The organism is Pseudomonas sp. FW305-3-2-15-C-LB1 (assembly GCF_058787615.1).
Genome location: NZ_JBYSZX010000014.1, coordinates 110,705 through 159,978, shown reverse-complemented (window position 1 = coordinate 159,978; position 49,274 = coordinate 110,705). Strand labels below are relative to the sequence as shown.

At 57.0% G+C, this 49,274-nt stretch carries 50 protein-coding genes and 4 pseudogenes (1 of these 54 cut by a window edge); 14 read left to right on the top strand and 40 right to left on the bottom strand.

The annotated features are described in order from the left end of the window. Positions 1-115: 115 nt before the first annotated feature. The 5 genes from AC3WP7_RS23825 to AC3WP7_RS23805 all read right to left on the bottom strand — a co-directional run bounded on the left by AC3WP7_RS23825 (position 116) and on the right by AC3WP7_RS23805 (position 4,902). Positions 116-1,621: a conjugal transfer protein TraG N-terminal domain-containing protein gene (locus AC3WP7_RS23825; RefSeq protein ID WP_102592024.1), complete on the bottom strand. Its 1,506-nt coding sequence runs from the start codon at positions 1,619-1,621 to the stop codon at positions 116-118. 12 nt (positions 1,622-1,633) lie between these two features. Then, on the bottom strand, positions 1,634-1,933 hold the full coding sequence (locus AC3WP7_RS23820; protein WP_102592025.1) for a hypothetical protein: 300 nt from the start codon (positions 1,931-1,933) through the stop codon (positions 1,634-1,636). Beyond that, positions 1,930-3,297 carry an integrating conjugative element protein gene (locus tag AC3WP7_RS23815; RefSeq protein ID WP_102592026.1) on the bottom strand — a complete coding sequence of 456 codons (1,368 nt, stop codon included), beginning with the start codon at positions 3,295-3,297 and terminating at the stop codon, positions 1,930-1,932. Before AC3WP7_RS23815 ends, AC3WP7_RS23820 begins: the two co-directional genes overlap by 4 nt. Continuing rightward, positions 3,294-4,253, bottom strand: a complete 960-nt coding sequence (locus tag AC3WP7_RS23810) for a TIGR03756 family integrating conjugative element protein (protein WP_102592027.1) — start codon at positions 4,251-4,253, stop codon at positions 3,294-3,296. Before AC3WP7_RS23810 ends, AC3WP7_RS23815 begins: the two co-directional genes overlap by 4 nt. Positions 4,254-4,431: 178 nt before the next feature. Continuing rightward, positions 4,432-4,902, bottom strand: a complete 471-nt coding sequence (locus AC3WP7_RS23805; protein ID WP_102592180.1) for a JAB domain-containing protein — start codon at positions 4,900-4,902, stop codon at positions 4,432-4,434. A 378-nt stretch (positions 4,903-5,280) separates the two neighbouring features. Between AC3WP7_RS23805 and AC3WP7_RS23800 the strand changes: the two genes are divergently transcribed. From AC3WP7_RS23800 to AC3WP7_RS23790, 3 genes are all read left to right on the top strand, one after another. Then, entirely contained in the window at positions 5,281-6,285 is a 1,005-nt protein-coding gene (locus AC3WP7_RS23800; RefSeq protein ID WP_102592028.1) for a hypothetical protein, read from the top strand. Positions 6,286-6,359: 74 nt separating this feature from the next. After that, positions 6,360-6,656 carry a hypothetical protein gene (locus AC3WP7_RS23795; RefSeq protein ID WP_207240093.1) on the top strand — a complete coding sequence of 99 codons (297 nt, stop codon included), beginning with the start codon at positions 6,360-6,362 and terminating at the stop codon, positions 6,654-6,656. A gap of 71 nt (positions 6,657-6,727) precedes the next feature. Continuing rightward, on the top strand, positions 6,728-7,894 hold the full coding sequence (locus AC3WP7_RS23790) for a restriction endonuclease (protein WP_102592030.1): 1,167 nt from the start codon (positions 6,728-6,730) through the stop codon (positions 7,892-7,894). 94 nt (positions 7,895-7,988) lie between these two features. On the opposite strand, the pseudogene AC3WP7_RS23785 reads toward AC3WP7_RS23790, so the two are convergent. The 16 genes and pseudogenes from AC3WP7_RS23785 to AC3WP7_RS23710 all read right to left on the bottom strand — a co-directional run. After that, positions 7,989-10,718, bottom strand: a pseudogene (locus tag AC3WP7_RS23785) (conjugative transfer ATPase); the annotation flags it as partial. A 14-nt stretch (positions 10,719-10,732) separates the two neighbouring features. After that, entirely contained in the window at positions 10,733-11,137 is a 405-nt protein-coding gene (locus tag AC3WP7_RS23780; RefSeq protein ID WP_102592032.1) for a TIGR03751 family conjugal transfer lipoprotein, read from the bottom strand. Continuing rightward, complete coding sequence (locus tag AC3WP7_RS23775; RefSeq protein WP_102592033.1) at positions 11,115-12,491, bottom strand: TIGR03752 family integrating conjugative element protein; 1,377 nt, start codon at positions 12,489-12,491, stop codon at positions 11,115-11,117. Before AC3WP7_RS23775 ends, AC3WP7_RS23780 begins: the two co-directional genes overlap by 23 nt. Then, positions 12,481-13,290: a TIGR03749 family integrating conjugative element protein gene (locus AC3WP7_RS23770; protein ID WP_102592034.1), complete on the bottom strand. Its 810-nt coding sequence runs from the start codon at positions 13,288-13,290 to the stop codon at positions 12,481-12,483. Before AC3WP7_RS23770 ends, AC3WP7_RS23775 begins: the two co-directional genes overlap by 11 nt. Further along, positions 13,287-13,943: a PFL_4703 family integrating conjugative element protein gene (locus AC3WP7_RS23765; protein ID WP_102592035.1), complete on the bottom strand. Its 657-nt coding sequence runs from the start codon at positions 13,941-13,943 to the stop codon at positions 13,287-13,289. The genes AC3WP7_RS23770 and AC3WP7_RS23765 overlap by 4 nt, the downstream gene beginning before the upstream one ends. Further along, a complete protein-coding gene (locus AC3WP7_RS23760) occupies positions 13,940-14,338 on the bottom strand; it encodes a TIGR03750 family conjugal transfer protein (protein ID WP_102592036.1) in 399 nt (132 codons plus the stop codon). The genes AC3WP7_RS23765 and AC3WP7_RS23760 overlap by 4 nt, the downstream gene beginning before the upstream one ends. 10 nt (positions 14,339-14,348) lie before the next feature. After that, complete coding sequence (locus tag AC3WP7_RS23755; protein ID WP_102592037.1) at positions 14,349-14,681, bottom strand: TIGR03745 family integrating conjugative element membrane protein; 333 nt, start codon at positions 14,679-14,681, stop codon at positions 14,349-14,351. 16 nt (positions 14,682-14,697) lie between these two features. Further along, the gene (locus AC3WP7_RS23750) at positions 14,698-14,931 is read right to left on the bottom strand and encodes a TIGR03758 family integrating conjugative element protein (protein ID WP_102592038.1); all 234 of its coding nucleotides are present in this window, start codon (positions 14,929-14,931) and stop codon (positions 14,698-14,700) included. Continuing rightward, a complete protein-coding gene (locus AC3WP7_RS23745; protein WP_207240094.1) occupies positions 14,928-15,269 on the bottom strand; it encodes an integrative conjugative element protein, RAQPRD family in 342 nt (113 codons plus the stop codon). The genes AC3WP7_RS23750 and AC3WP7_RS23745 overlap by 4 nt, the downstream gene beginning before the upstream one ends. 105 nt (positions 15,270-15,374) lie before the next feature. Then, entirely contained in the window at positions 15,375-16,112 is a 738-nt protein-coding gene (locus AC3WP7_RS23740; RefSeq protein ID WP_102592040.1) for a TIGR03747 family integrating conjugative element membrane protein, read from the bottom strand. After that, positions 16,109-18,202: a type IV conjugative transfer system coupling protein TraD gene (gene traD, locus AC3WP7_RS23735; protein ID WP_102592041.1), complete on the bottom strand. Its 2,094-nt coding sequence runs from the start codon at positions 18,200-18,202 to the stop codon at positions 16,109-16,111. The genes AC3WP7_RS23740 and traD overlap by 4 nt, the downstream gene beginning before the upstream one ends. A gap of 1 nt (position 18,203) precedes the next feature. After that, a pseudogene (locus AC3WP7_RS23730) lies at positions 18,204-18,533 on the bottom strand (integrating conjugative element protein); the annotation flags it as partial. 71 nt (positions 18,534-18,604) lie between these two features. Next, on the bottom strand, positions 18,605-19,147 hold the full coding sequence (locus AC3WP7_RS23725) for a transglycosylase SLT domain-containing protein (protein ID WP_102592043.1): 543 nt from the start codon (positions 19,145-19,147) through the stop codon (positions 18,605-18,607). Continuing rightward, positions 19,132-19,824 (bottom strand): TIGR03759 family integrating conjugative element protein, encoded by a 693-nt coding sequence (locus tag AC3WP7_RS23720; RefSeq protein ID WP_102592044.1) that lies wholly within the window; start codon positions 19,822-19,824, stop codon positions 19,132-19,134. The genes AC3WP7_RS23725 and AC3WP7_RS23720 overlap by 16 nt, the downstream gene beginning before the upstream one ends. 356 nt (positions 19,825-20,180) lie before the next feature. Next, the gene (locus AC3WP7_RS23715) at positions 20,181-20,480 is read right to left on the bottom strand and encodes a hypothetical protein (RefSeq protein ID WP_102592046.1); all 300 of its coding nucleotides are present in this window, start codon (positions 20,478-20,480) and stop codon (positions 20,181-20,183) included. Positions 20,481-20,531: 51 nt separating this feature from the next. Continuing rightward, positions 20,532-21,011 carry an STY4534 family ICE replication protein gene (locus AC3WP7_RS23710; RefSeq protein WP_102592047.1) on the bottom strand — a complete coding sequence of 160 codons (480 nt, stop codon included), beginning with the start codon at positions 21,009-21,011 and terminating at the stop codon, positions 20,532-20,534. A gap of 445 nt (positions 21,012-21,456) precedes the next feature. Here AC3WP7_RS23710 and AC3WP7_RS23705 point away from each other — a divergent pair, with 445 nt between their 5' ends. Together AC3WP7_RS23705 and AC3WP7_RS23700 are read left to right on the top strand one after the other, a co-directional pair. After that, on the top strand, positions 21,457-21,855 hold the full coding sequence (locus AC3WP7_RS23705; protein ID WP_102592048.1) for a hypothetical protein: 399 nt from the start codon (positions 21,457-21,459) through the stop codon (positions 21,853-21,855). Positions 21,856-21,877: 22 nt separating this feature from the next. Beyond that, on the top strand, positions 21,878-22,129 hold the full coding sequence (locus AC3WP7_RS23700; RefSeq protein ID WP_102592049.1) for a DUF1488 family protein: 252 nt from the start codon (positions 21,878-21,880) through the stop codon (positions 22,127-22,129). Positions 22,130-22,223: 94 nt separating this feature from the next. On the opposite strand, the pseudogene AC3WP7_RS23695 reads toward AC3WP7_RS23700, so the two are convergent. The 14 genes and pseudogenes from AC3WP7_RS23695 to AC3WP7_RS23630 form a co-directional block, all read right to left on the bottom strand. Beyond that, positions 22,224-22,637 (bottom strand): annotated as a pseudogene (locus AC3WP7_RS23695) (single-stranded DNA-binding protein). A 3-nt stretch (positions 22,638-22,640) separates the two neighbouring features. Continuing rightward, positions 22,641-23,147 (bottom strand): DUF3158 family protein, encoded by a 507-nt coding sequence (locus AC3WP7_RS23690; protein ID WP_102592050.1) that lies wholly within the window; start codon positions 23,145-23,147, stop codon positions 22,641-22,643. Beyond that, entirely contained in the window at positions 23,144-23,860 is a 717-nt protein-coding gene (locus AC3WP7_RS23685) for a PFL_4669 family integrating conjugative element protein (protein WP_102592051.1), read from the bottom strand. The genes AC3WP7_RS23690 and AC3WP7_RS23685 overlap by 4 nt, the downstream gene beginning before the upstream one ends. Positions 23,861-24,012: 152 nt before the next feature. Next, complete coding sequence (locus AC3WP7_RS23680) at positions 24,013-25,086, bottom strand: STY4528 family pathogenicity island replication protein (RefSeq protein WP_102592052.1); 1,074 nt, start codon at positions 25,084-25,086, stop codon at positions 24,013-24,015. 3 nt (positions 25,087-25,089) lie between these two features. Continuing rightward, a complete protein-coding gene (locus AC3WP7_RS23675; RefSeq protein WP_102592053.1) occupies positions 25,090-25,650 on the bottom strand; it encodes a DUF2857 domain-containing protein in 561 nt (186 codons plus the stop codon). An 11-nt stretch (positions 25,651-25,661) separates the two neighbouring features. After that, positions 25,662-27,062 (bottom strand): ParB family protein, encoded by a 1,401-nt coding sequence (locus AC3WP7_RS23670; RefSeq protein ID WP_102592181.1) that lies wholly within the window; start codon positions 27,060-27,062, stop codon positions 25,662-25,664. A 13-nt stretch (positions 27,063-27,075) separates the two neighbouring features. After that, a complete protein-coding gene (locus AC3WP7_RS23665; RefSeq protein WP_102592054.1) occupies positions 27,076-27,936 on the bottom strand; it encodes a ParA family protein in 861 nt (286 codons plus the stop codon). Next, positions 27,933-28,154: a helix-turn-helix transcriptional regulator gene (locus AC3WP7_RS23660; protein WP_102592055.1), complete on the bottom strand. Its 222-nt coding sequence runs from the start codon at positions 28,152-28,154 to the stop codon at positions 27,933-27,935. Before AC3WP7_RS23660 ends, AC3WP7_RS23665 begins: the two co-directional genes overlap by 4 nt. A 110-nt stretch (positions 28,155-28,264) precedes the next feature. Continuing rightward, positions 28,265-29,017, bottom strand: a complete 753-nt coding sequence (locus tag AC3WP7_RS23655; protein WP_102592056.1) for a hypothetical protein — start codon at positions 29,015-29,017, stop codon at positions 28,265-28,267. 1,278 nt (positions 29,018-30,295) lie between these two features. Beyond that, on the bottom strand, positions 30,296-31,135 hold the full coding sequence (locus AC3WP7_RS23650) for a methyl-accepting chemotaxis protein (protein ID WP_371917389.1): 840 nt from the start codon (positions 31,133-31,135) through the stop codon (positions 30,296-30,298). Positions 31,136-31,153: 18 nt separating this feature from the next. Then, a pseudogene (locus AC3WP7_RS23645) lies at positions 31,154-32,173 on the bottom strand (HAMP domain-containing protein); the annotation flags it as partial. Between the two features lie 101 nt (positions 32,174-32,274). Beyond that, positions 32,275-33,381 (bottom strand): NAD(P)/FAD-dependent oxidoreductase, encoded by a 1,107-nt coding sequence (locus tag AC3WP7_RS23640; RefSeq protein ID WP_102592060.1) that lies wholly within the window; start codon positions 33,379-33,381, stop codon positions 32,275-32,277. A gap of 20 nt (positions 33,382-33,401) precedes the next feature. Further along, entirely contained in the window at positions 33,402-34,853 is a 1,452-nt protein-coding gene (gene gabD / locus AC3WP7_RS23635; RefSeq protein ID WP_102592061.1) for an NADP-dependent succinate-semialdehyde dehydrogenase, read from the bottom strand. Between the two features lie 49 nt (positions 34,854-34,902). Further along, positions 34,903-35,640, bottom strand: a complete 738-nt coding sequence (locus AC3WP7_RS23630) for an SDR family NAD(P)-dependent oxidoreductase (RefSeq protein ID WP_102592062.1) — start codon at positions 35,638-35,640, stop codon at positions 34,903-34,905. A 326-nt stretch (positions 35,641-35,966) separates the two neighbouring features. Here AC3WP7_RS23630 and AC3WP7_RS23625 point away from each other — a divergent pair, with 326 nt between their 5' ends. From AC3WP7_RS23625 to AC3WP7_RS23600, 6 genes are read left to right on the top strand one after another with little or no spacing between them, the layout of a single operon-like run. Further along, complete coding sequence (locus AC3WP7_RS23625) at positions 35,967-37,058, top strand: ABC transporter ATP-binding protein (RefSeq protein ID WP_102592063.1); 1,092 nt, start codon at positions 35,967-35,969, stop codon at positions 37,056-37,058. A gap of 38 nt (positions 37,059-37,096) precedes the next feature. Continuing rightward, positions 37,097-38,125 carry an ABC transporter substrate-binding protein gene (locus AC3WP7_RS23620; protein ID WP_102592064.1) on the top strand — a complete coding sequence of 343 codons (1,029 nt, stop codon included), beginning with the start codon at positions 37,097-37,099 and terminating at the stop codon, positions 38,123-38,125. A gap of 59 nt (positions 38,126-38,184) precedes the next feature. Continuing rightward, positions 38,185-39,447: an ABC transporter permease gene (locus AC3WP7_RS23615; RefSeq protein WP_102592065.1), complete on the top strand. Its 1,263-nt coding sequence runs from the start codon at positions 38,185-38,187 to the stop codon at positions 39,445-39,447. Between the two features lie 26 nt (positions 39,448-39,473). Further along, the gene (locus AC3WP7_RS23610; protein ID WP_256579924.1) at positions 39,474-40,280 is read left to right on the top strand and encodes an ABC transporter permease; all 807 of its coding nucleotides are present in this window, start codon (positions 39,474-39,476) and stop codon (positions 40,278-40,280) included. 44 nt (positions 40,281-40,324) lie between these two features. Then, a complete protein-coding gene (locus AC3WP7_RS23605) occupies positions 40,325-41,074 on the top strand; it encodes an electron transfer flavoprotein subunit beta/FixA family protein (RefSeq protein WP_102592067.1) in 750 nt (249 codons plus the stop codon). A gap of 2 nt (positions 41,075-41,076) precedes the next feature. Beyond that, positions 41,077-42,009 carry an electron transfer flavoprotein subunit alpha/FixB family protein gene (locus AC3WP7_RS23600; RefSeq protein ID WP_102592068.1) on the top strand — a complete coding sequence of 311 codons (933 nt, stop codon included), beginning with the start codon at positions 41,077-41,079 and terminating at the stop codon, positions 42,007-42,009. A gap of 63 nt (positions 42,010-42,072) precedes the next feature. Here the strand turns inward: AC3WP7_RS23600 and AC3WP7_RS23595 are convergent, their stop codons facing one another. Continuing rightward, the gene (locus tag AC3WP7_RS23595) at positions 42,073-43,443 is read right to left on the bottom strand and encodes an aspartate aminotransferase family protein (protein WP_102592069.1); all 1,371 of its coding nucleotides are present in this window, start codon (positions 43,441-43,443) and stop codon (positions 42,073-42,075) included. 161 nt (positions 43,444-43,604) lie between these two features. Between AC3WP7_RS23595 and AC3WP7_RS23590 the strand changes: the two genes are divergently transcribed. Then, complete coding sequence (locus tag AC3WP7_RS23590) at positions 43,605-44,267, top strand: GntR family transcriptional regulator (RefSeq protein WP_102592070.1); 663 nt, start codon at positions 43,605-43,607, stop codon at positions 44,265-44,267. 83 nt (positions 44,268-44,350) lie between these two features. Here AC3WP7_RS23590 and AC3WP7_RS23585 read toward each other — a convergent pair whose 3' ends face one another. Beyond that, positions 44,351-45,232, bottom strand: coding sequence for a LysR family transcriptional regulator (locus tag AC3WP7_RS23585; RefSeq protein WP_102592071.1), 882 nt, complete (start codon positions 45,230-45,232; stop codon positions 44,351-44,353). Positions 45,233-45,334: 102 nt separating this feature from the next. Between AC3WP7_RS23585 and AC3WP7_RS23580 the strand changes: the two genes are divergently transcribed. Then, complete coding sequence (locus tag AC3WP7_RS23580; protein WP_102592072.1) at positions 45,335-46,432, top strand: NADH:flavin oxidoreductase; 1,098 nt, start codon at positions 45,335-45,337, stop codon at positions 46,430-46,432. An 84-nt stretch (positions 46,433-46,516) separates the two neighbouring features. After that, the gene (locus AC3WP7_RS23575; RefSeq protein WP_102592073.1) at positions 46,517-47,338 is read left to right on the top strand and encodes a DeoR/GlpR family DNA-binding transcription regulator; all 822 of its coding nucleotides are present in this window, start codon (positions 46,517-46,519) and stop codon (positions 47,336-47,338) included. Here the strand turns inward: AC3WP7_RS23575 and AC3WP7_RS23570 are convergent. From AC3WP7_RS23570 to AC3WP7_RS23560, 3 genes are all read right to left on the bottom strand, one after another. After that, positions 47,335-48,396, bottom strand: a complete 1,062-nt coding sequence (locus AC3WP7_RS23570) for an alpha/beta fold hydrolase (RefSeq protein WP_102592074.1) — start codon at positions 48,394-48,396, stop codon at positions 47,335-47,337. The two genes, AC3WP7_RS23575 and AC3WP7_RS23570, sit on opposite strands and share 4 nt — an antisense overlap. A 67-nt stretch (positions 48,397-48,463) precedes the next feature. Continuing rightward, positions 48,464-49,246, bottom strand: coding sequence for a 2-oxo-tetronate isomerase (gene otnI / locus AC3WP7_RS23565; RefSeq protein ID WP_102592075.1), 783 nt, complete (start codon positions 49,244-49,246; stop codon positions 48,464-48,466). Between the two features lie 22 nt (positions 49,247-49,268). Further along, on the bottom strand, positions 49,269-49,274 hold the final stretch of the coding sequence (locus AC3WP7_RS23560; RefSeq protein WP_102592076.1) for a GntT/GntP/DsdX family permease. Its footprint extends 1,455 nt past the window's final position; 6 of the gene's 1,461 nt are visible here — the last part of the coding sequence; the start codon falls outside the window, past its right edge — the gene reads right to left on this strand; its stop codon occupies positions 49,269-49,271.

Here is a 49,274-nt window from a genome sequence, read left to right as displayed (position 1 = left end):
AAGCGGTTTCTTTTTGGTTGGCATACATGCACCTCTTACTCATGTTATGCCCGAACACAAAATTTCTGACAGTCCCGGTTGATCCATACGACCCCGATGAGCAGAGTTAAAGGCCTCAGCGAATAACCTTGCTTGCTATGCCAACACCACTGGCTCCAGCAGCTTTTGCGTCCACAACACCAGTGGTCAGACCTTGTAGGGCGCCGCCTGCATGCACACCCACCCAAGAAATCGCGGTAATCCAAAAGGTTGGCAGGATCAGAAACATCGTCGCCATCACAAAATTCAGCAACATGTCCCCAAACGAATTATTCAACCCCATCAGCGGGTTGAAATTACTCTGCGGCGAACTCCAACCATACAACGCGTCCAGAATCGTACTGTCGATCCATCGCGCCAGCTGAAACCAGAAATCCACAAAAAACAGCGCAAACTGCACGCAACTGATGGTCACCAGCGCCTTCAACTCAAACGTGCCGATGATCAGCACCAGCGGGATGCAGATCGTCAGCGCCATCTTCAAGAACGACAGCACCATCGGCAGTGCCTGTCGAACCATATCCATCGCGGGGAAAAAACCTAACGAGCCAACCGTCAGCCCCAGATCCGCCGACCCACGCGCTGCAATATTGGAGACTTTCATATCCACCTGCCCGCCGTAATCGGTATAGACCTGTCCTTGGTTCAGCGTCTGCTGGCGGGGCGCTGCAATCGCACGAATCAGCGCATCGTCCACCTGGCCTTTATCCAGAAAACCCGCCCAACGACTTAGGGTAGAGAGCAGTTCAGGGTCCACCTGAGTCAACAGGCGAGGGCGTAATCCAACATCGGCATCCGACCACCATTGCCGGCAATTCGGATAACCGCCTCCACTGGGCACTTGAGTCAACCCTGCGTCCCGATTTGCGTCATAGGGCCAGGCGCTGCGCGGTGTTTTGGCACGATAGCTGTCGTAGTAACCACTGACGTTCAGAAAAAGCCTTGAGCCAATCCAGTTGACATCCGCCATCTGCTTTTCATCCAGCTCCGGGCGGTTCGTAAACAATTTCGCCCGGGCAGGCCCGTAGCAGTCATGGCTGAAGTCGGCCACTTCCTGAGCCAATACCGGATCATCAATTCGAGTGGCGTCGATCTCTATACGCATCTGCCTCAGGTCAGTGCCACAAGGGATGGCAGCCACCGCCGCACTCGTCAGTGCCTTGGACAGGGAGTGCATAAAGAACCACCACACTGGCACATACGCGCTCTGGTTGTTCAGCACAGTAAAGGCATTTGCCCAACGGGTTTCCTGCGGTTTCGCCACTTTGATCTGGCATTGCGCGGAGCGGCTGTTGTCATAGGTCAACGTGTTCAAGTCCACTGGGATAAAGGGGATGCCGGCGAACATCACGACCACAATCGCCACCCATACCCGATTCTCTACGCGCAACGTTGATAGCACGCCCTTATTGCCCTCATCGGCGCCTTCGGTGCGGGCGCGCAACCATTCCTGCAGCACAATGGCGAAGAATGGCAGGGCGATAACGCCGCTGGCGATCAGCAGGTCCCAGATGCCGTTATTGACGATCCAGGCCACGAGGGTCAGGTAATATTCCAGGTAGTCATCGGTATAGAGCGTCATGATTGCCAGGCCTCAACGCAACAGCTTTAGGCTGTGGAATTCCAGAAGCGCTAGCACTGCCACGGCAGCGATAACCGTGCGGCGTAGCTCCCTTGGTTGACGTCCCTTGATCAGGCGAAAGGTGGTGTAACCCAGGCCGGTGTACAGCGCCATTCGCCAAGCGCGAAAGTAGCCGGAGGAGTCGCCGAGCCAATCGCGCCAGGCGTCGATCCCGCCTGCCATCTCAATGCCTGTCACGTTGACGATAAAAGCAACGGCCAGAATAGAGACTGCCCACAGCAAGGACTGGACGAGAGGCCGACTCCATTTCATGGCTGCCGCCGCGTCGCTGGCGGTTTTTGAATTTCATCCAGACGATTACGCAGCGGGTCGCCCTGATAAATCCCGCGGGAACCTTCGCCGCGCGCACTGTGCCGTTGTATCAACACCAGCGGCGAATTACTCGCCAGTGTGCGCCGCAGTTCCAGCTCGGTTTTGAGGTTGTTGATCTCCTGGGTCAGCGTGTCGCTCTCGGACAGAATGGCTTCTTGAGCTAACTGGTTGGCAGCGACATTTGGTTCCTTACGCCCCGTCAACAGTGTGCGTTGCAATAACAACGCCTTCTCCAACACGCTGGAGAGCGCCACCTCCGAAGCCAGGCGACGTGCCAATAAGTCCTGATCCGGCTCATCCCGCAGCGCCTCGATCACGCCTCGGGTGATAGGCAGCGATTGGCTGCTGGCCGCCTGCAGGTTCACAAAGGTGGTGGGCAGGCTGCCGTTGATCAACGCTTGCAGTGCCTGCAACTTGGTTTCGTACTCTTCCTGAATCAACGGTGTGAGGCCCACCCCAGGCGTGGTTTGGGTTTTGGCACAGTTGTCGCAGGTCCGTTGTTCGCGTTCGCCCAACACACGGGTGGCCCATTGCGTCGCCGCTTGTGGTGACGACCAGGTCTGGCAACTGAGTTGATCGGCACAGGCGCTGATGGGGATAGACGATCGATCATCCACATCGCGGCCGTTCACCAGGTTGTAGCCGGCTCGCGTTACATCGGCGATGACAAGGATAGAGGGCTGGCTGTTACCACCAGCTGCTTGCCCGCCGACCCAGGGCACGCCCTTATTGCCTCGGTCTTGTTCAGCCTGATCCACGGCGGCGACGGCATCTTTGCTGCCGACGGACTGGGTCAGCGCCATCCCTTCGGCGATTTGCCCCCAGCCGAGCTGCCCGCCAGCCACGTCTGCCATACGATTGGCCAACGCCCGGCAAGTCGACTTCGAACGATCAAAGTCCAGCCGGGCCTGCAAAATACCGTTGGTGAGCAGGTTGTAGAGCCCCGGATCCGCACGCTGGATGATCAATGCCGGCAGAGAGGCGACAGCGCCGGTCGCGTTCTGGATCACGTTGCTCATGATCGATTGGAAACCCTTGGTGATGCCATTGAGCTGGTTCTGCAAGGTGGTGTCCAGGTTCATATCACCGCAGATCAGGTTGCTGTTCCAGCCGGCACCCACGCCAATACTTTTCATATTGGCCGCACCTCCCATCGATACCGCACTGCCACCGCCAATGCTGTAGAGCACATCGTCGCCGATAACACTGCCGCTGTAGTTGAAGCGGGTATCGGTATTGGCGAGAGCGCTGCTGAAGGAGAGGAGAAGGGCGCTGATCCAGTGGGCTGGGCGATAGCTATTCATGGCGTCTCCCGCGCAAAGTCAGTGTTCCCGAGAAAGATTTGCCCCTGGCGTTTGCAGCAGCTATACGGGCGCCAGAGTGCCCAGGCGTAACCGCCATCCTCGGCCTGGATGTTAGGAAGATTATTTGGAAACACTGCGCAGCTTGCCGACGGTACCGGTGTGAGTGCTTGCCACTTTCCACTTCTGCTGTCGCTTTCCATCAGCGGCCCGGCTGGCCAGTAACCTGCGCGTGGTGGAGCCAGTAAGGGTTGATAGACATGCACTTGGCCAGGGCGCGTAACGATGTCGCCCGCACGCTGCGCTACCACGGCTGCCGCTTTACGGTCATCCACCTGATGCAGGAAGCCACCTCGTGGATAGACCGCTCCCCAAAGATTGAAGCCCAATCGACTGCCCACTTCGCGCAGGCCAGGGATCAATGCTTCGGGAAATACGGCCTCCGGAATGTTGTAGCGCCAGGCGAGTGTGTCCAGCGTGCTGAGCAGATAAGGCATCAGTGGTTTGCCTGCACCGGGGCATACGTAGCCTGACTGGCCCGCGAACTGATTGAACAACGCGCCCGCTGGATGGCCAATCACATCGGCATTTTTGAATTTGCTGAGGTTGTTTTCCTGACTGGTCGCGCTGGTGCCATCACCACCGGCTTGTGCGGTAGGGTTTGGGGCGCTGAGCAGGCGCAGTTCCAGCCATGGGTTTTGCCCTGTGTTGCTGTAGCTCGACACCACGGCATCCGGAATGTAGTGACGGACCTTGGGCGAAGTGCGCACGGAGCAGCCGAAGTTGGTGCAGCGGAGCCAATAGCAAATACCGACCGTGCGGTAGCTCAGGCAATCCGCAGAGGCTGCGGAGACTGCAATGGTCGCGCTATTGAGTGCCCCGGCGCTGAATGAATAAGCACTGAGCAAAAGGGCTGCCACAGTACGGCTGAGAGGCGATAGAAGGTTAGAGGCAATCATCGTTTGCGCCTGAAAAGTGGGGCCTTCAGTTGAGCAAACTCAGGTGCTGCTGGCTCTTTAGAAAACGGGATGGCGCAAATCCGATTAACAAAAGACGAGAGGGTGATGCGACGCAGCACGTGTACGTGTTGCGTCGCGGCAGGAGAGCGTGTGGGTGAAAAAATAAGCGATGTATCGCTTAAATCAGACCGTGCTCTGCAAATGAATAGACATCGCTGTGGCCCACGATGAACTCATCCAACAGCTGTATATCCATCTCGGCCAGCAAGTGCTTTATCTTGATCAGGGATTGCCTGTCGGTTGAGCTGGGGGTTGTCACTCCGGATGGATGATTGTGGACGAGGATGACGGCTGCGCAATTGTGTTCCAACGCGCGTTGCACGATGCGTCTGGGATGCACGTTCAAGGCATTGATCGTGCCATGGAAAAGCGTCTCGAAGGCGAGAACGCGGTGACGAGTATCAAGAAAGAGCACACCAAACACTTCATGGTCCTCTCTGCCCAGTTTCAACTGCAGAAAGCGATAGACATCGCCAGGAGACTCCAGGGCTGGCCCGGTTTTGAAAACATGGCGCTCAAGGATGTTGATAGCTTCCTGAATCAGAAACTCCTCATCCTCGGTGTAGGTGAGTGGAGCAGCTACCGGCATTGCGGCAATGAGTTGTGTGTCGGTCATGGGAAACTCCTGAGATAAAAAGGAGGTTCCCGACCCGTCAGGGTGGGAACCCCAAGGGAGGAAGGCTGTGTCCGTCATCGCAGTGGCGATGACTGTTTGCGGTATGGACACCGGGCAAACGAGTGGGTTGACGCAGCAGAGCTGCGCGGCGGCGTTGAGCTCCGCCGCCTGGCACGATTTACGGGCCTATAGTCATGTACGGGAACGTTCCAAAGTGGGCTCAATCCGGCAATCGCGTCCCCCGTGTTGTTTACCTTAAGTTCCAAAGGCTCGGCATAACCCTACATTGGGTAGAATGAGGTTTGTGCTAATGTGCCACTACGGTTTGTATCGTCACTATGGAGAGTGGTCATGGGGTGGAAAGGGACTGTTCGTTCGTTGCAAGCATCAGCAAGAAGGTCGGAGCGTAACGCCCATCGACGCCAGCGCGACCTCGAGCGTCAAAGCAAGGAATACGCTCGGATGGAGGCGCTCGAGCAAGCGGCGTACGAGGTAGATGTCTACGAAAACCACCTTGAAGTTATCTTATCCATGCATAAAGAGTGTGGTGAGACCGTTAGGTGGGGCACGTTGCTTTCGAAGTTGGAGCCCAAAGCTCCGCAGAAAAGTGATCGTTATGAGCAGATGGCCACACAGGACGTCATTCGATACCGACCTAACTTTTGGAGTCGTTTGTTCAAGCTGGAAGCTCGCCAACGAGCTGCCTTGCAATTGAAGGTAGAGGCAGGTCAGGCAGAAGACTCTAATCGTTATCAAGCAGCGTTGACTGAGTGGGAGAACACGCATTCTGAATGGGTGCAGGATCGAGATTTGGCCAAGCGTATTCTCGACGGCGATCGTCAGGCAAAACTCGACGCCATCGAGGCGTTTGAGCCGTTCAATGAGATCTCGCTTCTTGGTTCAGCCATTCATATGACCGTTCACGAACACGGTATTTTCGAGTCCCGGCTCTCGATTCATGGTTCCGATGTCATTCCTACCGAGATCAAATCACTCCTGAAAAGCGGCAAGTTGTCGACTAAGGCGATGCCAATAGGGCGCTTTAATGACCTTCATCAGGACTACGTTTGCAGCTGCGCGTTGCGTGTAGGGCGTGAACTGCTGGCTCTGCTACCGGACGATCTAGTGATCGTTACCGCAATGGACAACGTCCTTAATGGCGCGACGGGCCATATGGAAGAGTTGCCGATTCTCAGCGTTGCATTTTCGCGATCTACCATGAGCACGCTCAACCTTGATGCCATTGATCCATCAGATGCGATGAAAAACTTTGTTCATAACATGAGCTTCAAGAAGACCAATGGCTTTGCGCCTGTCGCAGTGTTGGACGCAACACGGTTCGCTGTCAGCGCCTGACCAATCTGGCGAAGGGGAGAGGCATGAGATCCATTGGGATGATTTTAATCGCATGTCTAGGCGCCTCTGCGGCCATGACAGTCAACGCTGAATGTTTCGGCGAGGACGATTACATGGTCTGTTCGGATGTTGAAACTGACGCTGATGGCGACATTCACGTCGAATCCTGGGATACCGAGGGAAATACCTATCAACTGGATACTGAGACGCGGCCCTACGCCAATGGTCATGAGATCGAATCGAGTGATAGTGAAGGGAACAGCTATTCAATCAGATCCTGGAGCGATAGCCGCGGAGTTCACTCCGAGGACAGTGAGGGGAATATTTGTACGATCACCCCGACCGGCCAGATGATTGGTTGCGGGCAGTAAAAGTCGTCTCGCTTCCCGGCTCATTGCTCAACATTACCCGCAGCTCACCCTCAAAAACGGAAAGAATCTCGATGATCTACCAGTGCAATGGATGCAACAGGACTACCTTCGAAACGGCATGCCCCTGGTGTTCCAATTCTGAGCTTTCGCCCTCAGCCGAATTGAGCTCCCGCCATCTCACTCCTTTAGATCCTTCGTTCTACCCTGACTTTCAATATCGGTCGAAAGGTCTGATCAAGGATTTTCTGGGCAAAAAGAAAGAACAGGCCCAACTCAACGATTTACTGAATAACGTCTTGAGGAAGTATGCGGAGCTCAAGCAGCCGTACTTCACCAACTTTATTCACACCACGCGTGAAGGGGCGAGCGGCGGCGATGATTCCGGTACGCCAGGTCCGAGGATGAATGGTGTTTATACCGAGAGGGAGTTGTTCCGGGAGGTCTTGATCCGCAAGGGCTTCGATGAGCTTGAGGAGCTTCCATCACTCCTGGATAAGCTGCTTCTGACGACGGCCTTCAATTCCGCCTATCTAGGATTCTCCAGAGAGCTTAGCCGTCATATCAAAGCCAATCTCTCCGACACCCTGAGGTCATGGATCGAAGAGGCAGGCACCACCTTTCGAGCGGATCTGGCGTTGTTTTACTACTACCTGTGGGAAAACGATGTCGCCCATACCGGTATTCAGTTCAATCCGCAGGCGACCTCCACCGCGGGTACGCCGCTGCTACCGATACAGGCATTCCGACAAGGGCTTAGCCTGTGTGAGACGATTTACTTCGATATTTTGGTAGAGCGCTTGGCAAGTCAGCTTGAGCACTTCAACCCTAATCGCTTCATTACGATGTACCTCGTTGACGGGATGGACGGCTTCCAGTTCGAAGCATTCTTGGTTGAGATCTGCCAGACCATTGGCTATGACGTTAAGGAAACCAAAAAAACAGCTGATCAAGGCGCTGATCTGTTTGTGAGTCGCTTCGGCAAAAATATGGTTATTCAAGCGAAAAACTATACCGGTTCAGTGGGTAACTCCGCTGTTCAGCAGGCGATTTCGGCCAAGGCATTCTATGGCTGTGACGAGGCAATGGTTGTTACCAACTCGTACTTCACCCGCTCCGCGAAGGAACTGGCCAGCACTGCGGCGGTACGACTGGTTGATCGCGAGGGCCTTCAAAGTTATTTGGATGATTACAACCAGAAGCTGATTGAGATGTTTCAAGCTGAAGAGGCTGAGTATTAAAACTCATTGAGTGGGACGGTCAGACCTTCAACCCATTGGTGGATCAAATGAGGGTGAAGGTCTGGCTTTTGCCTAGCGCTTGCCGGGTGAACCTCTAGGTGGGCTTGGGCTGGCAATACCCATCGAATGGCAGCGGTACTATCCCTCTTGCATGATCCAACTCTTGTGCCATCCGTATCGCCGCGTCCAGTTCACTAATCCCGTATTCCTGCATCAATCCATACCGCGCCGCTTTCTCCTCCGACTCCGTCATCGCCATTGCCAGATGCAAGCTCGGCGGCACCGCCCGAAACAGCACCTCCATCGATTTCGACAAAATCACCCCCTCACAGTACTTCCCCGACTCCTTGCGCGCCGACACCATCAGCGCCTTCTGTGCCGGGCTTAGCTCACGAAAGCGCGCCACTTTCTCGACCTCATCTGGCGGCATGCTCAGACAGATCCACCACTCGATCATGTTCAACATCGACTCGGCGGCCTTAGGCAGATCGTCCAGGTTCTGAGTGGCGAACCAGTACCATGCGCCGAGCTTGCGCCACATCTTGATGATCTTGACCACGTAGGGCGCCAGCAACGGGTTCTTGGTGATGATATGGCCTTCATCGGTGACGTTGATGATGGGCCGACCCAGGTACTGGTCGCGTTCGGCAATGTTGTTGACGGTATTGAGCAGTGACAGGTACGCAATGGAGAGTTGGGCGTTGTAGCCTTCGCGGGCAAGGGTAGCGAGGTCGACGATGGTGATGTCGGCTTCCGGCCAGGGTGTGCCGGGGCGGTTGAACAGTTCGCCGTCCAGGCCGTGGCAAAACATGGCCATGGCCTCGGCCATTTCTTGTAAACGGTGGCGGCGTGTCTCGGGCAGCGTGAGGTCGTTGCTGCGCTCGCGCAGCGCGTTGCAGACGTCTTCCGTCAGTACTATGCGATCAGCTGTCGCGCAGGTTTGCGCGGCCTGCAGGATGCATTGGCGGATCAGACTGCGGTCGGCTCGGGTGAGGCGCGCCTCTTCCTTGTCTTCGCCTCCCGTGATCATCAGGCGAGCGGTGATTTCCAGTTCGCCGAGGATGTCGCGCTGTTCGTCGTTATCCTGATCATCGAGGTGGTCAGCATCAAGGGTTTGGACCAGGTGGGGTGTTTCGACCAGGCGCTTTGCATCGGCAAAGGGCGCAAGGCTCACGCCGGAGCCAGACGCCAGCGTGACGCGGTGCACGCTGAGGCCAAGGCGTTGGGCAAACTCGCCAAACAGGCCAAAAGAGTTGCCAGCTTCAACGATAAACAGACGTGGCCGGTAAATGGCGGTGATTTGGTTGAGGATGTTGTTGAGGGTCGCCGATTTACCGGAGCCAGTGGGGCCGAACAAAAACAGGTGAGCATTCATCTGGCGGTCGAGACGGTTCAATGGGTCGAAAGTCAGCGTGCCGCCTCCGCGGTTGAAGAAGGTGACGCCGGGATGCCCAGTACCTTGGCTGCGCCCCCATACGGGCGTGAGGTGTGCGGCATGTTGGGCAAACATCAATTGGGTGTACCACTGACGTTTATCTTTGGCCGGGTTAAACACGCAGGGGAGGCTGCGCAAATAGCTATTGAGGGGGGCGACTTCATCCAATTCACGCACCGGCTGCACGCCGGCATTAAGCAGGGCGTTGGTCAATAGCACGCCTCGGGCGTCCAACTCGGCGAGGTCCTTGGCGCGCAGGTAGAAGGCGGCGGAGCCACGATAAAGCTTGTGTGCGCTGCCGATCATTGAGCGTGCTTGCTGCACATCCTGACGGGTCTGCTCGGAAGCCAAAGTGTCGCCGACGGATTTTTTGCCAAGGTGATTGAGGTGAGCTTCGAGCGCGTCCTGCGGTGTCACGACCAGGGTCAGGCACAGCACCGTGTCTTCAGGCAGTTGATCAAACAGACTGTTGGTGGCATCTCCTTTACGTCGTTCACCGGTCAGATGACCTATGGCGGGGGGGCTGCGCAGGCGGTCTACCAAGATGACGCGGTGTGGCATTTCATCGAAATACCACACGCCTTCGCGGGCATCCGAGCGAGGCTGGCTAAAGAACAAACATTGCGTGAAGTCATTGCCGCTGGCCAGTTCGAGGTCGTGGTCTGCGGTTGTCTCCGGGATGCCGGCTACTTGATAGAAGTGTTCCCGACTATTCGCCGATGAACCGAGTCTGATGGGATTGGGGTTGAACCAACGCAGCAACCAGTTGTGGATTTGCTCTTCGTCCAGGCGTTGAGATTTCACTCCCGCATTGGCGAGCCCTGCGACCAGGCGCTCGCACAAGGTATTCAGGGTAATCTCAGGCGACATTTCTTGCCGGGCAGATGGCGCCCCAGGCAGATGCCGATACACCATCACCCGAACTCGGCGTGTTTTCCCACGCCACGGCAGATGGGTGAGTGCGGTGTCTACAAACAGGCCGCCCGGCTTGGCGATGGCGTCCAGATGGTGGGAAAACGACCTCAGGTAGAACTCGGTAAAGGCTGAGTTGCGAGCACGCGGATGTATGTAGTCCTTGAGCGTATCGAGATAACTCCGCCAGTGCGTTTCATCTTGGGCGTAAAACTGGATTACCCAAGGATGATCATCCAGCTCGTCAAAGCTGTCTTGCAGGGCGTTTTCCAGGGCATCGCGGGCTTGTAGCAACCACTCTGCCTCACGACCTTCGGTGCCGATGGGCGTCAGCTCAAAGCACGTTGCGACTGAGCGGCCGTCATCAAGCAACAGGCATTGTGTGTCAGGCAAATATTCAATCCAGGGTAGCAGTTCCACAAATGAGGGGGCGGTGTTGTACAGCGCCTCTTCATCCGCGTGAGTGGCGGGGCCCCGTTTTGAGTGAAACATCAGTAATCGTCCACGCGCTCGCCGGGCAGGGCATATTGCACGCGTTGGTAAAAGGGAAATACGGTGCTGTAACCCGGTACCGGCACGGGGTCGCTGCCGGCCAGATGGGGGAAGACAAACATCACTAGGTCCGGATTCGGCAGGCGTTTGAACTGCTGATAAATCTCGGTTTGTGCCGTACGGGTGTAGGCGGCCTGCGAGACGTCATTTTCTATCAAGGGGCGGCGCAATTCCCCGCGTGCTTCGCTCAACTGTCGGGCCGAGGGCGTGCTGTGTTCGTCCCAAACATCAAGCATGGTACTGCCGTTGTGCGTCAGCAGTTCTTCACTGCTGGTGGAGCAACCTGTGAGCCACACAGAAAACCCTGCAAGGCTTAGTACCTTAATCCAGCTCTGGAATGACATGGCGACCTCCCACTGTATGGTCGACCTTGCGCCCCTCGGCGTCATAGTCGATGGCCAATGCCTGTTGAATATGCACGGCGACCTTTGCGCCGGGCTCGACGTACACTGCTGCAAAGGCCTGCCCATAAAGCTTGTTGACCCATTGCGACATTTCTTGCACACCGTTGGCCAATATCCGTCCCATGGCCTCGTTGCCCGTGATGCCGACGGTACCGAGAGAACCGTTGCCCGGTGTCACATACGTGGCACTGCCATTGTTCTTGATCAAAGAGGCCGCGCCAGCACCGGCGGCGGTGATCAAAGCTTGTGAGCCCAGGTACTGTAGGGCGTTGCTGCGTCGTTCACCACTGACACAGGGAATGCCATACGGATCACTGATCCAGCCCAAGCCATCCTGCGTATTGCTTTTGCCATCCGGCACCGTGCGAATGGTGCCGTCCTGGAACACGAAGGTGATCGAGCGCACCTGCCCGCGAACGCAAGACAACGTCCAATCACCTGAGGCCGTGCCGCTGACTACGGCTCCTGCGACCTCTGGCAGGTCAATGCCATTGGCGGTCAGGTTGTCCGGGCCGATCAGGATTTTGAAGGGGTAGGGGTCATTGACGGTGCCATCGATGGGGACGCGGCCGATCAGGGCGGTCATGGCGACGGAGCCCATCAAGGTCGCATTGGCCGGCACGCTGTACACCGGCGTAGGCGGGGTTACCACTTTTGCACTGCGCTCGCTCACCGACTCGGCCAGTTGTTTTAATGGCTGTTGGGCGGGGCCGAAGCGTGTTGGAAAGGTCGGTGTTTTTTCCTTGCCGCGTTGAAGGTCGGGTTGTCGCGCGTCGTCCGGCTCAACCCAACGCAACCCGTTTTTACCGGGTGGCGGCTCATCACCCGCTTGCAGGCCCAGGCCGATAGGTAGTTCCTCTGCGACATCTTTTTGGCTGAGTGCCTGTAACTGCTGTTGCAGATCCTTAAGCAGGCCTTGAGTCTGCTCCCTCTCATTACTGCGCGTGTTTTCCGTGCGTTTGCGTTCGCTAGCCAGCAGGCCTTCCATGCGCTGTTCAATGGTGCTTTCCCGCTGGCGCAAGCGATCGTTTTCGTTCTTTTGCGCCAGGCTGTCGGAGGCCGATGTTTTCAGTTCCTGACGCAGCTGTTTGACCTGGCCGACCAAGGTGGCCACGGTGTCGCGAGGCGTGTCGCCCTCAATGCCCAGGGCTTTCATTTCTTCTGGGGTCAGCGTTGCACCACGTTCCGATTTGGCAGCTGGAGTGGTGTTGGTACTGCGCAGATTGATCGCGACAACGACCGCCAATGCGACCAGAAGCAGCAACAGCCACTTGAGTAGCCCGTTACTGTTCATCGGAGGGCTCCGGAAGGTTGACCGCGGCGTCGATGGGGCTGAGTGCAGAAGGCAGGGCTTGTTTAAGGCCATGGCCTCGGGTGACCAGGTACACCGTGGTTGTGTCGGAGGAGTCGCCTTTCGGGCCGAGGTCGGGGTGCTGAAAGGTAGCGCTGATCAGGTCGCCTTGCAGCTCCCGTGGATCCAGTGCGATCCATTGATCTGAGGTGTTGGTCAGGCGAATGGCGGTAACGTGATAGTTCAGGAGACGCCAACTCGCCAATGCCTTTGTACGCAATGGCTGGGTTGGCAGCAGCTTCTCCAAGGGTATGTGTGGCGGCACCTTTAACTGGCGTACACCGGGCAGTGCTTCCACGGTTCGCAGCGGTGCATACAGGCTTTGCGCCGCATAACGGGTCAGTACGACAGGGATGGGCGTGATTGAGGATTTTGCCGGTTCCGTGACCGGAGTGGCGTTTTCCACAATCCGGATCGATTCCAGTGCTGGCCCGGTGTCCTCGACGGTAAACACGTCCAGCAAAATCAGCTCGCCGCTGTCGGCATCCTGCAACTGCACTCGGCTGGGCTCGATTGGTGCAAGAGCGCGCAAATACACTGCACCAGCCGCGCTTTGTACGCGCAAGCTTTTAGAGAGGGGCGCGGGAATGCCCACACGCACGTTACGCTCAACGAAAACCACCCGTTCTACGCCCAACTGCAGCGGAACGTTTAACGGCAGCCGCTCCCATCGCATGATTTCCACGGCAAAGCTGGTTGGCGATATCGCCAAAGGCAACCAAAGTAGCCATGCGTATTTCATGGCGCTTCTCCCGAAGGCAGGGTGGCGGTCGGCGAGAGCCTTTGTGGTGCGCCGTCATAGCAATCCAGCACCAGCCCGAACGGGTTGCGCTCTGCATCAATGTCCAGACGCAGCACCTTGATGGGGTAACGTACGAGAGCTCGTTTGACTTGCTCAGTGCCGTAGTACTCATCCACGCTGAGATCCAGGGTCACGACCCAGTCCTGATTCGAGATCGTCTTGACCCGAGCGATTGGGTTTTCGCCATACCCCCGGCCTGGAATCTCATACAGCCCACGTACCCGCTGACGTAACTCACCGGAACTGCGCCGGGACTCATAGTCCTGCAGTAAAAACGCCTGGCACCCAGGCGTGAGATAAGCCGATAACGCTTGCACGTTGCGCAGGTAATCCACCTCGCCATCTGTGGGCCAGCGGTTCAGTTGCTGAAAGATGTAGAACGTGAAGGCGTAAACAGACTCCGGAGGTACCAGCCACCAAGGGCGCGAGCTGCCCGCTCGCAAATCCGGTGGGATATGAATGGTGAGATCCCTTGGTGCTTGCCACCAGCCGAAGCCCAGCATTAGCGTAATCAACACCAGTGCGGCTCCGCCAATACGCAGGGTTCTGACATGGGCCTGCAGGTTAACGACTTCATTCTTGAACTGGCTCATCTGCCACCTCGGCGCACGCTCCAGCAACCACTACGAGTGATCAACACCTCATCGCCGAATACGCCTTGCAGGCTTGGCCAGTGCTGAGCTAGGTGCCACTGTAGTTGTCGGTACAGCCAGGTATCCGGCCGGCCGCGTTTATGACGGCGCAGCACGCTACCGCCGATAAAAATGCCGAATGCGATGGTGGTTACGATCATCGAGGGGATCATGGCAATGCTGCCGGTTAGCCACGCCAGTGGCGCTCCTGTTGCCAACCCTATGAGCGCGCAAAGTCCGGTGCACAGCCAGAGTTCATCCGCCGTGAGCCCGCGTACAACAACCGGTTGGCGATTCAAACGATGGGGCAGAAAGAGGACGGTGCCTTCATGTTCGTTAATGGCTTGGGCATTCATTATCCGATCCTCACAAGATGCCGGTGGCGGTGGTCAGCAGCCAGATACCGACCACCAACAAGATCGCGCCAACCGCCACGGACAGACCGAACTGACCCCAGGTAGAGCGCCCGGAGTGGATCTCCGAATAGCGTGTATAGGCGTGGTAACACACCCCGATAAACATCGATGACACCACTAGCAGGGCGACCAGCACCACGATGTCGAAGGCGTAATTTTGCAATGTCTCGATAATCCCGCTGCCCTGGCCGCGAGAGGGATCTTCCATAGTGGGTAATTTGGCCCATACCGGGAATGGTTGCAGGAGGCCGATGCCGAACCCTAACCCTGTGCGAGTACGCATGATGTTTATTCTCCCTTCAGGAGAGCAGAAAAAAGGTCAGTGCCAGGTACAGCGCGACCACGCGCACGGCGACTGCAAAAAACTGGCGTTGACTAAGGCGCTGCTCGGCCCAACCGGTGTACGCGGTGCTCAGCGCCCAGACACTCCACAGCAACATCAGTGCAAAAAGCGCAGAGAGCAGTAACCAGGACAGCTCCGAAGGTGTGAAGCCAGCGCTGGCCTGGAAGGCTGTGAGTTGCGCGGCGGTCACGGAGATGGCTCCTGCTCATTGCGGTAGCCACCCACCAACTCCACCACATCACGCGGTTGGGCGCGGGGCGGGGACAGGTAATCCTGGATGCCTTGGCGCACGCGTTGAATGTCATGATGCAGACGCTCGTAGTCGAAGTGATACCGAGAGGGCGTGACACGAGGCTGTACGCTGCTGTGTTTCGCCATTCGCTCAATGGAATCGAGTTGGCGCATAACCAGCGTCAGTCGGGTGCGCTGTGCTGACTCATCGGCTGAATAGGCTGCGTGTGGCGTGAGTAAAAACGCCCACACGATGGCGCAAAATGCTTGTGTGCTTCGAAACAGAACAGTTGCCATCATGGTGTTCCAACAGAAGTGTTGGCGAATAGTGATCGGCAAGCTTGCAACCGGCTGCGGGGAATGGGACATGTGTCGAGACCGGATTCGCAGCTCGGCCAGGGCCTATAAATGCTTTTTGAAGTTGGCCGCTGTGATACTGGCCATCACCGCAAGCAGCACAGTCATTGGGAGGGCAACCAGCAAGGGGTTGATGCTGACCGGTGAGGCCAGATAGGCTGCCCAGGGCAGGGCGGTCAGGGGGATGAGGCAAGTCTTGGCGCGATGGTAAACAAACCCCGATTCGCGGCCTGCACCGAAGCGGCGAAGGTCGCGCCGAACCAATCCGTCGATCACACCTACCCATAACGCGGTGAGACAGAACGGCAGGCTCAGGCACAGCACCATCAACCGAACGCCAAACACCAGCACGGCATAAGCCGAGGCGATCAGGTAGTTTTCAATAAGGGCAGCGAGGCGGCCCCTGTAGTACTGAATATCCCAGCTATATCGTCGTGTCTGCTCGTGAGCAGTGCGCTTTTGTGCCGCGAGGCCGCTGTCCACCAGGATGAGTTGGTAACCCCGCATCATCCAGCGTTCCCCCGTTTTCCCAGGCTCGGAAACCAATAGGCTGCGGGTGAAATTCTCGGAAAGCTGATCAAGCTCAAACGTCAGCATCGCTTGAGCATGACGCCAGCCTTCCTGCTGCCAGAACAGGGTCATGCCCACGCACTCGACAACAATACTGAGGATTAATGATCCCAGCAGCGCGCCGAGTATATGAAACGGCAACATCACTAATCGCCACAGGATGCTTCTCGGTGGCGTCGGTTGGCGTTGCGCTGTTGCGCTTGGCGAATTCATAAGTGATGACTGCGCTCACACCCATCATCGGGTGCAGATTGCGGTACCCACCAGGCTTGCGTCGGCGCGTACTGCTGACGCATGTAACCCGCCAATACCTGCAAGTCTTCTGGCATTTGCTCATCGGGGTCAGGTACCGGCAAGGGCATACGAATCTTCCATAGCTGGCCGCCTTCCAGCAGCGCAAAGGCTTGCCCCTTGGGCAACGCCACCACGTGCGCCGGCTCAATCAATGGCACATTGTTGGTGTTGATGCGGTCGTGGGTATTGGAGGTAAACGCCGTCTGCCCGTGAGGGTCGGAGCTGTCGGTGGTGCCGCTCATGACTTGAGCGTTGTATACGTCCACCTTGGGTAACTGTTTGGTCAGCAGTTCTGCTGTGGCTGTTTCGCGTACCCGCAGCATCACCAGGTTATTGAAGTTGCCGACCACTTGACCGGCTTTGGCGCGATTGCCGATTCTTGCCTCGATGTCGCTCAGGGTTTGCGTATAGGCCGTCACCTGTATCCCGGCGCCGCCACCTTTGTTGATCATGGGAATAAACTCATCGCCCATCAGCTCGTTGAACTCATCGGCGTGCACATTGATCGGGATTTTGGTGTTGGCCGAGGCGCCTGGCAGGCCATCGTCCACACCAAATTTGTAGAGGTGACCCGCCACTGATACCAGGTCGGAGAACATGGAGTTGCCTACCGCAGCGGCCACTTCCGGATCGGACAAGGCATCAAGTCCCACATATACCACCGCTCGTTTACGGATGATCTGCATCCAATCGAAGATCGGCCGTGGGTCTTTCAAATCCGCGTAGTCGGGTGCCAGTAACTGCGCGATATTGCCCGTGGTGAGTTTCTCCAGCAGGGGTAGTAGCGAGGCGACGATCTTGTCGAAATAGGTGCGGTCATAACGCACAGCAGAGCGCAGGCCATCCATTACCGGATCGTACAGCCGTGCCTGGGAAAGGTATTGCTCGATGGCCACCACACGCCGCTCGCGCCCGAGCATGTGACGCGGCGTGTTCTTCTCATTCAATCGCGCTTCCAGCTGCACGATGGCATCCCAGGCCTTGGGTTCATGCTTTGCAAAAAACTGCGCGGCGTATTCGATAAACAGCGCGTCGATATTGATCACGTGCCGCTGAATCAGCAGGTAGTCCGGACGCTGCCCCAGCTCCACCAGGGCGCGAGCGATGATATTGACGAAGCGCCAGGCAAATTCGCGGAAGGCGGCGGAATTGCCTTCGCCGGAGAGCTGCCCGGCGATGCGTGAGGCAACCTCAGTGATGCGCCCAAAGCGGCCAATGGCGTTATAGCGCGTCGAGATTTCCGGATGGCCCAGATGGAAAACGTAAAACTCGCCCAGTCGACCTGCGCGCTTAGCCTCTACGTACATGCGCTTGAGCAGTTCGGCATCACCTTTGGGATCAAAGACGATGCAGACCTCAGCGCGCCGAATATCCTGGGTGATGAATAACTCGGCCAGCCGGGTTTTACCGACGCGGGTAGTACCAAGCACCAGGGTATGACCCACCCGTTCGGCCAGCGGCAGTGTGACGTCAACTTCATCCAGCTCAACGCCGTGCAGACGCGGCAAGCCGCCTACGGGAGGCAAGGGACGAACCGGGTTTAGCGGATGGTCCCAGCCTGTGAAGCGTGCAAGCTGATTGAAGGGAAAGGGTGCAAACTCCAGCCGCGATTCCAGTCGTCGAATGGATTGATACAGCGCGGTGGGCTCAACGTATTTGCGAAATTCCGGCCGGTAGGTTTGCTGCAGACGATGGGTGTGGCGTTGGTCCCAGCGAAAACCACGACCAAGAAAAAGGCGTTGGTTACTGACCGGGATTTGCCGACTGGTCATTACATAGCGCGGTAGGCGCCGTAGCTGTCGGCGGTAACGGAGCACAAGTTGGGCTTGCCTGAGGCGTAGCCCGCCCAGACTGGCGAAGCCCAGTGCCGCAGCGGTGCCCAACTCTGGAGTTAATGCCAATGACCAAGGGGCAGCGAGGCTGATGGCGGCTGCTGCACTGCAGGCGGCGACGCTGTACAGCTCAACGGCAGGGCGCAGCAGAACTTCTACCGGGTGCTGCTGACTCACTTTACTGCTCGATGGCCCCGGCAGTGATCAGCGCCGGGTAGTGGTGAAGGTTGAGCCGTTGGGCCAGGTCGTCGGCGGATACGGGCGATAAAGTCAGGCCGGGGGTCAATTGTCGTAACTGGTCCAGGGCGGTTGGCGTATCGACATTGACCACTAGCCCGATAGCACCGAGCTCGCGCAAGGTCGAATAGCGTTGTTGCAGCCAGTGGCGCGAGCGTGGGTCGTCGCCAACCAGAAACAACGGTGGCAGCCCCGGCGCTTCCAAAGGCCGGAAGCTGACCTCTCCCGGAGTGAGCAGAGCCGATCGCACCGGCAGCATGTCGGTCTCACTAAATGAAGTGGGCTCTTGCGCCCATGCGAAAGGACTCAAGGTCGCCAGTAGCCATAGATATTTTGATCTGCTCACTGCGATCTGCTTCCCGTAGGGCTCTGATGGGTCAACCTTGCCAAATGCACGCTGACTCGATTGCGATAGCGCACGGCGAGTTCACCTCCGGCGGGCCTGTGGTAGCGGCCGATGGCCGCCAGCCAGCTTTCTTCGGGGCGGTAATGCTGTCGTAAGATAGAGGCGGCGACTGCCAGGTTTCGGTAGGGGTTGAGTAGCTCGCAGGGGTGTTGATAGTGGTGTTGCTGATAGCCCAGGTTCAGTTGAGCCAGACCCGCATCGATGCGAGTGGGTGCCACTTGCTCCAGCGCGGTTTGTATTGCACTGCAAGCCTGAGCACGCGTCGGGTAGTAGTAAGAAGCGCCGGCGATGTTCAGCGTCCAGGGCCATGGAATGGTTTGGCCGCGTAAAGTGATGCCGCTTTCTTGCAAGGCGACGGCATAAAGCACCACGGCAGGAATACCGGCTTTTTGCGCCGCATCCTCATAGGCTGGAGGCTGGGCGTTGGCTGCAATCGCCCAGAACAGGCACAGGCTGACTCTCATCACTGACGTAGCCATTGCCCGTCTACCTGGTGAAGGACGGCGGGCAGCTCTCCGGCGATATCCAGTGACTGCCAACGGCCATTGTCGTGGTTTAGCGTGATACGGCGATCGCGGACCTTATCCCGATCGACGCCTGCGCGCTGTGCCCATTGGCGAATGCGGTTGTCGTCTTGCTGACTGCCCACCAGGTACAGGTCAAAAGCAGTATGGGTGGTTTGCAGTTGCTGGATCGTTCGCTCGCAACGCTGGCATTCATCGCTGACAAACACCGCGAGGCGCTCGATTGATAGCGGGGAAGCGGCAGGAGAACCGGATAGATTTACCCGCAATTGGCCCGGAAACTGTTGAGCCCAAGCATTATCGTAGGCGCGTTGGTAGGCCACTAGCTTTTCCACGCGTGCAGCTTCGGCTTGTACCTGCATGGCAGCGTAACGCTGGCGTTCATCCAGTGATCCCGCCTCAATGCCTAGTGCACTGAGCGGGTCCAGATTGGGTGAGTAAATACCGAGAGGCCCCTGCATCAACTGGCGATACCTGGCCCATTCCTCAGTGGTGAGTTGCCAAGCCTGCGCCAATTCGGCCTCGCTCAGCGGAACAATGGTGGAGGACTGGCTTGGACTGTCGATGAATTGAACATCAGCGTTAGCCGTCGTACTCAGTAGGGCTACTGCGAGCAGTCTCGCCAAGCTCATGGCGCTTGCTCCAGCGGCTTGGCAGGCACCGTCTGGCAGAACTGTTCGGGCCAAATTTCCACCAAGGTGTAACGACCGGAGCGAATCACCGGGGTAGGCGTCGGTGCTAGCTCAACAACAATAGGCTCCATGGGAGCCGGGGCGGGCGTCATACAGCCGCTGATCAACGTACTGCACAACAGCAGCGCTGGGAGTGTCTGAAATGAGTGAAGCGCCATGGTGTGTGCTCAATCGCAAGAAGTGAGCCCAGCTTGGCGATTGCTCGTTCTAATGACTTCACACAAACCGTGTCGACGCATACCCGTGTTCAAAATGAAACGGCCTCCGAAGAGGCCGTCTGGTGAGTGTTACTGGCATCAATATTCTTCTGGCAGCAGAAGCGTTGTGATGCTGCGATTAGCTTCAGTGATGATCCACAGGCATTGACCATCCGGAAGGTTGTACGACGAAAGCACACGGTTACCGTAAATAAGAGCATCAGCATTGGTCTGCCGGTCTTCTTCACAAAGGTCACCCCAGTCGCCTTGCAGATGGCGCATCAGGTATTCCAATGGCTCCAGCTGACCGCTACTCACCAACGCTTCGACACCGGGTGTCATGCCGGCGATACCGAGCGACAGTATTGAATCGTCTTGCGTGTTATTGACTAAGGACATGATAAAACTCCCATGGGCCCTTCAAGGCCCTCTAGTTAAGGACCGTGACGATCAGAAGAACGCTATGGCTGCGTCAGGTAGCGACTCGGAGGAGCTGGCAGGCGATAGTTCTTCAGCAGCCTCATCCCGTGGTTTGGGTTCGGCTTTGTAAACCACCACGCCGTCGATCTTGATCCAGCTGACAAACAGCAATCGGGCTTTCAGGCTCACCCCTTGCTGGCCGGCATGCTTGCCTTTGGCATAGGTGAAAACATCTGCCCATAAATCGCCCAGGCGAAAGCCGATCAGCACCTTGCGTTCAGCGGTCACCGCTGGCACGCATCGACGAATGAGATCCTGAGCCTCGGCGCCGGACACCCGCACGTCGAAACGGCAGTAGTTCACGTCGGTGCTCGGCCCAGTCAAAGCGGCGATATCGCACGCGAGAAAGGCTTGGCCTTTTTTCGGAGTGACTTCCCGAATGCGGTTGAGATAACCGAGGCCGGAGATATGCAAATCGAAGTAGCTGGGTTGAGTAGTTTCAGTGGTCATTTCGTGCCTCCAGAGGAAAGCGCAAAACGGGACACACCGAGCCCCAAAGGGAGGTCAGTCCCGTTGGGGTTATGGATCGTGAGATCCGGGTAGAAGAGGGAGCATCCATCATCAAACTGCAATGAGCGTTCGCGCGGGGGGTGCAAGTGCGAACTGGTCAGGTCAGCGCCGCCGGAGCGGCGTCGTAGCCTTGAAGACCGGGACTACCTGGGCATGTTGCTGATAAGAGTCAGCGGACATGTACAGCAGGATGGGCTGTGGAGGAGTCGTTGTCATTTTAGAAATGGGTCTCCCAAAGCCTCCATTTTTTGATACCTGAATGAATTGATCCCTACCGAATTTGAATCGAGATCGGATGATCAGTATTATTTTTCGATGATCGCTGTTGTATGAAGCGGTATGGGTTCAATTTTTCCTGGAAGTAGACGGTCAAAGGGAGCTGGCAATGAGCGTTACACCTACGCAGATCAAAGACTTCATTCAAAAATCAGAAGAGTTATTACGTTTACGACTGTTTGCCGATAGGGTTGGCTTTGAGGGGGATTTCCCTCCGATTTCCCTTGGCGGGCTGGTATGGTTTTTTGATACAGCGAACGTTGAAGATCTTGATGAATTCGACGAGTTTTTGACTAAACAAGCCGGTGCTATGCAACGCTTTATCGCCGATGTATACGAGCACCGTATTAGCAGATGGCGCATTACAAGCGAGTTCCTCTGTGAGCTTGCGCTGATCTTAAAATTCCCTGAAATTTTCAGCGAAGAGCTCTTAGTTAGCTCGGCAGGCTGGGACGAAAATATTGCTCAGTTAGTTGTTGCTGCTGGCAAGCGTCAGGCACTTTCATAAGACCATTTTCTGGATACAAACAATGAAAATCACTTTTTCCGATCAGCATGCAGAAACATTAACTGGGGTTAATTTCGCGGCTGAGGTCGATGGACAGGCGTTCTTGTGCATCGTTTCTGACGAGGCGCTGCAAGATATCAATCCTAGTAATGCTCTCGCTCAAAAGCTAGTTCAATATTCTTCCAACGTTCATCGTATACGGGATATTGCTAAGAAGAAAATTCTCGCAGGTCAGACCTCTCCTATACAGATTTTCAGTGCGGACGTTGTATAGGGCCTGCTTGTATTAGCCTAAGGGCGTTAAAGGGCGCGAGGAGGTCTGGAGATAAGGCAGTCGCCCTTTAATCTCCTGCCTCAACGTCAGAAAATCAAATGTCTTCGCCCTCATTCGTAAGTAGTTCCGTGTCCGGTGATGCCGCTTTTCGGGTTAGCGTTACAGCTTCAACCCGATAGGGCAGAATCCCCACCCGCCGCGCCTCTACCTTAAACGTCACCCGCTCATTCTCATCCTGATCCTCCCACGCATCCCTCACCGTGCGCCCCTCCACCAACACTCGCATGCCTTTCTGATAAATCTCGCTTCAGCGTTGCGCATCGCGATGCCAAATCTCAACCGGGGCCCAATACCCTCCACGGTCTTCATAGCCGTCCTTAACCGGTACAGGGTTGTCAAAGTAGATATTCAGCCGCAGCAACCGCCGTGGCTCTTCATTGCCGTTGGGAAACTCCCGATACTCGGGCGCGGAACCAATATTGCCTTCACCAAAAAAATGCGTGCTCATGGGTTACTCCTCGGGATTGCCAGGTCGGTTGGCACGTTGCAGGTAGGCTTCCTCTGCCCGTGCCATTTTCTGTGCACAGTCGAAGGCTTGACGGGAAAGGGTGTGGCTCAGGCTGATCTGCATATTGGTGACGATGCGCTGCAGTTCCAGGGCGTACAGGTCATCAATCAATACGCCGGGCGTAGCCTTGTTGCTGATCAGTTCTTCCCACAGCGTTACGCCCATCGCACTGCGGTCCAGATTGCGCCAGCGTAGAAAGGTTGTGCCGGCGCTGGTTGCTTGCTGGGCCAGTTGAATGGGCAGACGATTGAAGGGGTAGGCTGTCGCTTGCGCCAGAACTTTCCGTGCAGCAAGTGCGATCAGTTCATCCCGTAGCTGTGCACAGTCGCTGGCCCAGATCTCCAGACTCCCCTTACCTTTAAAAGGCTGTAAAAGGCCTTTTAGGTAGGCTGTCTGTTCCAGGGCTTGGTAGTCCACAGGTTCCAGTGCTTTGAAGTAGACCGGGATCATAAGTCGTGCTCCTGATCGGTTGATTCAGTGGTGGTGCTGGCTCCATCTGACGGGATAACCGCTGGCGCAAACTGCGAACGACGAGTGCCGTCGAAGATGTCTTGCGGCAGGTCGCCGAACCTCTCGCGGGCGGTGCGCGCCAGAGCGTTGTTGGCGGTAAAGTCACTGCGCCGGCAACCGGAGTACCGATATTGCTGGGCCAGGCTGAACAGGCTGCGCAACGCATGGGCACCGTCGTTGAGCCAACGCGCCAGGGTGCTGCGATCGATCAGTGCGGTGTGGTGGGCGAGGATCAGGCGACGTGCGAGGTTGTCGTAATCGGCCAGCAGGTAAACGGCTTTGAAACCCAACTGGGCATTGATCAATAGCGGCAGGTTGATCGGATGTAGGTTGCAGTTTTCCCCCAGATGAAGCTCCGGCGGAACATCGGCCAGTGTCTGATCAACCTGGCCTCTGAGCACGCGCAGCCGATCTTTGGTGTCGTTGAGTTTGTCTTCGATACGCAGCATCCAGGCATCTGAATACGGGTCATCCAATTCGGCGCCACGCTTCATTTTGCTCATGATCGTGATGAAACCATTCAGGCCGATGATGCCCGCGCGGCCCTCGGCGGGTGTTCGGCCTTGCCAGATGCTGGTGGCACGCTGGGTGTGCAGGGTCAATTCCATGCTGCTGCGCAATGCGCCGAGTACGGGGGGCTGGTCGTTGTCCATGGTTGCCAACGCTCGATGGGGATAGAAGCGTGTAGCTTCGGAACTGCGTAGAAGGCTGTCAGTGATCAATCGGTGGTGAAGGGCGACCGGTTTTAGAAGTGGAACGCAACGGCACTTGTTGGACCTATCCCCAGGGGATAACAACGCAGAAATCAGCGATCGCGTAATCGAAACAGCGCGCGTAATTCAGCCATATGCGTTTCGGCGACTTCAGGGTCACGGGGAGTCCGTTGAGGCGCTTCAGGCATACAAGAGGCCGAGGTTTTGGTGGGCGCGGCCCAGGGGGTGAATTCACCCTTAAGCGCTTTTTGAATAATCCCGAACAGGTAGCCCGCAGGGTTGTGCACCTGCTGATTGCGGCAACGCGCGCTCCACTCATCCAGCACTGCTTGCTGCAGGTCGATACCTAGCTGGCCCAGCGCGATACGGGCCGCCGATTGTTGCGCCGGCTTGAGTGTGTTGAAAACGCTGGGCCAGCGAAGGTCGGTCGTTTCAGTACGTACTTTTTTTATGGCTTTTGTACTTACTGTACTGACGTGCTTCGGAATCCGAAGAGGGTGCTGGGGCGTGGGTTTGTTGCCTGCTTCGGATTCCGAAGTGCGGGGTGACTGAGTCCGAAGACGGTGGTCTGTACCTGCTTCGGATTCGGAATCAATGCTCTCGAGAAAGACACCGTCCAACCGCTGCATCAACAACTGGATCCGTGTGGGCAAGAGCTTGCCCTGGAGCAACGGGTCAACGCTGATTTCCTTCAGAACCTGTACTGCCACGCATTGAACGGCTTTGCTCAGATGGTCCAGTGCATGGCTCACCAATTCCAGGTACTCCGGATCCAGTTGCAAGGCCTCGAATGGCGTCAGTGGTTCATCGTGCAGTACGTACAGATTACCCTGTATCCGCCCGGTCCTGGCATCACGACGGCGTTGCACCAGGCTCAACCAGCGTGACAGCCGCAGCATGGTCAGCGCTTTGGCGATGGTTTCATGGGACGCCTTGGCGCCGCAGGGTACAGACGCAAGAAAGGGACGCAGTTTTTCGTAGGAGGGGAAAACCATAGTGCCATTGTCCAGCAGTTGCAGACGGATGATTTGCCAGGCATTGCGCTCAAGTGGCGTAAGCCGGATATCCAGAAAGAGGGCGCGCGGCACGGTTTCATGGCGGTTACCGCTGAAGAGAAAACCATCGCCCGTTGAAGTGCCGGGGCTCGGCGGTTCGCGAGGGCACATGATTCATACCAACTGTTGTTCTATCCAACTGCGGCCGGCGGCCCAGATCACCGAAGCCGGATGACCAAGGCTCTCTGCGAGGTCGAGCGCCAGCGCGAGCAACGCTTGATCATCATTTAGCGCAATGGCGCGGGTATCCACTTGGGGTTTCCATTGGTGCCACAGTTCGGTCTCTTGATCTTCGGTGAGCACTGGGTGGCGGCCTTTGCGTTTGGGCAGCCCGAGGATGTCTCGACGCAGTGCGATTTCCTGGTGGGTGAGGCCGTAAAAGGCGCAGACCATTTCGGTGCTTGCTCCGAGACGCAGCATGCGGTCCACGTTGGCCACTTCCTCGGCGGTGTTATCGGCCTGGCGCAGTATTCGTTCAATGACGCCATGGTTGACGCTGACGGTACACCACGGGGCCTGAGAGTTGAGCAACAGGCTGACCAGCGCTGGTTGCTTGAGCGCCGCCAGGTCACTGTCACTGAAACCCATGGCTTTGCATCGCCGCAATTGACCGTTACGCAAGTCATGCAAGGCCTGGATGATCACTGCCTGGTTCAGTGGATGTGGCATCAACATGGTGTCCTCCCTCAGGCGAAATGTTCGACTTGGTGTAGGCGGCGTGCCAGCCGTATCAGACGGAAAAGCTTGATCAGGCTGTCATCGTCCAGACCTTCTGCAGTACCGGACTGAATCAGCAGAGTATGAAGTTCGACGGAAATACCTGGCGTAACCATGGCGTGCAGCAGCTTCAGGGTATTTGAGCTGACCAAAGTGGCGTCGGCGCTGCATTGAAATCCGTAACTGTGATCGACAGCCTGCAGGTCGTTTTCCTGTCCAATGCTGCCGGCGATTTCCCTGGCAAATTGGGCGATATGAATACGCAGGCGGTGAGGTACATCCAGGCTGGGCTCGATACGCCAGAGATCGTTGATCGGGTAGAGGCTGTCGGTGTTCACGGGTAACGACAGAGGCTCACCAGCCGGTTCATTTTGTTCAGCTACCATTTTTTGAATGGCCGCCAGTCGTTCGATGACCACAGGTTTCTGAGGTTGTTGTGGTGGTGATCCCGGGAGTGGCAGTGTTGGAGCCGTGCTTTCAGTCGTTTCAGGCATGCGGGTGAGCGCGAGCTGACGGCTTCCGACGATGGAAATATCCAGAGCCAAGGTGTTGTAATCGACCCCGAGATGTTCGGCCATTTGGCCGATCAACTCGTCCTGCAACCGCGGAAACGAATACTGTTCGGGTTGATTGTCAAAGGGGGCCAGCGCGTCCTGAAATACGTCGGAAAATACCAACGTATCCGTTTTGCCACTGCGATGCTGGTCCCATGTGCGCTCTGCCGCCCGGCGTAAAGTTGCTAATCGCTCGACCTGATGACGTCCCAAACCGCCATACAAGATTTTTGGAATTGCCGGCAGCAAAAACTGCACGGCATCTTGCATTCTGCTGATATGGGATTGTGCAATTGGATAACCATCGGCAGACAACAACCGTGCAAGGTCCGACTGCGTTATCCGCCGTGCCAACTCCTGTTCGTAAAGCTCGCGTGATTTCTCTATTCCCAATGCACGCTCGATGAACGTCAGCCGACTGTGTAATTCGCTCTCGGCCAAATGCCCGGTCAAAGCGACAATTTCACCTCGTACAGGCCAGGGGCGAAACAAGCAGGGAATACGAAAGTAGCGTTCTTCTTGGGTTTCACGCCATAACTCCCACAGAATGGCCAAGCGAGTGTTGCCGCCATTACGAATGATAAAAAATGCCTCGTCCTGGCGACGTGTAATGGAGGGGGGCGCATCCAGGCCACGTTCGCGAATCGATTCCTTGAGCTCGCCATAGCGTGGGTTGCGGGTAACCCGCGGGTCCAGCTCATAAGGCCGCAGTTGCTCCAGCGTCACAACCATTGGCGTATCAGCCACCGGGTCACTTAAGGCCGCCTCCGGCGCCTGCGCAGGGGAAAAGCCGGGCACTTGCAACTGTTCTGCCATGGCCTGAACCTCCTCAAACGTGGGCATGCCCGCTGCCCTCTAGCTTTTTTTCGCCGACTTTTTTGAAGCGTGCCTCCCATTGCGGAAACAGTTCGCAGGCCAATGAACGCATGGTCTCCAGAGCTGCCGGCGCTAATCGCCCGCTAGGGCGACGCATCTCAACGCGATGGACCGCCTGCTGTTGGGTTGCCGCTCGGGGATAGGCCTCAATCGCGGGGACAGTTGTATCGAGCACCGTAATTCCGGGCTGATCCAAAAACACCTTTCTCAACGTGAATTGAATCAACCGTGCGTTGGCGGAGACAGGGTGCACGCGGTTGATGAGTAGGCTCAAAGGGGGGAGGGATATGCCGAGGTTCTGATAGGTCGCCAGGTCCCTGAGTAATTTCAGGGTTCCTCGCTGCAGCTCGCGAGCCGCCAATATTTCAGGTGTGACCGGTGATATCACTTGATCTGAAGCCAAAATCACCATTTCGAGCAAAACGCTGCGCGCGCCTTGGGTGTCGATCAACAATAGATCGTAGTGCTCCTGAAACAACGGCAGTAGATTGCGTAGACGCAGTCGCCCATCAGCAGCGTGCAGCAACAGCGTGTTGAGTTGCCCTTGCCCATCATTGGATAACAACAGGTCAAGACGCGGAATAGTGGTGTGGCACACCAGCTTTTCCAGGTGATGCTCGTTAAATGCCAACAGTTCGTAGGCGCCGAAGGGCGCGCGGTGCTTCAACTGAAAGTAACTGGACAGTGTCGGTTGTACATCCAGGTCGAGAAGCAAAACTCGCAATCCGGCGTCAGCGATGAAACCACCCAGGTTCGCGGCGGTAGTGGTTTTGCCCACGCCGCCTTTGGTCGAGACAATCGACAAGACGTTCATGGTGTTTGTGAGTGCTCAGCGAGGCGTTCGCTGATCCAGCAATGGACCTCATGGGAATCCCAGCCCACTGCACGCATTCCGATTCGTTTGGCAGCGGGGAAGCGGCCGTCTTTCATCAGGCTGTACAGGTGTGAGCGTTTGAAACCCGTGATGCGCTCGACTTCGTCACGGCGCAGGATGCGTCGATCAGTGAACGGCACGGTGCAGTCATTGGACATTTGTAAACTCCTACGCTGTCGTTGGCCTTAGCCAGGTAGGCACAGTGAAGGGCAGTGCATTCCGCTCGTCATTGCACTGGCAATTGCCAAGTTGCAGCTGCAATTTTTTGTTAAGGGGCCTTCAGTCGGCGCCGCGCAGCGGCGAATTTGGTATCCAGGCTGCGTTTGCTGATGCCAAACAGCTCACCGCTATGGGCGACGATGGTGCTAACCAAAGAGTCTTGGCTGTCAAACACGGAGTAGCGTTTGCCAGCAGGCGAGCGGCTGAATATCACCTGCAAAACCGCGCCAAGCACACATTCATAGCCGCGCTGGCTGCGTTCGTTCAACGGTGACTCCTCGTCGACCCTTTGTAACAAGGAATCGCGCTCAGCCACTGCGGCGACGAATTGTTCATGCAAGGTTTGATGAAGTGCGTTTAGCTTGTTGACTTGGATTTGCAGCGCATCCCGCTCGGCTTGTAGAACGTGAAATGCCCCTATGCTGATGGCGGTATGAGTGGAGCGTTCCATTTCGTCGAACAAAAAGGAAGGTTTCTGATCCGGGTAGTAGTGTTTCATCCACTCCTTTAAATCGCTGTGCCGCAGCGTGAGAATTTCCGGAGGGACCTGCGTGCCAGGCACCACTGTGATGCCCAGTGATCCATAAGGAAGATCCCTATTCACTATCGCATCGAGTAGCTTTTCCATATTTAGATGAAGGCATGGCCATTCCGGAAACACTGAGTTCAAAGAGCGGGGTTCTTTGTTGTATACAGTGATAATTTTTAGCTCATGAGCCTGTAGGCCACACCATCTGATTGCGGCTTCGATGGGGTGATAGAACAACTTGAAGGAGTGCTCGCAGCTATCCTTGTCGTACATTCTTTAGTCCCTTTTACCGTCACTTGGAACTGACGTCTGCGTCTATAACGTCATATATTGAAATTGGATCCAATTTAACGAATTTTATCTCAATATTGTTTTTGGTTGTCTGTCGGCAAGGATCGTCTGGGACGGCGGAATAAGAGTTTTCTATTGTAAGAGTTGGTTCAATGTCTATCGCAGGTAGAAAACGGAATGTATAAATCTAATTTCCGTCGACCATGTCTTGGATGAAGCTCTACACATTGGAATATCTTGGTAGCGGGATTGAGCTCTTGCAGTTAAAGGATGCACCCACCAGAGTTATTTTTTCAGTCGAGAACCAGGATTCTCGACAGCATCATTGAAAGTCGTAAACTTAGGACTAGAGGCTATATGAATGTGCTTAAGCTTAACGTGATGCACAATTCCCGAACCGTTGCGCGGCTTGTCATTTTCTGGTTAGCTCAATATGCTTGGGAATGGGTGAATTCCGGTTGCCAGTGGGTGAGCGATGTGCTTCGACATGGAGCTGAGACTTTGGAGGGCGAAAGGGGCGAGGTTGAGATGCCCGCTTTACTCATACTCGGGCAGTGTAAAAAACATATGGCATTCACTCGCACCAAATGCAAAATTTTAACACTAATCGCACCGATGTTGATGTGGGCGCAGCCTCCCCAAACAGTTCTTGATGACCATTTAACGCCGTGGATTTAGTCCGTAGGTGTTTGATGAGTGAAGATACCTTACCCATTGTGAGCCTTATCATAACTGTTCCAAGCACCGGCTCAACTAGGTCGTCACGTTGATCCAGCTGATTTTTCTGAAACCGCTGAGATCTTACATGCGAGCGTTAGTTTTGGCTGCAGCTTCAGCGGTGAACACGCCCGTGAGCTCTGCAAGATGTGGATGCTAGGGGGCATCCGCCGAGGCTTTGACGAGAGACTACATAGAAAAATTTTTAAGAGCGGCCTATGGTCAATACTATTCGACAAGGCGATCATCGATCACTTGTTTACCACAACCGAAATCGTTGACGGGTATCCGCTTTACATCGATATGGAAGAAAAATATATAACTGGGGCTGAAAAGAGTGGACTGCACTTCGAGGTGGACAGCGTCCTCAGGCATTGCCTGTTCAACGGCCTCGACATTGATTCAATCGAACGCTATTCGCCCCTTTCAGCATCAGCATCGAGAAATACAGCCCTCGGTATTTGACCGTTCGTAAAGGTTGCACCCTACAGATGAGGCATGGCGTGCTGAGTAACGCACGCCATACCGGTCATCACATCGCCCTTACACCCGGAACGACTCCACCAGCTGCGACAGTCCGGAAAACTGTTGCTGTAACTGTTTGCAGGCTTCCAATGTTGTATTCAGGCAGTTCACGGATTGTTCGTTAAGTGCGTTGATTTCAACGATATCGACGTTGAGCAACTCGATCACCGAGGTCTGCTCCTCTGTCGCTGCGGCCACCGACTGGTTGACGCCGTCGATGTGGGTAATGCCATGGGTGACAGCATCAAAACGTTCCCCTGCTTGCGTCGCAATCACGATACTTTGCGCACTGAATTGTTGACTCTCATCCATGGTGGTCACGGATGTGCGGGAGTCCGACTGAAGTTCTTCGATCATTTGTTGAATTTCCTCGGCGGACGATTGGGTCCTGTGGGCCAAGCTCCTGACTTCGTCGGCGACCACGGCGAAACCGCGACCGGCTTCACCTGCACGTGCTGCCTCGATGGCCGCATTCAACGCCAGCAGGTTGGTCTGCTGGGAAATGCTCTTGATGACGTCGAGAATCCTGCCGATGTCGACCGTTTTGCCGTTCAACACCTCTATTCGGCCGGAGGAGAGCCGGATTTTTTCAGACAACTCTTTGATCGCCGCCAATGTCCTGGCCAGTACCACCTGGCCCTCCACCGCTTGAGACTTTGCCGTCGAAGCCTGCACCGAGGCGGATGAGGCGTTCCTTGCGATTTCCTGCGCCGTGGCTCCCAGCTCATTGAGTGACGTCGCAATGCTGGTACTGCGCTGGTTTTGTTCATCGCAGCTGGCCAGCGAGACAATCGAACTGCTGTGCACCTCTTCGACCACCTGATTGATATGCCGAGTGGTCGTAGCGACTTCGAGCATCGAGCGATGCACGCGCTCGACAAACTTGTTAAAGGCTTGCGCGACGGTTCCGAATTCATCGCGGTTTTGTGCGGACAACCGCACCGTCAGGTCGCCGTCCCCCTCGGCGATGGCTTGCATGGCCTTGCCCAGTGTCCGCAAGGGTTTCATCAGCACGTGCATGAGGCCACCGAGCAACCCAATGATGATCGCGACGGTGATAAGCGTGGCAAAGACGGCGGATCGGCGCAGTTCGCTCAGTGCTGCGTAGGCCTTTTCATGGTCGATGGAGATCCCGACATACCACTGCACACCCGACAAGCCTCGAACGGGCGTGAAGCCGATGATTTTTTCATGACCGTTCTGCAGGCTGATATTGAGGGCGCGGTCGAGCTGGGGAGGGCGATCGGCATACACCTCTGCAAGATTCTTCATCAGCTCCTGTCGGTTCGGGCTTACCAGTATCTTGCCCTGGGCACTGACCAGGAAGGCATAGCCGAGCCCATTGAGATCCAGGCTATCAATCATTTTCGCCAAGGCATCCAGACTCAGGTCACCGCTGGCAACGCCGACCAGACGGCCATTGCTGTTCAGCGGCGTATTGATGGAAAGCACCAGTTGCTGGGTGGATTGGCTGACGTAGGGCTCGCTCAGGTTCAGCGTGTTACTGGTCGCGGTCTCTTTGTACCAGGGCCGCGTGCGCGGGTCGTAGTTTTCGGGTAGGGCCGTCACGGGTTCCATGACCACGGTGCCGTCCGCCAGTCCGATAAAGTTTTGCAGAAACTCGCCCGCCAAAGCGGGTTGAGATATCAGTGCCTTGATGTGTCCCGGGGCGGGATCCAGGCCGATGTTCTGACTCAGGTTCTGAATCATCAGGACGCGCCCCTCGAACCAACTGCGCACGTGGTTAGCGGTGCTCTGTCCTGTTTCGGTCAGGCGCGCCTGAATCGCACTCAAGATGTAGTTCTCTTGGAGCTGCACGCTGTAAATCGAAAATGAAGCGAACGCCAAGCTCACAACCGAGACGGCGGCAAGCAGTATTTTATGGCTGAATTTCATCGGCAATGCTCATCTGCAGATAGAGGTCGCACACAGCTTCGCCGGCATCACCTTATCGGTGTTGCCTTGCTGGGTACGAGGAGTAGAAGTGGGGTCGTCAGTTAGTGTTCAATCAGCCCGCGTACGTGCCGGGCAATGGCCAGGCAGGACGTCAGCCCAGGTGATTCGATGCCGAACAAGTTGATCAGGCCTGGGACGTTATGCTCGCGCTGGCTGCTGATGAGGAAATCGCTGGCGGGCTCGCCGGGCGCTGATATTTTAGGGCGGATGCCGCTGTATCCGGGTTGCAGGCTGCCCTCCGGCAACTCTGGCCAATAGTTGCGAATAGCCGCATAAAACCCGCATGCGCGATCTGGGTCGACCTGATAGTCCTCAGCGTCGATCCATTGCGTGTCCGGGCCAAAGCGGGCCTGTCCGCCCAGGTCTACGGTCATGTGCACGCCAAGACCATCGGTGTCCGGTGCGGGGTAGATGAGGTGCGAGAACGGCACTCGTTTTGCCAGGCTGAAGTAACTGCCTTTGCACAGATAGTCCTGCGGCACGGTGTCGGGCGACAGTCCTTCTATTCGCCGGGCCAACGCTGGGGCATGGAGGCCTGCCGCGTTGATAAGCCGTCGGCACGACAGTGCCGTGGGTGTCTCCCCGCCAACGCTTAGCAGAAAGCCGTCGGCTGTTACGCAGGCGCTGAGCAACGGGGCGTGGAAGGCGATGCTGGTGCCGGCGGCTTCGGCATCACCCTGCAGTGCCAGCATCAACGCATGTGAGTCGACGATGCCGGTGGAGGGTGAATACAAAGCCGCGATGCACTGCAGCGCGGGTTCCAGCGCGAGCGCCTGAGCGCGATCCAGCAGGCGTAGATCGTCTACGCCGTTCCCGAGCCCTCGCTGCAACAACCATTGCAACTGGCTCACTTGTGCTTCGGTGGTGGCGACGATCAACTTTCCGGTTCGGCGCGTATTGACGCCGTGGGACGCACAATACGCATACAGCGCGTTTCGCCCTTCGACGCACAGACGCGCCTTGAGGCTTCCCGGCGGGTAGTAAATACCCGCATGGATGACTTCTGAGTTACGCGAGCTCGTGCCGATACCGATTGCTTCTCCCGCTTCGATCACCAGCACTTCGTTACCTGCCTGGGCCATCTCGCGGGCTATCGCCAGCCCTATCACACCCGCACCCACTACCACGCAATCGATATCGACACTCACGTCACGACTCCTTTGGTTGCTTAGATGCCGCCCAGGCACATGTATTTGATTTCCAGGTAATCATCGATGCCGTATTTGGAGCCTTCACGGCCTAACCCGGACGCCTTCATGCCGCCAAAAGGCGCCGTTTCGGTGGAGATAATCCCGGTGTTGATCCCAATGATGCCGTACTCGAGGGCTTCGGCTACGCGGAAAACGCGAGACAGGTCGCGCGCGAAGAAGTACGCCGCCAAGCCGAACTCGGTGTCATTCGCTTGGGCGATGACGTCGGCTTCGCTGGAGAAGCGAAACAACGGCGCCAAGGGACCGAAGGTTTCTTCGCGGGCCACCAGGGCGGTCTTGGGCACGTCGACCAAAATGGTCGGTTCGAAGAAGTTGCCACCCAGCGCGTGAGGATTGCCGCCCTGGATGACGCGCGCGCCTTGGCTAACGGCATCGGCAATGTGCTCCTGCACCTTCAGCACCGCTTTTTCATCGATCAGCGGACCGGTGGTGATGCCGTCGTCCAGCCCATTGCCCAAGCGCAGCTTCGACACCGCGTTCTGCAATTTATCGGCGAACGCATCGTAGACGCTCTCGTGGATGTACAGCCGGTTGGCGCAGACGCAGGTTTGGCCGGCATTGCGATACTTCGACAACAGCGCACCCTCGACAGCGGCGTCCAAGTCCGCATCCTCAAACACAATGAACGGTGAGTTGCCGCCCAGTTCAAGCGAGACTTTCTTGATGTCTTGAGCGCATTCGGCCATCAGTTGACGACCAATTTCCGTTGAGCCGGTGAACGACAATTTGCGAATGATTGGGTTGCTGGTTAGTTCAGCGCCAATCTGTGCGGCTGACCCGGTCACGACACTGAGCACGCCTTCAGGTATTCCAGCGCGGGTGGCTAACTCGGCCAACGCCAAGGCAGAAAACGGTGTTTGGCTGGCAGGCTTGATCACCATGGTGCAGCCGGCAGCCAGTGCCGGGCCAACCTTGCGTGTGATCATGGCGCAAGGGAAGTTCCACGGGGTGATGGCGGCAGTCACGCCAATGGGTTGCTTGATGACCAGCAGGCGCTTGTCGGGCTGGTGGCCCGGAATGATGTCGCCGTACACGCGCTTGCCTTCCTCGGCAAACCATTCGATGAACGACGCGGCGTAGGCGATTTCACCTTTGGCTTCTGCCAGGGGTTTGCCCTGTTCGAGCGTCATCAGGCGGGCCAGATCGTCTTGGTTGGCCATGATCAAATCGAACCAGCGGCGCAGAACAGTGGCCCGGTCCTTGGCGGTACGGGCGCGCCATGCAGGCAGCGCCTGTTCCGCGGCTTCAATGGCGCGACGGGTCTCGGAGGCGCCCATTTTGGGGACCTGGCCGAGTATTTCGCCTGTCGCGGGATTGTTCACGTCCACGCGCTGTTCATTGTCCGCATCGGTCCAGACGCCGGCTATATAGGCTTGTTGGCGGAACAGGCTGCTATCACGCAATTTCATAGAAAAAACTCCGGTTGAACGTTTAGCAAAATGGAGAGGAATGACCCGCTCAGACGTGCTGACCACCGTTGACCTGGATCTCTGCGCCATTGATGTACGAGGCACCTGAGGTACACAGGAAATGAATGAGGGACGCCACTTCTTCCGGCTTGCCAAGGCGATGCATTGGAATGTTGCGTTCAACGATGTCCTGGGTGCCGGGGGAGAGAATCGACGTGTCGATTTCCCCAGGGGCGATAGCGTTCACCCGAATGCCGTGCTGCCCATAGTCGTAAGCCATTTCTCGGGTCAACGCGGACAAGGCTGCTTTCGACGTCGCGTAAGCCACCCCGGCGAACGGGTGAACTCTTGAGCCTGCAATCGAGGTGACGTTGATGATGGTGCCCTGCGCTGCTTTCAGCTCTGCGAATAAACCCCGGGCGAGCAGGGCAGTGGAAAACAGGTTGACGTTGAAGACCTGCAGCCAGGTGGCGTAGTCAGTTTCCAATACACCGAGTCGGCCGCCTTGCGGTCCTTTAGGGCTCATTCCGGCGTTATCGACCAGTGCGTGCAATTTGCCGTCACCGAGTTTCTCTTTGATCAGGTCGATGCTGGCTTCAATGCTGCCAATGTCCTCGAGATCCAGATGGATGTGGTTCTCCTGACCGTCCGCCCAGGGACAGTCTGTCGCCCAGCTCTGGCGCGAGGCGGTGAAAACTCGCCAGCCCGCAGCATTGAAATGTTTGACCGTTGCATGCCCGATGCCTCTGCTGGCACCTGTCAGCAGCAGGGTTTTTTTCTCACTCATGGGACGTCCTCAATCGGTACGGTTTGTTGATGTTTGATGCATCATGTTTAAAAGAATCTGTACTGTCAACTGGTTCTTCTTACCTTCGCACGGCGCGCCTAAGCGGTGCGTACACACCTTTCATTGCACTGCGCGAGTGCCAGGCTCCTTGGGTGTTAAGGCAGCGTTCAGGTGTTTTTCGCACTTAACGCTTGTGGTCAAGCTGGCACACTTTATGCTCACCTTATGAAATATAAAACATGATGCATCACGAATGAAGGTGTGCTTAAAATGAAGCCGTGTAACCCAGAACGACATTTTCAAAACAATAATAAGCAGGTGCAGCCATGAGCATTGCCCCCCCTTATGTACGCTTCAGAGGCGTGCAGAAGAGCTATGACGGCGAACAGTTGGTGGTCAAAAAGCTTGACCTTGACATCCAGCGGGGTGAGTTCCTTACCTTGCTCGGGCCTTCGGGCTCTGGAAAAACCACCAGCCTGATGATGCTGGCAGGCTTCGAAACGCCCACCGAAGGCGAAATCCTTCTCGACGGCAACCCGTTACATACGGTGGCGCCGCATCAGCGTGGGATCGGCATGGTGTTTCAAAACTACGCACTGTTTCCCCACATGACGGTGGCAGGCAACCTCGCATTCCCTCTTAAAGTCAGGCGAATGAGTGCGGTCGATATCGACGTGAAGGTCAAGCGAGCATTGGACATGGTCCAGCTCGGTCACCTCGCGCAACGCTACCCGGCGCAGTTATCCGGTGGTCAGCAGCAACGCATCGCACTGGCGCGTGCGCTGGTGTTCGAGCCCAGCCTGGTGTTGATGGATGAGCCCTTGGGGGCGCTGGATAAACAGCTGCGTGAACAGATGCAGTTGGAAATCCGACGCTTGCATCGCCAGTTGGGCTTGACCGTGGTGTTCGTCACCCATGATCAGGCGGAAGCCTTGACACTCTCTGACCGTGTCGCGGTTTTCAATGATGGTGTGATTCAGCAAATCGACACGCCCAAAGCGCTCTATGAGCACCCCAGTAATTCTTTCGTGGCCCACTTCATCGGTGAAAACAACGCGCTGCCGGGGACGGTTGTTTCGGTTTCCGGGGCGGAGTGTCGCGTGCGCCTGGCGGATGGTTCCGAGGTCGGCGCCCGCGCCACGACGGTTCTGTCTGCCGGTGATTCCACATCATTGTCGATCCGTCCTGAACGGGTGGGGCTGAATAAGCCGTCCGCCAATAGCCTGCCGGGACGCATTGAGGAGCTGATTTATCTGGGCGATCACGTTCGGGTACGGCTCAACGTTGTCGGGCATCAGGCGTTTACCGCAAAAGTTCCTATCGCTGAAATGCACGATGACTGGCTGACCGGTCATACGGTGCCTGTCGGCTGGTTCAGTCACGACGCCAGCGCGCTCGATCCATTGGCCCATCACTAAAAAAAGCGTTGCCCAAAACACTGCTGAGGAGCGTTCCCATGTTCAAGAAAATTGCGGTATTGGCGTTGATGGCTGGCGTAGCAAGCCAGGTGCAGGCTCAACAGCTCACGGTTGTGTCGTTCGGAGGGCTTAATAAGCAAGCCCAGGAGAAAGCGTTTTACCAACCGTTTTCCAAGGCGAACAACGTCAACATTGAGGCGGGTGAGTTCAACGGCGAGATGGCCAAGATCAAAGCCATGGTGGAGACCGGTCAGGTCGGCTGGGATGTGGTCGAGGTTGAAAGTCCGGAGTTGGTGCGCGGGTGCAGCGAGGGGCTGTTCGAACCCTTGGACTGGGCAAAGCTGGGCGACAAGAAACAGCTGGTCGATTCGGCGGTGAGTGAGTGTGGGGCGGGCATTTTCATCTGGTCCACGGTGTTGGCTTACGATTCCAAAAAACTCGCCAAAGCCCCCACCGGTTGGGCGGATTTTTGGGATGTGAAGACCTATCCGGGCAAACGTGCGCTGCGCAAAAGCGCGAAGTTCACCCTTGAAATTGCCTTGTTGGCCGATGGTGTTTCCCAGGGCCAGCTCTACACCGTGCTGGCCACGCCTGAGGGCGTCGACCGGGCCTTTAAAAAACTCGATGAAATCAAGTCGAGTATCCAGTGGTGGGAAGCTGGCGCTCAACCGATGCAGTGGCTGGTTTCCGGAGACGTGGTCATGACCTCCGCCTATAACGGGCGCGTCACCGCAGCGCAGAAAGAAGGGCACCCGTTTTCGATCGTCTGGAATGGCAGCCTTTACGATCTCGATAGCTGGGCGATCGTCAAGGGTTCGAAGAACAAGGCGTTGGCCGAGCAGTTCATCGCGTTCGCCAACCGTCCGGAGAACCAGAAAGTCTTCGCCGAAACCATTCCCTATGGACCGACCAACACGTTGGCCATTGCGCAGATCGACGCCAAGGTGCGCCCCGATTTGCCAACCGCTCCCGCTAACCTCAAAGGCGCACGCGGGGTGGATACCGAGTTCTGGATCGAACACGGTGAAGAGCTGGAGCAACGCTTCAACGCCTGGGCGGCGAATTAATCAGCCACCACCGGCTTCATCTGTTTGAAGCCGGTTCAGCCTTATACTTGGAGACCAGCATGTCAGAAGTCAGCCTGACGGCTATCGATCATTCAACCGATAAAGGCGCCTCTCTCAAGCAGCGATTGCTGCATGCCGAGCGTGCCTATCGCAAACGATCCGTTCTGCTGATCGCGCCGCTGTTGATATTTCTACTGATCAGCTTCGTGTTCCCGATCGGCAACATTCTGTGGAAGAGCCTCGACAACCCGGAAGTCAAACGCGCATTACCCACGACGCTGCAAGCGTTGCAGAACTGGGATGGCGAAAGCCGGCCGGATGAAAAAGTCTTTTCGTCGTTGGTGATGGACCTTAAAACCGCCAAGGCCGAGGGGCAGATCCCAGGCTTGATCAAGCGACTGGGTTATGAAGACGGTCGTTATCGCACGCTCCTCAATATGGCCTTGCGCAAATTGCCGGATAACGACGCCGAATCGATCAGTCGGGCGCTGATCGCTCAATCGACGCTCTGGGCAGAGCCGAGTACCTGGCGCAGTATCCAGCGCGCAGGGCGCCCCCTCACGGCGTATTACGTGCTGGCTGCGTTCGATCACCAGGTGGATGCCCAGAGCGGCGATATTGTCGAGCTGCCCAAGGGGCAGGCGCTGTATCTCTCCGTGTTGATGCGCACACTGTGGATGGCCAGTGTGGTCACGCTGCTGTGCGTACTGTTCGGCTACCCGGTGGCCTACTGGCTGGCCAAGCAACCGAGCAGTCGCGCCAACCTTTTGCTGATCATGGTGTTGTTGCCGTTCTGGACGTCTTTGCTGGTGCGTACGGCCGGCTGGATCGTATTGCTGCAGAACGGCGGGTTGATCAACAGTTCACTGATCGGGCTCGGACTGATCGAGCAGCCCTTACAGCTGGTGTTCAACCGGGTGGGGGTCTACATCTCCATGACCCACATACTGCTGCCCTTCGTCATCCTGCCGCTCTATGCGGTCATGAAAGGCATCTCCCCCAACTACGTCCGCGCAGCGGTTTCACTCGGTGCGCATCCGTTTCGCGCGTTCTGGTCGGTCTACGTGCCGCAGACCTTCGCAGGAGTGACGGCAGGCGCGCTGTTGGTCTTCATCATGGCCATTGGGTACTACATCACCCCCGCATTGTTGGGTGGGCCGAGTGATCAGATGCTCAGTTATTTCGTCGCGTTCTACACCAACACCACCATCAATTGGGGGATGGCCGCGGCACTGGGCAGCCAACTGCTGATCATCGTGCTGCTGCTGTATTGGGTGTATGCGCGCATTACCCGTCCAGCCAACCCCGCCCAGCGTGCATGAGGTGTTCGATGAATCATCATTCCACAATGATTGAGCGCCTCTGGTCGCCGATCTTCAGTGTGTTCAGCTTCAGTTTGTTGGTCTTTCTGGTGGTGCCGATCCTGGTGATCGTGCCGCTGTCTTTCAACGAAGGATCGTTTCTCAGTTACCCGCTGAGCGGTTTCTCATTGCGCTGGTATCAAGAGTTTCTCGGTTCCCAGGAGTGGATGCGAGCGTTGCGCAACAGCTTGATCATCGCGCCGGCCGCCACGTTGCTGGCCACCGCGCTCGGCACCCTGGCCGCCGTGGGGCTCGCCCGCGGCGAGTTCCGCGGCAAGGGGCTGGTGATGGCCGTATTGATTTCACCGATGATCGCGCCCGTGGTGATTATTGCGGTAGCGCTCTACTTTTTTTTCGCCCAGTTGAATCTGCTCAACAGCTACCTAGGCCTGGTGCTGGCTCACGCTGCGCTAGGGGTGCCTTTCGTAGTGATCACCGTGGCGGCGACGTTACAGGGCTATGACCGCAACTTTTCTCGTGCAGCCGCCAGTTTGGGAGCGCCGCCGTTGCTGGCGTTTCGCAAGGTCATGCTGCCGCTGATTGCACCCGGCGTTATCAGTGGGGCGTTGTTCGCGTTTGCCACCTCCTTCGATGAGGTGGTGGTGACGCTGTTTTTGGCCAGCCCCGCACAACGCACGTTGCCGATGCAAATGTTTGGAGGCATTCGCGAGAACCTTAATCCCACCATCGCTGCGGCGGCGACCTTGATGGTAGGTGCGTCAGCCGTGCTGTTACTGCTGATGGAGTGGTTGCGTCGGCGCAACGAAAAACTTCGCGGCTGCAGTACCGTTTGACACGTTATCCCGACCCACCCTGGCTGTGCTTACTGAGGTAATTGATGAAGGTCCTAGTCTCTGTAAAGCGAGTGATCGACTATAACGTCAAGGTTCGCGTCAAAGCGGACAACTCTGGCGTCGACCTCGCAAACGTAAAAATGTCGATGAACCCTTTCTGCGAAATCGCTGTGGAAGAAGCTGTACGCCTGAAAGAGAAAGGCGTGGCGACTGAAATCGTCGTGGTTTCCATCGGCCCTACCACTGCTCAAGAGCAGCTGCGTACCGCCCTGGCACTGGGCGCCGACCGCGCTATCCTGGTTGAGTCCGTTGAAGAGCTGACCTCCCTGGCCGTCGCCAAGCTGCTCAAGGCTGTTGTCGACAAGGAACAGCCTCAGCTGGTGATCCTCGGCAAACAGGCCATCGACAGCGACAACAACCAGACTGGCCAGATGCTGGCTGCCCTGGCCGGTTACGGCCAAGGCACCTTCGCTTCCAAAGTCGAAGTGAGCGGCGACAGCGTCGCTGTGACCCGTGAAATCGACGGCGGCGCGCAGACCGTTTCCCTGAAACTGCCGGCCATCGTCACCACCGACCTGCGTTTGAACGAGCCGCGCTACGCGTCCCTGCCAAACATCATGAAAGCCAAGAAGAAGCCGCTTGAGTCGTTCACTCCTGAAGCTTTGGGCGTTTCCACCGCCTCCACCAACAAGACTGTCAAGGTTGAAGCACCGGCTGCTCGCAGCGCGGGCATCAAGGTCAAGTCGGTTGCAGAACTGGTCGAGAAACTGAAAAACGAAGCGAAGGTAATCTAACCATGACTATCTTGGTAATCGCAGAACACGATAACAAGGCGCTGGCTCCGGCCACCCTGAACACCGTGGCCGCTGCCGCTAAAATCGGTGGCGACATTCACGTGCTGGTAGCAGGCCAGGGCGCTGGCGCCGTGGCTGAAGCCGCAGCGAAAATCGCAGGCGTGAGCAAAGTCCTGAACGCTGACAATGCGGCCTACGCGCATCAGCTGCCGGAAAACGTGGCCCCGCTGGTTGCAGAGCTGGGCGCTGGCTACAGCCACATCCTGGCTGCCGCTACCTCCAACGGCAAAAACATCCTGCCACGCGTTGCTGCGCAGTTGGACGTTGACCAGATCTCCGAGATCATCTCGGTTGAAAGCGCTGATACCTTCAAGCGCCCGATCTACGCCGGTAACGCCATTGCCACCGTGCAATCGACCGCTGCCATCAAAGTGATCACCGTGCGTGCCACCGGTTTCGACCCGGTTGCTGCAGAAGGGGGTTCGGCTGCCGTCGAAGCCGTTGCTGCTGCCCACGACGCAGGCACTTCCAGCTTTGTTGGCGAAGAGCTGGCCAAGTCGGACCGTCCTGAGCTGACCGCTGCCAAGATCGTCGTTTCCGGCGGCCGTGGCATGCAGAACGGTGACAACTTCAAACACCTGTACGCCCTGGCCGACAAGCTGGGCGCTGCGGTCGGCGCTTCCCGCGCGGCCGTCGACGCAGGTTTCGTACCCAACGACATGCAGGTCGGCCAGACCGGCAAGATCGTTGCGCCACAGCTGTACATCGCCGTCGGTATCTCCGGCGCGATCCAGCACTTGGCCGGTATGAAAGACTCCAAGGTGATCGTTGCGATCAACAAGGACGAAGAAGCACCGATCTTCCAGGTGGCCGATTACGGCCTGGTGGCGGACTTGTTTGACGCGGTGCCGGCGTTTCTGGCTGAGCTGAACTGAAGACGCGGTCGCTGAAGCAAAAAAAAGGCCTGGTTCACACCAGGCCTTTTTTATGCTGCTCACTTAGCCATTGACCCATTTGCTGGTGTCGTCCAATGCCATGCCGAACCGGTCCACGATTGACCGCACCTCATCTTCATTGATGATCAGCGGAGGGCAGAAAGCGATGGCGTCGCCCATGTTGCGTGTGATCATGCCATGCGCCTGTGCACGACCCGCCAGATAGCGGCCGAGTATGCCTGGCGCGTCCAGGGGAGCCTTGGTGGCGCGGTCAGCGACCAGTTCGACGGCTGCGATAAGGCCCGCCCCCCTGATCTCACCGACCAATGGATGATCGCCGAAACGTTGCAACTCTCTGCGCAGGAGTTCACCCATCTGAGCGGCATGCGTCACGAGGTTTTCTTCATCAATGATTTTCAGGTTTTCCAGTGCGACGGCTGCCGCCACGGGATGTCCGCCGCCGGTGAAGCCATGTCCCAGTGCGCCGAAGGACTTGGTCTGGTCAGCGATGCCTTGATAGACCCGCTCATTGAGCAGAATGGCCGATATTGGCTGGTAGGACGACGACAGTTGTTTGGACAGAATCATGATGTCCGGCTCAATGCCGAAGGTCTGGCTACCGAACATTGTGCCGGTACGGCCGAAACCACAGATCACCTCGTCGGCGACAATCAGAATGTCGTGTTTGCGGCACACACGTTGGATTTTCTCCCAGTACGTGCGCGGCGGCACAATCACGCCACCGGCCCCCATCAAAGGTTCTCCGACGAACGCTGCGATGGTTTCCGGCCCCTCCTTCAGGATCAACGCTTCGAGCTCGGCGGCAAGTCGATCAGCAAATTGCTCCTCGGTCTCATTTGGCAGCGCATAGCGGTAGTGGTGCGGGCAGCCAACGTGCAGGAAACCTGGTAGCGGGACGTCGAAGCCGCGCTGGTTGGCCGGCAGGCCCGTGAGGCTGGCACTGGCAAGCGTAATGCCGTGGTAGCCGCCGATTCGGCTGATGAATTTTTTGCGCGACGGTTTGCCCTGTGCGTTATTGAGATACCAGACCAACTTGATCACGGTGTCGTTGGCTTCGGAGCCGGAGTTGGTGAAGAACACCTTGCTCATGGGCACCGGCGCCATGTTGATCAGCTTCTCCGCCAGCTCGATGCTGGGGGCGTGGGCCTTATGACCAAACAGGTGGTAGAAGGGCAGGGTAGACATCTGCTTTTCAGCTGCCGCCACCAGCCGCTTGTTGCTGAAGCCCAGCGCCGCACTCCAGAGCCCGGCCATGGCTTCAATGTAACGCTTGCCGTTCTCGTCGATGACGAACACCCCGTCCCCTCGATCAATCACCAATGGCCCCTGTTCCTCGTGAGCCCTGGCGTTGGTGTAAGGGTGCAGTTGATGGCGCATGTCTTTGTCGGCTAGAGAGGAACGTGTCGTGCTCATGATGATCTCGCTGTTTTATGGGACCGCTGACTGAAGCATAATGCATGATGCATCATGTTGTGTAGCTAGTTTTTTCTCCATAAAACCGCGATGATGCAGCCCTGTGCTGTCGGGGCCTTGTTTCCCGCCAAATAGAGCCTCTCCCTTCATTCGGATCTGATATGAGCTATCCAATCGGTGAAATAAAACACGCGTATCTCGGCACCAGCGTTTATTCATCGCTACGGGAAGCGCTGGTCACGGGAAAGCTCAAACCCGATGACAAACTTCGCATTCGCGACCTCGCCATGCAGTTGGGCACCAGCGTCACCCCTGTACGCGATGCGATTCTTCAGCTTGCCAAAGAGCAGGCGTTGGTCATGAAGACACCGAAGGACATCCGCGTCCCGATCTTGACGAGCCAACAATATTTGGAAATCCGCGCCGTACGCCTGGCCCTTGAGGGTTTGGCTGCAGAGACAGCGGCGAGCCTGGTCACCGATGAGGATTTGGAGCGTATCGAGGCCAACATCAAAGCCAACCTTGACGCCATTCATCGTCAAGACATGAGCGAAGCGTTGAACCTCAACCAGACGTTCCACTTCTTTTTTGCCGACATCGCCCAGATGCCGTTACTGCGCGGTTTTCTGGACAGTCTGTGGATGCGCACCGGGCCTCTGCTCGCATTGGCCTACGATCACTTTTCGGAGCAGATGGCGATTGAGCACCACTGGGAAGTGTTGGCAGCCCTGAAGAACCGTGATGGGGTTGCCGCCAGGAAAGCGATCTGTACGGATATTCTCGATGGCAATGAAATGATGCTGGAATTTATCAAGACGCAATAAGCGTAGCGGCTTTCTTGCTGTGTGCCTGAGCGATGCACCGCCTGGTGTTTTTCCAACGAAGGAGGTGGATCGCGTTTAGCGCGTCATTGCGTTCTCTTGAGTTCCGCTTCCAGGTGATCTACGAACACCCGCACTCGATGCGGAACCTGTTGACGGGTCGGCAATACCGCAGTGATGGAAAGCTGCTCCGGGATGACATCCTCAAGGTTCACCAGCTTCAGAGAGCCTTCAGCAAGTTCATTGCGGATGTCCCAGTACGTCAACATGGCTAGCCCCAAGCCCTGTTTGCTCGCTGTGCGCACCGCCTCGACGCTGTTGGCGGAAAACGCACCGTGAGCGCGAATGCTCACGGGATTGCCGTCTTTGGCAAACGGCCAGTAAGGCATGGCGTGCAGGACGATGCATGCGTGATGACTGAGTTCCTCCAACACCCTCGGTGTGCCCCAGCGCGCCAGGTACTCAGGGCTCGCGCAGACGACGCGTGGGTTAGGGGCCAGCATCGTTGCCACCAGGGTCGAATCGCGCAGCGTGGCGATGCGGATGGCCACGTCAATGCCAAGCCCGGCAATGTCGATGATGCTGTCCGATAACGTAAGGTCGACCTTGAGGTTCGGGTGGTCGGCCAGCAAGGCTGGCAGCAACGGCATGATCACGGTTTGGCCGAATACGCTGGGGGCGGTGACCCTTAGCGTGCCGCTGGCACTGCCCGCACTGGTTTTCAAGGTGGCGCGTGCCGCCTCGTTCGCCTCCAGCATGGTCTTCGCATAAGGGAGATACATTTCTCCTTCCGGGGTGAGCGCGACGGAGCGCGTCGTGCGGTGAACCAATCGTACGCCCAGCTCTTTTTCCAGGGACGCCAGCCGGCGTGACACCGTCATCGCAGACAACCCTAGTCGCCGCGCTGCCGCAGACAAGCTGCCGCTGGTGGCGATATGCGCGAAGACCTCCACCTCGTAAATCTGCATGACTATATCTCTTTTGGTTAAAGCGCCTTATTGAGTGCGCAGGCTTCTAGCGATCAATTTCGGGGTTTATGGTCGTGGTTGTTGAATAATTGAGTGAACATCATGAACGCATCGAACTCGAGCATTTTAACCCCATTCGATATGGGTGGACTGAAGCTGAAAAATCGCATGGCGCTCGCCCCGATGACACGCGTCAGCGCGGGCGAGAGCGGCAGTGCCACACCCTCAATGGCTCGCTACTACGAGCGTTTCGCTCAGGGCGGCTTCGGTTTGGTCATCACCGAGGGGATCTACACCGATCGCCATTATTCCCAGGGCTACCCGTTCCAGCCGGGTATTACCGACCAGGAACAGGCGCTCGCCTGGCGTGTGGTCGTCGACGCGATCCATCGCCATGAAGGCGCAGCGATTGCGCAGATCATGCACGCTGGCGCTTTAAGCCAGTCGAATCGTTTTGTCGATCACTCCGCCGGCCCTTCGGCCATTCGCCCGAAAGGCGAGCAGATGAAGTTTTACTACGGCGAAGGCGCGTACCGGGTGCCGCGAGAGATGACGGATGAAGATATTGCGGACGCTATAGAGGGCTTTGCCCAGGCGGCGCAGCGGGCTGTGGCCATCGCGGGTTTCGACGGTGTCGAGATCCATGGTGCCAACGGCTATCTGCTTGATCAGTTCATGACCGATTACTCCAACCAACGCACCGACCGATGGGGCGGCAGTGTTCGCCAACGTTTGGGGTTGACGCTTGAGGTGATTGGCGCAGTGAAAAAGGCTGTGGGCCATTCGCCCGTGGGTGTGCGTATTTCCCAGGGAAAGGTCAATGACTTTATGCACAAATGGCTGGGAGGCGAGCATGACGCACAGACCATTTTCGGCAGCTTGTCTGACGCGGGTGTCGACTTCATCCATGTGACTGAGCACGAGGCCTGGCAGCCGGCATTTGTCGGCTCCACGTCCAGCTTGGTGACGCTTGCCCGCCGCTATGCGCCGACTGTCACGCTGATCGCCAATGGTGGCGTGCAGACGTTGCAGGATGCTGAACACGCTATGCAGGGCGGCGCTGATATCGTCGCAGTGGGCAAAGCCGCGTTGGCCAATCCGGACTGGCCGCAACGCTCGCTCGAATCGCGTGCGCTGCAGGCCTTCGACCCGTCGCTCCTTGCACCGATTGCGCATATCAAGGACAGCGAGTTGAAATAGGTGCAGTGAGGTACAGATCGGCGGGTGGATTCGCTACTATGTAGGCCAGCCGCCGTTACCCGATTCAAGCCTTTGGAGCACCGAATGCCAAGCCAGAAGGACATGGCCGCCGAGAGCGGCGCGCCGATGATTCCTGAACAACGTCGCGAGTTGATCTTGCGCCAGTTGCGCAAACATCAGGTGCTGAGTGTTCATCAGTTGATGGAAATGTTCGAGTGCTCACACATGACGGTGCGCCGCGATATCGCCTTGCTTGAACAGGAAGGCCGTGCGTATTCGGTGACGGGCGGTGTTCGCATCGCCAGCCAGTTGCACAGTGAGCCCAGCCACCAGCTCAAGGCCGTGGTCGAGTTGCCGCAGAAACAAGCCATGGCCAAGCTCGCTGCGCGCCTGCTGAAGGCGGACATGACGATTTATCTAGATGCCGGCACCAGCACGCTGGAGATTGTGCCTTACATCAAGTCGCTCAGCGGGATGACGGTGGTGACCAACGACTTCGGAGTGGTGCAGGCATTAATGGACGCGCCACAGGTGACGGTGATCCATACCGGTGGGCAACTGGACCATTCCAATCATTCGTGTGTCGGCGGGCTGGCGGTGGCGACGCTGCGTCAAGTCGTTACGGACATTGCCTTTATCTCGACCAGCTCCTGGGACCTGCGGCGTGGAATCACCACGCCGTCGGCCCTCAAGGTGGAAGTCAAACAGGTGGCCATGCAGTCGGCGTCCCAAGTGGTATTGGTGGCCAGCAGCTCCAAGTACGGCACGTTCAGCATGTACAAAATTGCCGGCCTGGAGCAGTTCGATGTGATCATCAGTGATGACGCGCTGGCGCCTGCGGCGGCGGATGGGATTCGCAAGCAAGGGGTCGAATTGATGTTGCCGTCCGACCCCCAGCCCGACTAGCGCTGCTTTTCAGTCTCCTGCATGAATTGCCCCAGCTCCTTGCTGTAGAACTTCGCCATGCTCGTGGTGCCGTGGCCGCGCGTGTCGGCACTGGCGGGAATGAGCAGCAGCCGCGCATGCTTGAGCGCTTTCATTGATGCTTCCAGTCGTCCGGTTTCCGGTGGGTTGCGCTCATCGTCCGCCGAGTTGATGACCAGCATCGGTGCCTGGATTTTAGGTAAGCCCTCGGCGGCGTTGTAGTCAGCAGAGGATTGCCATTGGTAGATAAAGTCATTGGCGTCGGCGGTTTGCGGTGCGCTGAGACGCTCATCCACCAACTTGTCGGCCTGGGCCCGGGTCGGTGCTGCCGCCTGATAAGCTAGGGTGCCGCCGCTGGTGCCGACGCTGAACATCGCGTTCGCCAGGCGCAGGGACAGTGGCTGCGTGGTGTAGTTGCCGTTGTTCCAGGCGGGGTCTTGTTTGATCGATTCCACTAACAAGCGCCGCATCATCCAATTGCGTGACGACATTTCAGTCGGTTGCGATGCCATGGGCACCAGCGCGTCCATCATCTGAGGCCAGGTCTGGCCCCACATCCAGGTCTGCATGCCGCCCATGGAATTGCCGATGATCAGCCGCAGGTGCTTGACCCCCAGGCCTTCGGTCACCAACCGATACTGGGCTTGCACCAGGTCGGTGTAGTTGTACTCGGGAAACTGTGTGCGCAGACCGTCTGAGGGTTTGCTGGACTGCCCCACACCGATGCCGTCGGTGGAAATGATGTAGTACTTGCTGGCGTCCAGCGGTTGGCCGGGGCCGAACAGTTCGCCGCCAAAGTCTTTGCTCAACACATCGCTGCCAGGCCGGTAGGTGCCGTGCAGGTAGAGAATGGCGGGGTTCTTTGGATTGCCTAAGGTAACGTAGTGCAGTTTGAGATTTTCGAGTGTTTCACCGGTATGGAAGGTGAATTGCGGGGCCACCCAGTCGCCTTCGGTCGCAGCGGGCAATGGCGCTGCGCTGACGCAAAACGACAGAGGCAACAGCAGCCCGAGCGCAAGCCGGGAAGTCAAATGCTGCATAGGAAGTATCCTGTTATTTTTGTTTTTGGAATCCCTGCTTCGAGGGTGAGCAGGGGATAGGGTTAACCTAGCGCGCCTTCCAGTCCCGTAACCATTTCAGACCGGCCGAGGTGCCGCTTTTGGGACGGTATTCGCAACCCACCCAGCCGTCGTACCCCAACTCGTCAATCAGCTCAAAAAGGTAGGGGTAGTTCAATTCGCCAAGGTTTGGCTCGTGCCGGTCGGGCACGCCTGCAATCTGAATGTGGCCAATGCCGTCGATATCGCGGAGTAGTTTGACGGCCAAATCACCTTCGACGATCTGGCAGTGATAGCAGTCAAACTGCACCTTTAAATTGCTTGCGCCGACCTCCTTGCAAATCGCGTGTGCCTGGTCCTGTCGGTTGAGGAAAAACCCCGGCATGTCGCGGGTGTTGATCGGCTCGAGCAACACCGTTATGCCAGCCTGATGTGCTTGGGCGGTCGCGTAAGCCAGGTTCTCCAGGTACACCGCGTGATGGCGCTCACGGTGCTGCTCCGAAGGCAGCAGGCCGGCCATCACGTGGATGCGGGTGTTGCCCAGCAACGCGGCGTATTCCAGCGCGCGGTCCAAGCCTGCGCGGAATTCGGCTTCGCGCCCCGGCAAGGTTGCAATGCCGCGTTCGCCCGCCGCCCAGTCCCCGGGTGGTGCATTGAACAGGGCTTGTACCAAGCCGTTGTCGCTCAGGTGCTGTTTGAGTTCCTGCGGACTGTAGTCGTAGGGAAACAGGTACTCCACGGCGTCGAAACCATCGGCAGCCGCAGCTGCGAAGCGCTCCAGAAACGGATGTTCGGGGTAGAGCATGCTCAGGTTGGCAGCAAAGCGAGGCATATGAGCTCCTGGTCAAAGATGATCAGAC

Coding starts and splice junctions, on each gene's coding strand:
- AC3WP7_RS23765 (WP_102592035.1), bottom strand. CDS start 13,943: ATGAGCCAGTTCAAGAATGAAGTCGTTAACCTGCAGGCCCATGTCAGA.
- AC3WP7_RS23675 (WP_102592053.1), bottom strand. CDS start 25,650: ATGTTGATGCCACATCCACTGAACCAGGCAGTGATCATCCAGGCCTTG.
- AC3WP7_RS23595 (WP_102592069.1), bottom strand. CDS start 43,443: ATGAGCACGACACGTTCCTCTCTAGCCGACAAAGACATGCGCCATCAA.
- AC3WP7_RS23580 (WP_102592072.1), top strand. CDS start 45,335: ATGAACGCATCGAACTCGAGCATTTTAACCCCATTCGATATGGGTGGA.
- AC3WP7_RS23760 (WP_102592036.1), bottom strand. CDS start 14,338: ATGAATGCCCAAGCCATTAACGAACATGAAGGCACCGTCCTCTTTCTG.
- AC3WP7_RS23810 (WP_102592027.1), bottom strand. CDS start 4,253: ATGATTGCCTCTAACCTTCTATCGCCTCTCAGCCGTACTGTGGCAGCC.
- AC3WP7_RS23780 (WP_102592032.1), bottom strand. CDS start 11,137: ATGTCATTCCAGAGCTGGATTAAGGTACTAAGCCTTGCAGGGTTTTCT.
- AC3WP7_RS23600 (WP_102592068.1), top strand. CDS start 41,077: ATGACTATCTTGGTAATCGCAGAACACGATAACAAGGCGCTGGCTCCG.
- AC3WP7_RS23775 (WP_102592033.1), bottom strand. CDS start 12,491: ATGAACAGTAACGGGCTACTCAAGTGGCTGTTGCTGCTTCTGGTCGCA.
- AC3WP7_RS23815 (WP_102592026.1), bottom strand. CDS start 3,297: ATGAATAGCTATCGCCCAGCCCACTGGATCAGCGCCCTTCTCCTCTCC.
- AC3WP7_RS23655 (WP_102592056.1), bottom strand. CDS start 29,017: ATGTACGACAAGGATAGCTGCGAGCACTCCTTCAAGTTGTTCTATCAC.
- AC3WP7_RS23790 (WP_102592030.1), top strand. CDS start 6,728: ATGATCTACCAGTGCAATGGATGCAACAGGACTACCTTCGAAACGGCA.
- AC3WP7_RS23800 (WP_102592028.1), top strand. CDS start 5,281: ATGGGGTGGAAAGGGACTGTTCGTTCGTTGCAAGCATCAGCAAGAAGG.
- AC3WP7_RS23690 (WP_102592050.1), bottom strand. CDS start 23,147: ATGATCCCGGTCTACTTCAAAGCACTGGAACCTGTGGACTACCAAGCC.
- AC3WP7_RS23590 (WP_102592070.1), top strand. CDS start 43,605: ATGAGCTATCCAATCGGTGAAATAAAACACGCGTATCTCGGCACCAGC.
- AC3WP7_RS23710 (WP_102592047.1), bottom strand. CDS start 21,011: ATGACCACTGAAACTACTCAACCCAGCTACTTCGATTTGCATATCTCC.
- AC3WP7_RS23660 (WP_102592055.1), bottom strand. CDS start 28,154: ATGTCCAATGACTGCACCGTGCCGTTCACTGATCGACGCATCCTGCGC.
- AC3WP7_RS23630 (WP_102592062.1), bottom strand. CDS start 35,640: ATGAGTGAGAAAAAAACCCTGCTGCTGACAGGTGCCAGCAGAGGCATC.
- AC3WP7_RS23725 (WP_102592043.1), bottom strand. CDS start 19,147: ATGGCTACGTCAGTGATGAGAGTCAGCCTGTGCCTGTTCTGGGCGATT.
- AC3WP7_RS23720 (WP_102592044.1), bottom strand. CDS start 19,824: ATGAGCTTGGCGAGACTGCTCGCAGTAGCCCTACTGAGTACGACGGCT.
- gabD (WP_102592061.1), bottom strand. CDS start 34,853: ATGAAATTGCGTGATAGCAGCCTGTTCCGCCAACAAGCCTATATAGCC.
- AC3WP7_RS23585 (WP_102592071.1), bottom strand. CDS start 45,232: ATGCAGATTTACGAGGTGGAGGTCTTCGCGCATATCGCCACCAGCGGC.
- AC3WP7_RS23715 (WP_102592046.1), bottom strand. CDS start 20,480: ATGTCCTTAGTCAATAACACGCAAGACGATTCAATACTGTCGCTCGGT.
- AC3WP7_RS23575 (WP_102592073.1), top strand. CDS start 46,517: ATGCCAAGCCAGAAGGACATGGCCGCCGAGAGCGGCGCGCCGATGATT.
- AC3WP7_RS23700 (WP_102592049.1), top strand. CDS start 21,878: ATGAAAATCACTTTTTCCGATCAGCATGCAGAAACATTAACTGGGGTT.
- AC3WP7_RS23620 (WP_102592064.1), top strand. CDS start 37,097: ATGTTCAAGAAAATTGCGGTATTGGCGTTGATGGCTGGCGTAGCAAGC.
- AC3WP7_RS23705 (WP_102592048.1), top strand. CDS start 21,457: ATGAGCGTTACACCTACGCAGATCAAAGACTTCATTCAAAAATCAGAA.
- AC3WP7_RS23745 (WP_207240094.1), bottom strand. CDS start 15,269: ATGGCAACTGTTCTGTTTCGAAGCACACAAGCATTTTGCGCCATCGTG.
- AC3WP7_RS23685 (WP_102592051.1), bottom strand. CDS start 23,860: ATGGACAACGACCAGCCCCCCGTACTCGGCGCATTGCGCAGCAGCATG.
- AC3WP7_RS23615 (WP_102592065.1), top strand. CDS start 38,185: ATGTCAGAAGTCAGCCTGACGGCTATCGATCATTCAACCGATAAAGGC.
- AC3WP7_RS23625 (WP_102592063.1), top strand. CDS start 35,967: ATGAGCATTGCCCCCCCTTATGTACGCTTCAGAGGCGTGCAGAAGAGC.
- AC3WP7_RS23570 (WP_102592074.1), bottom strand. CDS start 48,396: ATGCAGCATTTGACTTCCCGGCTTGCGCTCGGGCTGCTGTTGCCTCTG.
- AC3WP7_RS23795 (WP_207240093.1), top strand. CDS start 6,360: ATGACAGTCAACGCTGAATGTTTCGGCGAGGACGATTACATGGTCTGT.
- AC3WP7_RS23805 (WP_102592180.1), bottom strand. CDS start 4,902: ATGCCGGTAGCTGCTCCACTCACCTACACCGAGGATGAGGAGTTTCTG.
- AC3WP7_RS23665 (WP_102592054.1), bottom strand. CDS start 27,936: ATGAACGTCTTGTCGATTGTCTCGACCAAAGGCGGCGTGGGCAAAACC.
- AC3WP7_RS23740 (WP_102592040.1), bottom strand. CDS start 16,112: ATGAATTCGCCAAGCGCAACAGCGCAACGCCAACCGACGCCACCGAGA.
- AC3WP7_RS23755 (WP_102592037.1), bottom strand. CDS start 14,681: ATGCGTACTCGCACAGGGTTAGGGTTCGGCATCGGCCTCCTGCAACCA.
- AC3WP7_RS23605 (WP_102592067.1), top strand. CDS start 40,325: ATGAAGGTCCTAGTCTCTGTAAAGCGAGTGATCGACTATAACGTCAAG.
- AC3WP7_RS23820 (WP_102592025.1), bottom strand. CDS start 1,933: ATGAAATGGAGTCGGCCTCTCGTCCAGTCCTTGCTGTGGGCAGTCTCT.
- AC3WP7_RS23610 (WP_256579924.1), top strand. CDS start 39,474: ATGATTGAGCGCCTCTGGTCGCCGATCTTCAGTGTGTTCAGCTTCAGT.
- AC3WP7_RS23680 (WP_102592052.1), bottom strand. CDS start 25,086: ATGTGCCCTCGCGAACCGCCGAGCCCCGGCACTTCAACGGGCGATGGT.
- AC3WP7_RS23670 (WP_102592181.1), bottom strand. CDS start 27,062: ATGGCAGAACAGTTGCAAGTGCCCGGCTTTTCCCCTGCGCAGGCGCCG.
- otnI (WP_102592075.1), bottom strand. CDS start 49,246: ATGCCTCGCTTTGCTGCCAACCTGAGCATGCTCTACCCCGAACATCCG.
- AC3WP7_RS23770 (WP_102592034.1), bottom strand. CDS start 13,290: ATGAAATACGCATGGCTACTTTGGTTGCCTTTGGCGATATCGCCAACC.
- AC3WP7_RS23825 (WP_102592024.1), bottom strand. CDS start 1,621: ATGACGCTCTATACCGATGACTACCTGGAATATTACCTGACCCTCGTG.
- AC3WP7_RS23650 (WP_371917389.1), bottom strand. CDS start 31,135: ATGCTCGAAGTCGCTACGACCACTCGGCATATCAATCAGGTGGTCGAA.